This window comes from Streptomyces lydicamycinicus, from assembly GCF_000829715.2.
Lineage (GTDB): Bacteria > Actinomycetota > Actinomycetes > Streptomycetales > Streptomycetaceae > Streptomyces > Streptomyces lydicamycinicus.
Map to the genome: position 1 here is coordinate 115,344 of NZ_BBNO01000006.1, position 55,492 is coordinate 170,835.

The window sequence follows — 55,492 nt, forward strand, 5'->3', positions numbered from 1 at the left end:
GGCGGGAAGAGGCGGAGAACGGCGCATAGTTGACGGCCGATCAACCGTTGGAGCGGCCGCTGTCCTGCTCAACTCCTCTGGGCGGGACGGCGGCTGTACGCTGAAGCCCTGCCGTTGAACCGGGGTTCGACGCCAGGATGCGAGGTCACGGGCTCGAAGACAGGCTCTCAGCAGGTGTGCCGTCAGCGGAAGTCGGGAAGAGCCGCATCATTGGATGCGTGCGGTGTGGGGGGCGGTAGTGGCAGACGGCTTTGACTTCAGTCCCGGGGCGCAGGTCCCGCTTTCGGGGAGCGCCGGGCAGACGGCGGCGACCCAGGCGCTGGCCTCGGCCGCCTATCGGGACAGCCCGCTCGCCGATATCTCCAAGGCCGACTCGGAATCCGGCAAGTCCGCCATCAAGAAGCCCAAGCTGTCGCTGTTCGCGCCCAATCTCGGCGAGGCGTTCGCGCGGGCGGTGCAGGTGCGGATGCTCGGCGGCGGGCGGGCCGCGCTCATCCAGTCCTTCGGGACCGAGCCGCAGACCATCGTCGAGCACTGTCTGTCCGCCACCCGTATCCGCAAGCAGCGGGACGCCAAGCTGACGCTGCTGATGGTGCTGTTCGGGGTGCTGTTCCTGCCCGGTGTGCTGCTGTGGCTGGGCGTCTTCCAGCTGCGGAAGATGCTCTCCAAGGACGGCGCGGGCAAGGGCCTCTCCCTGATCGGCGGGGTGCTGCTGACGGTGCTGGGCGTCCTCGGCGTGTTCTTCATGATCAAGCTGCCGTTCAACGGCTTCTGGCCGCTGTACGCCCGCGGCGCGGTCGTCGCCCCGGTGATCGGCTGGTGGCTGGCCAAGCAGATCTGCGAGAAGACCGCGGTGGCCATGCGGGAGTCCTGGAAGGGGCTGCTGGAGGGCGGCGGGGTGGCCGCGAAGATCCCCGAGGCGGTCCCCCAGGACCCGAACCAGATCGCCGCCGAGACCCTCCGCCAGAATCTCGCCAAAATCTCCGCCGAGCAGAACAGCAATGTCGTCTTCTACGCCGGCCCCAAGGGGATACTCGGCATGGGCACCCGCTGGGGCAGCTGGCAGCTCGCCGAGGAGCTCATCCCGGCGCACGAGGGCAGCGAGATCCACCCGTTCCGCAGCTGGGACGTGATCCGGGCGATCCACGACAAGCTGCGGCTGCTGGAGCGCAGCCCGCTGCACACCGGCGGCTTCCCCACGCCGTCCGTACGCCACTGGATCGTCTCGCCAGTCGGCGAGAAGGCCGCCGCGGTCGCCCGCCCCGAGGGCAGCCATGTGGAGGCGTACCAGATCCGCGGGCACGAGATAGAGCGGATCTGCAACGAGCAGCAGTTCGGCAGCGGCAACCGCCACTACCTCGGAGTCCAGTTCGTCCTGTGGGACGGCCAGTTGGTGATCACCCTCATGATCACTGTCACCGTGCTCCACGAGACGCTGCGCATCGAAGTGACCGGCCATGCCCTCGGCCCGGTCAACGGCCTCTTCACGACGAAGCCGGAGCCCAAGACCAAGGACGTCGCCAAGGTCGTCAAGTTCTGGGAGACCAAGACCCAGCACCTCCCGCTCATCGAGCCGCAGGAGGTGGTCCGGCTCGCCGCCCGCGCCCCGCTGACCTGGTTCCCGTCGGTGCTGGACTTCCTCGGCGGCAAGCTGACCCTGCCCGAGCCGTTCGGCCTGCGGCACGTCTGGGCCGACAAGCCCTGGCGGCACCGCTTCATGGCCGATGACGCGCTGCGCGCCGCGACCCCGGTGCTGCGCACGGTCCACTCCGCCGCGATGAGCGTCCTCAAGGAGAACGGCGTGGACACCGAGCGCTTCACCAACCGCTCCCTGGTGCTCAGCGGCATGATCCAGGGCGTGGAACCGCAGAAGGCGGACGAGTACAACGCCTAGGTGACGGCCCCCAGGGGGCGCACCGGCTAGCGGAAGATGCCGGTGTGCCCCAGGGAGTACCGTCCCGGCTGCGGGTAGACCGCCAGCCCGTGCGGGCCCTGGCCGACCGGGATCTTGGCGAGGGTCTTGCCGGTACGGGTGTCCAGCGCATAGACCTCGGAGTTGTAGCGGCCGGACAGCCACAGCACCTTGCCGTCGGTGGACAGACCGCCCATGTCCGGGCTGCCACCGCCGCGGATGTGCCATTTGTCGACGAGCTTGCCGGTCCGGAAGTCGAGCAGGGAGATGGAGCCCTCGCCGCGGTTGGAGACGTACATGTGCTTCGAGTCGCGGCTGACGTAGAGGCCGTGGGCGCCCTTGCCGGTCGCCATGAGCCGGGGCCGGTCGAAGGTGTCACCGTTGAGGACCCAGATGCCGTCGGCCGTCATGTCGGCGACGTACCAGGTCCTGCCGTCCGGGGAGATCTTCACGTCCTGTGGCATCGCGCCCTCGAACGGCAGCTTCTCCTGGCCGATGACCTTCATCTTCGCGGTGTCGACCTTGAGCAGCTCGCCGGAGAACTCACAGGAGACGATGAAGTACTTCCCGTCCGGCGAGAAGTCGGCGTGGTTGACGCCGGCGCAGCTGACCGGGAGCGTCTTGCGGACCTCCATGGTGTGCGGGTCACGGAAGACCAACTGCCGGTCCATGGAGGCCATCACGACCGCGTACTTCCCGTTGGGCGTGAAGTAGAGGTTGTACGGGTCGTGGACCTTGACGGGGTCGCCGGCCTTGCCGGTGGCCGGGTCGATCGGGGTGAGGTCGTGCCCCCGGTTGTTGTTGACCCAGAGCGTCTTCAGGTCCCAGGACGGCACGACATGCTGCGGCTGGACGCCGACCGGAATGGTCTCGATGACCTTGTAGGTCTTCGGGTCGATGACGCTGACCGTGTCGGAGCCGGTGTTGGGGACATAGATCCGCGAGGGGAAGTCCTTGACCTGCGGCGCCAGCCTGCCCGGCCGGTCCGCCGCGTAGAGGTCGTGCTCGTCCAGCAGCGGCGGCATCCCGGGCAGGCCCGGCTTGGCGGCCTTGAGCGGTGCGCGCTCGACCGGCCGCGGGCTGTGCGCCGCCCGGCCGTTCTCGTCACCGCTGCCACAGCCCGCGGCCACCAGCGCGCAGGCCACGGCGAGCAGCGTGGCCCGGTGGCGCACGCGGGGGCTCCGACGGTCGTGGGTACGGTTCCGGTCAGCCATCAGGTCACTAGCTCCGTTGTCGTCACCGCGCGCAGACCGCGCCGGCGGAGGCCGTCGAGGATCGGGGGCAGCGCGGCCACCGTGCCGGCGTGCCCGAGGTGGAGACTCACGACCGAGCCCGGCTCGACCGCGTCCAGGACCGTGCGCTGGACGGCGGCGGCACCGGGGTCGTTCGCGTCGAGGGAGTCCACGTCGTAGGAGAGGACGTGCGGATAGCCGGCCTTGCGGGCCAGCTCGGTCACCAGCGGCGTGGCCCGCCGGGTCTGCGAGGGGCGGAACCAGCTGCCGATGGTCCCGGTGAGCCTGCGCAGCCGGTCGGCGCAGCCGCTGATCTCGGCGTAGGCGTCGGCGGCCGGCAGGGCGCAGATATCGCGGTGGTGCAGCGTGTGATTGCCCAGCTCATGGCCGCCGTCGAGGATCCGGCGGGCCATCGCGGGCTGCTCGTCGAGCCAGTCGCCGATGGCGAGCACGGTGACCCTGGCGCCGGCCCGCTCGGCTTCGCCCAGCAGGGCGGTCGCCATCCCGGGGTCGCCCCGGCCGTGGAAGGTCAGTGCGACCGCCCGGCCGTTCCGCGGCCCGTGTTCGATCTGTACGGGCAGGCCGGGCACCCGGGTCGGCGGCCGGGCGGCGCGCACCGGGGCGGGCGAGGCGTGGCCCGCCCCGGAGGGGCCTGGTCCGCCGGCGGAGCGGGCGGCTCCGGGGTCCTGGTCCCGCGTCGGGTCGCAGCCCGTCACCAGCGCTCCGGCGGCCGCGGCCGAGGCGGCCGCACGCAGCACGGAGCGGCGATCTAGGGAAGTCACCACCCCATTAGAGGGGCAACTAATCAGAATTAGGGCGATCTATCCGATTCGTCCGGTGCGTGTCGCCCCGGACACCCGCCCCGGAGCGGGCCGGACGGGCGCTACGCGGGCCAGGCGCGCGCGAGCATCGCCCGGGTGTCGGCGAGGAGTTGGGGCAGCACCTTGGTGTGGCCGACCACCGGCATGAAGTTGGTGTCGCCGCCCCAGCGCGGGACCACGTGCTGGTGGAGATGGGCCGCGATCCCGGCCCCGGCCACGGTGCCCTGGTTCATCCCGATGTTGAAGCCGTGCGCCCCGGAGGCGGTGCGCAGTGCGGTCATCGCCCGCTTGGTGAACTCCGCCAGCTCCGCGGTCTCCGGGCCGTCCAGCTCCGGGTAGTCGGCGACATGCCGGAACGGGACGATCATCAGGTGCCCGCCGTTGTACGGGTACAGGTTCAGCACCGCGTAGACATGCTCACCGCGCGCGATGACGAGGCCGTCCTCGTCCGACTTCTCGGGGATGGTGCAGAACGGACAGCCGTCATCGGCCCCCGGGCCGGTCGGCTTGTTCTCCCCCTGGATGTAGGCCATCCGGTGGGGCGTCCACAGGCGCTGGAAGGCGTCCTGCGTCCCGACTCCGATCTGCTGCTCCGGCTCGCTTGTCATACGGGCCAGCATATGGCTTCGCCCGTTGGCACCGTGTCGTTGGGGCGGATACCCTGGCCCGCTCCGCGATGCTGTGCCGGTGGACAGGGACGTGCGGCTACAGGAGTGGGAGAGGCGCGCCCAGCCGTATCTCTTCATCGCCTCGATCCTCTTTCTCACCTCCTACACGGTCCGGGTCCTGATCCCCGGTCTCTCTCCCGGTTGGTACATCTTCTGGGAGACCCTCACGATCGTGAGCTGGGGTGTTTTCGTGGCGGAGTACCTGGCGCGGCTGGCGCTCAGCAGGGACCGCTGGCACTTCGTGCGCACCCGCTGGCTGGACCTGATCGTGACCGTGCTGCCGCTGTTGCGGCCGCTGCGCATGATCGATCTGCATGAGCGGATGCAGCTGCGCCGGGCCGCGCCCGGGCTCGCGCTGGAGGCGCGGGTGATGACGTACTCCGGGCTCGCCGCGCTGCTGCTGGGCTACGCCGCCAGCCTGGCGGTCTACCACGACGAGCGGTCCGCCCCGCACGCGAACATCCGCACCTTCGGTGACGCGGTGTGGTGGGCCGCTTCCACGCTGACGACGACGGGATACGGCGACGCCACCCCCGTCACCGCACGCGGCCGGGTGATCGCGGTGGGGCTGATGTTCGTCGGGGTGGCCCTGGTGGGAGCGGTGGTGGGCTCCTTCTCCGCCTACCTGATGCGCCGCTTCCGGCAGGAGGGCGAGACATGACGCGGCCCCGGAGAGCCGCTCGCTCTCCGGGGCCGGGTGCTCAGGCCGTCACAGCTGGACGCGGCGCTCCACGACGTCCAGGAGCTCGGCGATCGCCTCCTCGCGCGGAATGCCGTTCTTCTGCGACCCGTCGCGGTAGCGGAAGGACACCGCGCCATGGGCGACATCCTCGTCACCGGCGATGATCATGAACGGCACCTTGCTCTTCTGGGCGTTCCTGATCTTCTTCTGCATCCGGTCCGACGAGGAGTCCACCTCGATCCGCAGCCCCTTGGTCTTCGCCTCGGCGGCGAATTCCTGGAGGTAGGGGACATGCGCGTCGCCGATCGGGATGCAGGTCGCCTGGACCGGCGCCAGCCAGGCCGGGAAGGCACCCGCGTAGTGCTCCAGGAGCACGCCGAAGAACCGCTCGATCGAGCCGAACAGCGCGCGGTGCAGCATGACCGGCTGCTGCTTGGAGCCGTCGGCCGCCGTGTACTCCAGACCGAACCGCTTCGGCTGGTTGAAGTCGACCTGGAGGGTCGACATCTGCCAGGACCGGCCAATCGCGTCCCTGGCCTGCACGGAGATCTTCGGACCGTAGTAGGCGGCGCCGCCCGGGTCGGGGACCAAGGGCAGGCCCTGCTTCTCGGCCGCCTGGCGCAGTGCCTCGGTGGCCTCCTCCCAGTCCTCGTCCGAGCCGATGAACTTGTCGGACTCGTCGCGGGTGGACAGCTCCAGCTCGAATTCGTTCAGGCCGTAGTCGCGCAGCAGGTCGAGCACGAAGGTCAGGAGCGTGTCGAGCTCCTGCGGCATCTGCTCCTTGGTGCAGTAGATGTGCGAGTCGTCCTGGGTGAAGCCGCGCGAACGGGTCAGGCCGTGGACGACGCCGGACTTCTCGTAGCGGTAGACCGTGCCGAACTCGAAGAGACGCAGCGGCAGTTCACGGTAGGAGCGGCCGCGCGACTTGAAGATCAGGTTGTGCATCGGGCAGTTCATCGCCTTGAGGCGGTAGTTCTGCTCGTCGAACTCGATGGCCGGGAACATCGACTCGCCGTAGTGCGGCAGATGCCCGGAGATCTCGAAGAGGCGCTCCTTCGAAAGGTGCGGGGTGTTCACGAACTCGTAGCCGGAGACCTCGTGCCGCTGGCGGGAGTAGTCCTCCATCACCTTGCGGACGACGCCACCCTTGGGATGGAAGACGGCGAGACCCGGGCCCAGCTCCTCCGGGAAGGAGAACAGGTCCAGCTCCGCGCCCAGCTTGCGGTGGTCGCGCTTCTCCGCCTCGACAAGGAACTCCAGATGCGCCTTGAGCTCGTCCTTGGTCGGCCAGGCGGTGCCGTAGATCCGCTGGAGCTGCTTGTTCTTCTCGCTGCCGCGCCAGTACGCGGCGGCCGAGCGCATCAGCTTGAACGCCGGGATGGCGCGGGTGCTGGGCAGGTGCGGACCGCGGCACAGGTCCTTCCAGCACAGCTCGCCGGTCTTGGCGTCGAGGTTGTCGTAGATGGTCAGCTCGCCGGCGCCGACCTCGGCGGAGGCGCCCTCGGCGGCGTCCGCGGCGGAGCCCTTGAGCCCGATCAGCTCCAGCTTGTACGGCTCGTCGGCCAGCTCCTCGCGGGCGGCGTCATCGCTGACCGCACGGCGCGCGAACTTCTGGCCGCGCTTCTGGATCTCCTGCATCTTCTTCTCGATGCGCTTGAGATCGTCCGGGTGGAACGGGGTCTCGACGTCGAAGTCGTAGTAGAAGCCGTCCTTGATGGGCGGGCCGATGCCGAGCTTCGCCTCCGGGAACAGCTCCTGCACGGCCTGCGCCATCACATGCGCGGTGGAGTGCCGCAGGATGTTCAGACCGTCCTCGGAGGTGATCTCGACGGGCTCGACCGCGTCACCGTCGGCGACCTCGTACGCCAGGTCCTTCAGCTCCCCGGCCACCCGCGCGGCGACGACGCCGCGCTCGCCCTGGAAGAGGTCGGCGGCCGTAGTGCCCGTGGTCACCACGCGTTCTTCCCGCTCGGAATCGCGCTGGATGGTCACACGGACGTCTGACACCGGTCTCTCCTGACTACTGTCTCTTCACGGCAGCGATTGCTGCGCAGCCGAATCGTACCGAGCCCGCGGACCCGACCGCGAAACGGTTTCACCACCCCCGGCTCGCACGGTGTCATTCCTCGGCACCGCACGCCTCCTCGAAGAAGTCGAGATTCTCCTGGAGCGACTTCAGCAGCCGGTCCCGCTCCGCCTCGTCGACCTGTACGGGCGTGACATCGCGGCCGCCGGTGATCCGCCGGAAGCCGCCGCGGCTCTCCAGCCGCCCGCTCACCCGCACCGGCAGTCCCACCAGGTGCGCATGCCCGGCGATCCGGTAGTCCTCCTCCCCCAGCGCGACCCGTACCTGGAGCACATCGGCTCCGGAGATCACCCGCAGCCGCACCGTGCCGGGGCCGCCCGGCCGCTCCCTGCGCAGCCGTACCACCGCACCGGTCACCCGGACCGGCAGCGACGGCTCATCGCGGACATAGCGCTGGGCGGCCTGCTGGAGCGCGGGCAGATCGCCGGGCGAGAACTCCACCGGCTCGGGGCGGGCCGGGCAGCCGGCCGGGGCGCCGGCCGCCGGCGACCACTCGACCGCGATCCGCGCCCCCTCCGCGTCCCGCACCAGGGCGATCAGCGCCTGGGCCAGCTCATGGCAGGCCCCCAGCTCGACGGCCGCGTCGAAGGCCTCCATACCGCCGGTGGCCCGCTGGTAGTCGGTGGCGTCGCGGACCGCGTGCAGCGCCCGCTGGAGCCCGGCGACCGCCCGGCGGCCGCCGGCGACCGGCACGAACGCGGTCACCCGGCGCCCGGCCGCCGCCGGACCGACCAGCACCCGGCTCAGGAACCCCTCGGCCTGCCGTTTGTGCCGGGCACCGTAGTACCCGGCCTGCCCGTACGTCCCCAGCGCCCCGGCGAGCAGCATCGAGCGGGCCGCCCCGCGCAGCTGCTCCTGCGCCACCCAGTGCGCGGCCCCCGAGCCGCCGTCGGGGACCTCGCGCTCCCAGCGCACCTCGTCGCTGGGCACCGCCAGCCCCATCAGCACCTCCCGGGCGGAGGGTGCGGCGCTCTGCGCCAGCGCCGCCAGCGCCTCCGCGAGCAGTTCCCCGCTGTCGGGGAAGCGGCGGTCGTGCGGGACCAGCAGGCTGGTGCCGGCCGCGCCGCCGGGCGGTGTCCACCGGGCGTAGTGGCCGGCGGCCCCGCCCCGGCGCCGCCAGCCGTGCCGGGCCAGCAGCGCGCCGAGCACCGCCGGGTCGAGCTGCGCGGGATCCAGCAGCCGCGCGTCATATTCGTCGGTCGGCCGGTACATCAGGGTCTCCCTCCCGCGCCGACGCGCGTCATGATCTCGCAGAGCGCTCGGTCGTCGAAGATCCGCGCGGTGGGGATCCGCACAGTGGTCCTGCGCCGGCCGGTCACCGGATGGCCGGCCAGGTTGATCCAGTAGCAGCAGTGCCGCAGTTCGAGGCGGTCGTGGCCGGCCCGCAGCCAGTCGTCCGGGGTCCGCGGGACCAGCATCACGACCAGGATCTTGTGCACCGTCACGGGCGTACGGGCCAGCTTCACCAGGTGGTCGTTGTCGAGCGTGAAGGCGAACGTCGGCCCCGGCGGGCGCGGGGCGGTCTGGTAGGTGCACTTGAGCTGCACCTTGATGGTGACCTCGTCGTCGACGGTGTGGCCGGGCGCGCCATGGCTGACGTGCCAGTCGATTCCGTTGTCCGGGAAGGGCTGCGCCAGCGAGCATCCGGAGGCGGCGGCGACCGCATGGAGATAGCCCACCTGAAGGGTCTCCATGCAGGCGGTGGTGGCGAGTCCGCCGCGCTGCGGTGTGGTCCGCTGAGGCAGCAGCCCGCCCGGTTCGGGCTGCGCGAGCGTCATCGCGGAGTGGCCTTCCGGGCTGTGCCGATCGATGCGGGTGGATGACGGGGAGAAGGCGGATCGCGTCGGCCCGTCCCTCTGGTTGTCTCCGCGTCAAGTGGTCCGCAAACAAAGACGGTTCGAGCCCCCGGCGGCTCGGGTATCACCAGCTCGGATGGCGTACGTGTCATCCCCCGTACGAGCGCGAGGAGTTGGGATGATGCCGTGCTGGTATGACGGTCCACTTGCCGCCTTCGACACCGAGACCACCGGGATCGACGTCGAGCGCGATCGCATCGTCTCCGCGGCCCTGGTGGTCCAGGAGACACCGCGCTCCGCGCCCCGGATCACCCGCTGGCTGATCAATCCGGGCGTCGAGATACCGGACGCCGCGACGGCGGTGCACGGCCTGACGGCCGAGCATCTCGCGCTGCACGGCCGCTGGCCCGCGCCGGTCCTGGAGGAGGTCGCCCGCGCCCTGGCCGCCCAGTCGGTGGCCGGCCGGCCGCTGGTCGTGATGAACGCCCCGTTCGATCTCACCCTCCTGGAGCGCGAGTTGAAGCGGCACCGCGCCAGCTCGCTGAGCGCCTATCTGGGGGGCCACCCGCTGCGTGTCCTGGACCCCCATGTCCTCGACAAGCACCTGGACCGCTATCGCAAGGGCCGCCGTACGCTCACCGATCTGTGTGCGCACTACGAGGTCGAGCTGACCGACGCCCATGAGGCGGCCGCCGACGCGCTCGCCGCACTGCGGGTGGTCCGGGCCCTGGGGCACCGCTTCGCCGAGCGTCTGGAAGGGCTGCATCCGGCGGAGCTGCACACCCGCCAGGCCGTCTGGTACGCGGCCCAGGCCCGTGGACTTCAGGCGTGGTTCGCCCGCAGCGGCAATCCGGAAGTCGTTGATCCGCACTGGCCGCTGCGTCCCGAACTCCCGGCAGCGGCCTGATCCTCCCTCAGTAATTCCACCGGCGGCAAAGACACCGGGCGGAATTCCCGTGGGGCACTCTTCCAACGAAAAGAACCGGGCCGCTTTTTGGCGGCCCGGTTCTTGATCCCGGTGGGCGATACTGGGTTCGAACCAGTGACCTCTTCGGTGTGAACGAAGCGCTCTCCCACTGAGCTAATCGCCCGGGTGTCGGCGAGGTTTCCCTCGCGAACGAGCAGAACAATACAGGCCGCCCGGGGCTTCCATCAAATTTCTGTTCCGGGGCGGCCCCGGGCCGCCGCGGCCGGGAGCCCGCGCCCCTCATCCGCGGGCCAGCCAGGCCGCCAGCCCGCGCCTCCCGGCCCGCATCATCAGCGCGTGATTGGCGAGGAACAGCGGCCGCCCCAGCAGCGCGAACCGCCGCAGCAGCGGCTTGCAGACCTCGACGTCCTGCTCGAAGACGGCACGGGTGCCGCCGGCGCCGGGCACCACCGTCCAGCGCGCCCAGCCCGCCAGATCCCCGCGCATCGTCATCTCCAGCACCCCCGCGCCCGGATCCCGTACGCGCTCGCTCGCCACCACCGTCAGGTCGTACGGCAGCAGGGAACGGAACCGGGCGGTGCCGCTGCGGTCGTCGAGCGGGGTCACCTCGCGGACCTGCGGCCACCACTGCGGATAGGCCTCGGCGCGTTCGAGGACGGCATAGACGACGGTCGGCGACGCGTTGAGCAGCCATACGCTGCGGAAGCGGTAGCGGTGCAGTCGGCGGGACCAGTCGGGCATGATCCCAGTGTGCGCCCCCGGGGGACGCGCCCGCCCAACAACTGTGAGGGCCCGGAGACTTGATGTCTCCGGGCCCTCGTCCGGGGTGGGCGATACTGGGTTCGAACCAGTGACCTCTTCGGTGTGAACGAAGCGCTCTCCCACTGAGCTAATCGCCCGGGCGCACCGCCAACATTACCGCACGTCGGCGGGCACTTCTGACCACGCCTCGGTCACTCGGAGACGTTCCACGGCATCGCGAGGCCGAACTTCCAGACGTAGACCGCGAGCGCCGCCGCGATGATCACCAGGCCGATGGTGGTCAGGATGATGTTGCGCCGCCGCACCTTGGGGTCGAGCGCCCGCTGGGCCGCTTCGGTGACCTTGCGCTTGGTCCAGCGCAGCACGAGCTGCGCCCAGACGAACTCCGTCGCCCAGATCGCCATACCGCCGAAGATCACCAGCCAGCCGGGCCCCGGCAGCGGCAGCATGATCACGCCGGCCACCACGACCGCGAGACCGACGACGAAGACTCCGACCTGCCAGCTGACATGCAGCGGCCGGGAACGCTTGATGAAGTGCGGCGCCCGCGAACCGAGCGGCTTCTCGGCCGGAGCGTCGTCCCCCTCCACCGTTCCCAGCCCCCCGTTACTCTGCGTATTCATACCTCCCAACTTACCGGACGCGACCGTCCGCCGGAATTACCGCCGGGGACGATCTCGCAATCCGCCGGAAGAGGTACCTGAAGCCACACAAAACCGTCAGAGGGGTTTACAACGGCACCGTAGGTGGCATGTCGATTTCGCCGACGTGCGAATCCCCGAGCGCACACTGAGCGAAAGGCCCTGGCGCTTATGAACACCACGGTCAGCTGCGAGCTGCACCTGCGCCTCGTTGTGTCGAGCGAGTCCTCACTGCCTGTACCCGCGGGCCTGCGGTATGACACGGCCGATCCCTATGCCGTGCATGCCACCTTCCATACCGGAGCCGAGGAGACCGTCGAGTGGGTTTTCGCCCGCGACCTCCTCGCCGAGGGCCTGCACCGGCCCACGGGCACCGGAGACGTCCGCGTATGGCCGTCCCGGAGCCACGGACAGGGTGTTGTCTGCATCGCCCTGAGCTCCCCGGAAGGCGAAGCCCTGCTCGAGGCGCCCGCGCGGGCTCTCGAGTCGTTCCTCAAAAGGACCGATGCCGCCGTACCGCCCGGTACGGAGCACCGGCATTTCGATCTCGACACCGAGCTCTCCCACATCCTCGCGGAGAGCTGAGACGCAGACCGGTTACCGAAAGCACCCACCCGCTCACACTTGCGCCCGTCCGACTCGGGGAGACGGCGCAGGACCGACAAGTTCACACGGCACACTTCGGCGTCGTCGCCGCGGACCCACCGCGGAGTCGGCGCTGAAGCTTGTTCGAAGCGCTAGAGTCGGCGACCATTCGGCAACCCACGGGGGCGGTACCCGTCCGGCCCCACCCTGCCAGGGAGCGGAACCGTGATCATCACCCATGACACCCGGTGCGCGCTGGACGCGGTCGTCGATCTGCTGAACACCGCCCCGGAGGGCGAAGGCCCCGGGGCCCCGGACAGCCTGACCGATCTCGCGGCCCTCGAGGACTTCGTCCAGCGCAACGCCGTCAGCGGCGTGGGCGCGCTCGGTGCGGGCGACCTGGCCTCCGTACGGTCCGTCCGCGCGCGCTTCGCCCGGGTCTTCGCGGCCGCCGACGACCGCACCGCGGCCGAACAGCTGAACTCGCTGGTCGCCTCGGCGGGCACCACCCCGCAGCTGACCGACCACGACGGGTACGACTGGCATGTCCACTACTTCGCGCCGGGCGCGTCGGTCGCCGATCATCTGGCCGCGGACGGCGGGATGGCGCTGGCCTTCCTCGTCGTCGCCGGGGAGCGCGAGCGGCTGCGGCACTGCGAGGCGCCGGACTGCCGGCATGCCTTCGTCGATCTCTCCCGGAACCGCTCCCGGCGCTACTGCGACAGCCGTACCTGCGGAAACCGGCTGCATGTCGCGGCCTACCGGGCCCGGCGGCGGGAGGCCGCGGGCTGAGCGACGGCGCGGCGGCCGGCCTCACAGGAGGAAGAGGTCGTGGACCGCACCGAGGAGGAGCAGAAAGCCGATCACGGCGAGGAAGAGCATCAGCGGCGGCTGGGACAGCGCGAACAGACAACCGCGTGGTCGGGGGGACGGGGCGTCGTCTTGGGCGAGGGCGCACTCATCGTTCATCTCGCGCGCATCATGACGCAGATGATCGTCCGAGTGCGCCCGATGGACGCCTCAGCAGCGGTAGTTCATCAGATCCCGTGCTTTTTCAGGATCGCTTCGATGTCCGAGAAGTCATCCTTGGGGGCACCGCCCTTGGCCGGCGCGGCCTTCCCCTTGGCGGCCGGCTGCGCCGCCGCGCGGCCCGCGCCGAGGGAGGGGGCGGAGGCGGCGGGGGCCACCGCGTCGGGCCGGTCGGCCGCCGCGGCCCGGCGCTCCTTACGGCTGCCGACCCCGCGGCGGCGCTCCACCGCCCTGGTGGTCATGAACAGCACGAACGAGAGGGCGAGCACGCCGAAGCCGGCCCAGACCGTGGGCTTGAAGACGATCCCGGCGAGCCAGTCGATGACGCCCGTCATCACCAGGCCGATGGGGATCAGGGAATAGGCGGCGATGCGGGTCGCGGCCAGGAACCGCTTGCGGTATGCCGTGATCGCGGCGATGCCCAGGCCCGCCGCCGACACCGCGGCACAGACGGTCGAGGTCAGCATCCGGTCCTCCTGCCGATGGATGGGTGAGCAGGCAGTCTGCTCCCTTCCATCCTGCCTTGTCCCGGCCCACGGGGGCCATGTTCCGGCCCGGCCTCAGGGACATCTCGGGGTCGGGCTCCTTCCCAGGTCCCGGTTCGGCCACCGGTCCGGGGTACCTCGCGGGACCGGCCGTGGGAAGACTGGAAGACTGGCTCTCATGAACGACGCCACCACCCCGTCCCCCGCCCGTCCCGTCCGCCCCGTGCTGGACGTGTGGTGCGAACTCCAGTGCCCGGACTGCCATGCCGCCCTGGAGGACCTGCGGGCGCTGCGGGAGCGCTACGGCGACCGGCTGGACATCCGGCTGCGCCACTTCCCCCTGCCGAAGCACCCGCACGCCTATGTGGCCGCGCAGGCCGCCGAAGAGGCCATCGAGCAGGGCCAGGGCTGGCCGTACATCGAGGCGGTGCTGGCCCGGACCGAGGAGCTCGGCAAGCGCGGGGACAAGCTCCTGCTGACGGTCGCCGGCGAGCTGGGGCTGGACACCGAGGAGCTGGACACCGCGCTGATCGACGGGCGGCATCTGCTGATCGTCGACGCGGACCAGGCCGAGGGCAAGGCCATCGGGGTGACCGGGACCCCGACGTATGTGATCGGCGGCGAGCGGCTGGACGGCGGCAAGAGCCAGGAGGGGCTGCGCGCCCGTATCGAGGAGATCGCCGACCGGCTGCTGGCCGAACAGGACTGAGTCCGGCCCCTCACGGGCTCTTCGCGGCCCCGCTCACAGGATCGGCTTCCACAGCAGATAGCCGGTGGGCCGGTAGCCCAGCGAGGCGTAGAGGCCGAGCGCCGGGGCGTTGCCCGCGTAGACGTTCAGACCGAGGCTGGTGCGGTTCGCCGCGAGGCTCTCCCGCTCGGCGATCCCCATCAGGGTGCGGCCGTGGCCCTGCCCGCGGTGTCCTGGGGCGACCCGCACATCGACGACATAGCCGCCGGGCTGGTCCGGCATCCGCAGGGCGACCCAGATACTGCCGACGTCCGTGCCGCCGTGGGCCAGGACGCGCAGCGCCTGGTGGGGAGTCTCCGCCCCCTCCGGGAGCAGGGCGCGATGGCCGGCGGCCGCGGTCTCCTCGGCGCGCTCCCGGGCCATTCCCTGACCGATCTGCGTGCGGATGTGCTCGGCGAGCGCGGCGTCCCGCCAGGCCGGGTACTCCGCCTCGCTCAGCGCGCGGTCGCTGCTGCCGTCGGGGAGCGGGGGCGCGGCGGTGAGGGGCTTGCTCATCATGCGGCTGCGCTCGGTGTAGCCCAGCGCGGCCGCGAGCCGCCCGGCGGCCTCGGCGTCGGCCGGGACGGTCAGCTCGATCTGCCGGCAACGCCAGCCGCGCAGCACCTCTTCCGCGGCGAGCGCGGCGACCGTGGCGCGGCCCCGGTGCCGGTCCGGCTCGTCGATGACCAGCTCCGCGATCCGGCCGGCCGTAGGGCCGAACCGGGCGTCCGTCGTCAGCCGTATCCCGCCGACCCGGCGGCTGTTGACACAGACGTCGTACGAGCGGGCGCGGTGCCCGTCGTCGTGCCGTTCTTCCGGTCCCGCGGGGCGCAGCGTTGTGGTCACGAGGACTTTCTACTCGCCCATGAGCGGGCGCGTCATCACCGCGGATCGAAGTCGGCGGCCGCCTGCTCCTCGAAGATCCGCATGGCTTCCGCGGTCACCGGGCCCGGGGCGTCGGCGAGTTGACGGTCGTCGATCCGGGTCACGGCCTGGACGTCGCGCAGCGTGGAGGTCAGGAAGATCTCCTCGGCCCGCTCCAGGACGTCCAGCGGCAGATCGGTCTCCTTGGCGCCGGCCCAGCCGACGGTCAGGGCACGGGTGATGCCCGCCAGGCAGCCGGAGTGCAGCGGCGGGGTGTGCAGTTCACCGTCCAGGACGACGAAGACATTGGCGCCGGTGCCTTCGCAGAGCGCGCCGACGGTGTTGGCGAACAGCGCCTCGGACGCGCCCCGTTCCCGCGCGCGGGCCAGGGCGACGACGTTCTCGCCGTACGACGTGGTCTTCAGGCCGGCGAGCGCGCCGCGTTCGTTGCGGGTCCACGGGACGGTGACGGCGGCGGTGGTGTCGGGGCGGCGCCGGGTCTCGGAGAGCGCGATGACCAGGGTGGGGCCGGCGTCGCCGCGGTCCGAGCCGAGCGGGGAGACGCCGCCGGTGTAGGTGAGCCGCAGCCGGCCGAGCGCCATCGGGTTGGCCGCCATGACGGCCTCACAGCCGTGCCGCACCTCGTCGAGATCGGGATCGGGCAGCCCCAGTCCGCGGGCGGAGGTGGTCAGGCGCTCCAGATGACGGGTGAGGGCGAAGGCGCGGCCGCGCTCGGCCTTGATGGTCTCGAAGACTCCGTCGCCGACCGTCAGGCCGTGGTCGAAGACCGAGACCCGGGCGCTCTCCGCGTCCTGTAGTGCCCCGTCGAGCCAGATCTTCATCGCTTTCCTCCACTCACCTCATGCAGGCCCGACGCTACCGCCAGCAGCCTGCGCGCCTTCAACTCGGTCTCGGCCCACTCCCGCTCCGGATCGGAGTCCCAGATGATCCCCGCGCCGGCGCCGAAACGCAGCACCGGACCGCCGGGCGGGGCGCGGTCGACCCAGAAGGTCCGTATGCCCACCGCGAGCTCGCCGGTGCGGCGGTCCGCGTCGACCCAGCCGATGCCTCCGCAGTACGGACCGCGGGGAGCGGTCTCCAGCTCGTCGATGATCCGCAGCGCGCTGGACTTGGGGGCGCCCGTCACCGACCCGGGCGGGAAGGTGGCGCCCAGCAGATCCGCCCAGGCGGTCTTCTCGTTCGCCCCGTCCAGCTCGCCGCGCACCGTGGAGACGAGGTGGACCAGGCCGGGGTGTTCCTCGACGGCGCACAGCGCCGGGACGGTGACGGTTCCGGTGGCGCAGACCCGGCCGAGATCGTTGCGGACCAGGTCCACGATCATCACGTTCTCCGCCCGGTCCTTCGCCGAGAGGTCCGCCGCGGTCCGGCCGGTGCCCTTGATGGGACCGGAGGTGACGATGCGGTCATCGCGCCGCAGATACAGCTCCGGGGAGGCGCTGGCGATCTCGACGCCGTGCGCGGGCAGCCGGATCGTGCCCGCGTGCGGCGCCGGATTACCGCGGGCCAGCACCGCGGACAGCGCGTCGACATCGGCCCGGCCGGGGTCGGGCAGCGGCGCGGTCAGCACCCGGCAGAGATTCACTTGATAGACGTCGCCGGCCGCGATGTGTTCACGGACGCGCCGCACACCGCCGGTATAGGCGTCACGGTCCAGCGAGCTGATCCAGTCCTCGGGCGCGGGGCCCCGCCAGGCGTCGGCGGCGGGCCGGTCCGCCGCGGTGGCTGGCCGGACGTCGCCGAAGCGGGCACAGACCACCGTGCCCTCGAAGTCGGCGGCGACCGCCCACCAGCCCGTGGAGTCCAGGGCCGCGGGATCGCTGGTCACATCCCGCAGGTCAGTGGCTATCAGGCCGCCGAAGCGTGCCATCGGAGCGAAGTCGTGCACGTCAGCGAGTCTATGGCGGCGGCCCGCGGGCCGCCTGCGCCGAGCGAGCACCGCAGCACGCTGCACAAACGCGTTTTTGTACTGGCCCCGGAATCCGCTAGAGTTCAACACGTCGCCGGGACGCGCAAGCGCCCCGGAGGCGGAGTAGCTCCCCGACGTAGTCTGGGAGAGACACCTGCGGACGTAGCTCAGTTGGTAGAGCACCACCTTGCCAAGGTGGATGTCGCGAGTTCGAGTCTCGTCGTCCGCTCGATGTGGGGGATCTTCCCGAACCCCCTCACTCCTGGTGGAGTGGCCGAGAGGCGAGGCAACGGCCTGCAAAGCCGTCTACACGGGTTCAAATCCCGTCTCCACCTCCAAGGACGATTAGCTCAGCGGGAGAGCGCTTCCCTGACACGGAAGAGGTCACTGGTTCAATCCCAGTATCGTCCACTGGATCCCCGGAAACGGGGTATCCGTCCCGCGCGATTAGCTCAGCGGGAGAGCGCTTCCCTGACACGGAAGAGGTCACTGGTTCAATCCCAGTATCGCGCACGCAGCTGTGGATCTTCGTGATCCGCGGTCCCGAGGACGATTAGCTCAGCGGGAGAGCGCTTCCCTGACACGGAAGAGGTCACTGGTTCAATCCCAGTATCGTCCACACCTGATCCCGAGGGCCGGAGCATATCGCTCCGGCCCTCGGTCGTTGTTCAGGACGCGAGCGATCAGGACGAGAAGAGCATGTGGCCGAAGCCGCGGTGATGGCCGTGGTGTCCATGGTGGCCGTGATGACCGTGGTGGCCGTGCTGCGGGGCGCCCCAGGCGGGGGCCTGCGGGTAAGCCTGCGGAGCGGGTGGCGGCGGGGCCTGCTGGGCCCATTGCGATTCGAGCCGGGTCAGCGCCTCCAGCTCCCCGTAGTCCAGGAATATCCCCCGGCAGCCGGCGCACTGCTCGATCTGCACGCCATTGCGCTGGTATGTCTGCATCGGTGCATGGCACTTGGGGCATTGCATCGTCGCTCAACTCCTGTCGTCCACTACTGCTCACGACGGCACCGCCGGAACGGCCTCCCGGCAGCGGGGCGTTCAGCCTACGCCGGGGCCGGCCGGCGCCAACTGCTGCGGCGGGGACGCCATCCGGGCACAGGCCTCGACGAACGCGGTCTCGGCCTCGTCCAGGGAACGGTCGGCGACGGCGGCCTTGGCGACGGCGAGCGCGGCGGTCTGCACGGTGAGCGTGCGGGCCGGAAGTTCCAGGTCGGGCCAGGGATCACCGTCCGGCCCCACGACCGGGCCGCCGGCCGCGCGGTAGGCGGCCAGGAAGCGCGTCCAGAGGTCCGGGGCCAGCAGGCCGGTGGCGAACCAGGCGGCGGGGCGGGCCAGGTCCCAGGCGCCGTCGCCCCGGCCGAGGTCGTCGATGTCGATGAGGAGCCAGGGGCCGTCGTCGGCGGGGTGACGGACGAGCTGGCCCAGGTGGAGATCGCCGTGGCAGAGGGTGCCGGCCCGCGGGGGCGCGGCCTCGCCACGGGCCCAGGGCGGCAACGCGGCCCAGGCCCGCTCGACGACGGCCGCAGCCGCGGGCAGCGTCCCGGCGGCCGTCCGGGGTGCGTGGCACCCGGGCGGCGGGCCGTCGGCCGGAACCGGTGCGGTACGCAGCCGGGCCAGGGCGCGGGCGGCCTTGGCGGGGCCGCGCATCGGCGGCACGGGACCGGGAAGTTGGCGCAGGTCGACGCGGTGCAGCCGGGCCAGCAGGCGGGCGGTGTCCTCCCAGGGGGCGGCGTCGGGGTCGTCGGGCGGGACCGGGCTGCCGTAGGGCCAGCAGGTCAGCGCACGGCCCTCTTCGGTGAGGGTGAGATAGCCGTCGGGGGCGGTGACCGGGAGCGGGGGCAGCAGGATGCCGTGCAGAAGGGGGTGGGCGGCGATGCGCAGCCGGGCGGCGAGCGCACGGGGGTCGCCGCCGGGAGCGTGCGCCTTGGCGACCGTATGGCCGCTGCGGACGACCGTGCCGTCGGGGCGGTCGGCGAGCACCTCGGAGGAGGGGGCCGGGGCGCCTTCCCGGGTCGCCGTCGCGGACAGGGCGGCCAGCCGGTCGAGCAGTGAGGTGGTCATCGTTCCCCCGGGTCCGGCGCGGGCCGGATGTGCCGTGCGTGGTGGTGCGAGCCAGGGGCGGCCCGGTCCGGGATCGTACGCGCGGCGCGGGCGGAACGGGACGGCCGCGGTCCGGAACGCTCGACGGCCGGGCATCTCCCCAGATGCCCGGCCGTCGTGCCGTCCGCCGCACCCCCCGTCCCCACGGGGTTTCGGCCGGAGGTCCCCCGTCCCGGGCCGCTCTCCCGGGACCGGGGCGCTACGCTCAGCGCCCCAGCATTCCGACCACGGACGACGCCTGTGTCAGCACGGCTTCCCAGCCGCCGAAGACCACGGCGAGAACGATCGCCAGCGGCAGCACCATGGCCACCGCGACGAGGGGGTGGCGGGTACCGGCGGACTGCCGGCCCGCGAGCGCCGCGGGGACTCTGCGCCCCTGCGCCCGGAGGACCCTGCGCCCGGAGGTCTGCGCCATCGTCCCGCTCCCGTCGTGTTCTGGGGCGGCGGGCGTCTGACCTCGGGGGACGAGTGCACCACCCGCCGCTTGAAGACCACCCTAGGCACGCGGGCGGCCGCAGGCGTCATGCCGTCGTACCGAATGGGCGGCCTCCATGAGGATGACCTCACCGCGTCCCGTGTACTCCTCTGGGTGGAGAAACACGTCCAGGGCCTGGGGACATCCCCGAGGGGGGACCGTCGGACGGACCGCCCCGGGCACTCCTGAGGGTGACCTCGCTCACTCCGGCCGCTCCCCCGCGCACGGCGGTCCCGCCCCCGCACCGTACCCGGCCCGCCGCCCCTTCCCGCGCCCCGGCCGTATCCCCCGCATCCCTCACCAACCCGGCCCGATCCCGTTACATCCCGTCAATCCCCCTTCCGCAGCGGATCATTGGGATCGCACCTGGGATACCCGGCCGCCCGCCGGGAAGAAGCGCTCACGCGCGCCGGGGACCACATGCGGCCCCGGTCAATCCACCGGCCGACGCATGCGCGGCCTCTCAGCACAGCGAGCCGTCAATCCGTAAGCTGTGCCACGTCAGACGGTTGGCAGCGGAGGGGGCTCCCCACCGCAGGTAGGGGACGGACATGGCGATGATGCGGCTCCGACGCGAGGACCCGCGTGTCGTCGGGACGTTCCGGCTGCACCGCCGGCTCGGCGCGGGCGGGATGGGTGTGGTCTACCTCGGCTCGGACAAGCGCGGGCAGCGGGTGGCGCTCAAGGTGATCCGGCCGGACCTGGCGGAGGATCAGGAATTCCGCTCGCGGTTCGCCCGGGAGGTCTCCGCCGCCCGGCGGATCCGCGGTGGCTGTACGGCCCGGCTGGTCGCGGCCGATCTCGACGCGGACCGCCCCTGGTTCGCCACGCAGTACGTCCCGGGGCCCTCGCTGCACGACAAGGTCAACGAGGAGGGGCCGCTGTCCCCGGCGCAGGTCGCCTCCATCGGCGCCGCGCTCTCCGAGGGGCTGCTGGCCGTCCATGACGCGGGCGTGGTGCACCGCGATCTGAAGCCGTCCAACATTCTACTGTCGCCCAAGGGCCCGCGGATCATCGACTTCGGCATCGCCTGGGCGACCGGCGCCAGCACACTGACCCATGTCGGTACGGCCGTCGGCTCACCGGGCTTCCTGGCGCCGGAGCAGGTACGCGGCGCCGCGGTGACCCCGGCGACGGACATCTTCGCGCTGGGCGCCACCCTCGCGTACACCTGCACCGCGGACTCCCCCTTCGGTCAGGGGAGTTCAGAGGTCATGCTCTACCGCGTGGTCCACGAGGAGGCGCAGCTCGCCGGGGTGCCGGACGCACTGGCGCCGCTGCTCGCCTCGTGCCTGGCCAAGGACCCGGCGGACCGCCCCAGCACCCTGTCGCTGTCGCTGCGGCTCAAGGAGATCGCGGCCCGTGAGGCGCACGGGCTGTCGGGCGGGCCGCTGGAGAACGGGCCCGGCGGCGGCGGTTGGGAACGCCGGCCCTCGGAGCGGCCGACCGGTCAGCGGGCCGAGGAGTACGCGCGCCAGCGCACCGAGCGCCGGACGGCGGGCAGCTCCTCGCCGCGTCCGCACCCTTCCCGTCCCCCGGTCCCGCGGGACGCGGCGGCCCGGCCGGCCGGTCCGGCCTCGGCCGGGGGGAAGAATCCGCGGACCGGCGGGCGGAACGGGCGACGGGTGCCGGCCGCGCGGCCGACGGGGCGAAACGGTTCGCGTACCCCGGTGCGCACGACCTCCGGCGGGCGCCGGCCGGGCCCCGACCGCCGGCTGCTGCGCCAGCGCGTCATCGTGTTCGTGGTGGTGACGCTGCTGGTGGCGCTCGGTATCGCGGCCGCCCAGGGGTGCCAGGGTCCGGCCCGCGGACTCGGGGCGGAACGCTCCGCGTCGGCGGCCGCCGGGATGGGGGTGGCGGGGCCTTACGGGGTGGGGGAACGGAACCCCTAGGGGGTCGGGGCGCCCCTTGCGGGCCTCAACGGGGTGGGGTGGGGGGAAATTCCCGGCAGGCGCTATGCCGGACGGCCGGTTGCCACCGCGTAGAAGGCCACCGCGGCGGCCGCGCCGACGTTGAGGGAGTCCACGCCGTGCGCCATCGGGATGCGGACCCACTCGTCGGCGGCCCGCAAGGCGCCGGTGCTCAGGCCGTCGCCCTCGGCGCCCAGCATCAGCGCGGCGCGCTCCAGGGTGTGCGGGGCGGCCTCGTCGATGGCGGTGGCCTTCTCGGCCGGGGTGAGGGCGAGCAGCTTGAAGCCCGCTTCCCGTACGGCGGCCAGGTCCCGGGGCCAGCTCTCCAGACGGGCGTACGGCACGGAGAACACCGCGCCCATGGAGACCTTCACCGAGCGGCGGTAGAGCGGATCGGCGCAGTCCGGGGAGAGCAGCACCGCGTCCATGCCCAGGGCCGCCGCACTGCGGAAGATCGCGCCGATGTTGGTGTGGTCGTTGACCGCTTCCATGACCACGATGCGGCGGGTCCGGGCGAGGAGATCGGTGGCCGCGGGCAGTGGCTTGCGCTGCATGGAGGCCAGCGCGCCGCGGTGCACGTGATAGCCCGTCACCCGCTCGGCGAGGGCCGGGCTGACGGCATAGACCGGTGCCGGGACCTCGTCGATGACATCGCGCATGACGTCGACCCACTTGGCCGAGAGCAGCATGGAGCGCATCGCGTAACCGGCGTGCCGGGCCCGCCGGATGACCTTCTCGCCCTCGGCGATGAAGAGCCCTTCCGCGGGCTCACGCCGGCGCCGCAGCTCGACGTCGGTCAGGCCGGTGTAATCGGCCAGCCGCGGGTCGTCCGGGTCGTCGACGGTGATGATTTCTGCCACGGGGAGATAGTGCCTTGTCGGTGTCGGGGTGCCAATGCCGCGTCGGGGGATCGGTTACCTGGGGGTGGGGGCGACGGCGACGACCTCGCCGATGACGATGACCGCCGGGGGGCGGACGCCCTCGGCCCGTACGGTCTCGCCGAGGGTCGCGAGGGTGGCGTCGACCCGGCGCTGGGCCGCGGTGGTCCCCTCCTGGATGACGGCGGCGGGGGTGTCGGCGGCGCGGCCGTGCTCGATCAGCTTGGCGGCGATGGCGCCGCTGTTCTCCACGCCCATCAGGACGACGAGGGTGCCGCGCAGCTTGGCGAGCGACGGCCAGTCCACCAGCGAGCGTTCGTCGTCGGGGGCGACATGGCCGCTGACGACGGTGAACTCGTGGGCGACGCCGCGGTGGGTGACGGGGATGCCGGCGGCACCCGGCACCGAGATGGTGCTGGAGATGCCGGGGACGACCGTGCAGGGGATGCCGGCCTCGGCGAGCGCCTGGGCCTCCTCCATGCCGCGGCCGAAGACGAACGGGTCGCCGCCCTTGAGCCGCACCACCGCCTTGCCGGCCTTGGCGTGCTCGATCAGCGCGTTGTTGATGGCCTCCTGCGCCATGAAGCGGCCGTAGGGGATCTTCGCGGCGTCGATGACCTCGACATGCGGCGGGAGTTCGGCGAGGAGGTCGCGGGGGCCGAGGCGGTCGGCGATGACCACGTCGGCCTCGGCGAGCAGCCGGCGGCCGCGGACGGTGATCAGGTCCGGGTCGCCGGGGCCGCCGCCGACCAGGGAGACCCCCGGGGTGTGCGGGCGGCGGTGGTGCGGGGCGGCCAGGCTGCCGTCCCGGAGGCCCTCGACGATGGCGTCACGTACGGCGGCGGAGCGGCGCGGGTCGCGGCCGGTGAGCACGGCGACGGTGACGCCCTCGCTGCGGCCGGTAGCGGGGGTCCAGGCGGTGGCCGCCTCGGCGTCGTCGGAGCGTACGCACCACACCCGGCGGTCCTCGGCCTCCTGGGACGCGGCGGCGTTGGCCTCCGGGTCGTCGGTGGAGATCAGCGCGTACCAGGCGCCGTCGAGGTCGCCGTGCCGGTAGCGGCGGCGCTCCCAGCGGACCTCGCCGGCGTCGGCCATCGCCTCGACGGACGGGGTGGCGGACGGGGAGATCAGCAGGACATCGGCGCCCGCGGCGACGAGGGACGGGAGCCGGCGCTGGGCGACCTGTCCGGCGCCCAGGACAACCACCCGGCGGCCGGACAGCCGCAGTCCGACGGGGTAGGCAGCGTGTTCGGCGACGTGCTCAGCCATGGCGGTACGGCTCCTTGTGCGGATGGTGCGGGTTCGGCGACCGGCTCAGCCGCTGCGGCTCTGGAGCGGCTGGTGGGGGTACGGCCCGGGGTGGCGTACGGCCCCGGCCCACAGCCTATGGGGCTGCGGGCCGGGGGTCATGCGGAGGTCAGGGCCTGATCAGGTCTTCTCCGTCACTCCGGCGGAGTCGAAGGTGGCGACCTCGTGCATGGCGCGGGCGGCGCTCTGCACCACGGGGAGTGCGAGCAGGGCGCCGGTGCCCTCGCCGAGGCGCAGATCGAGGTCGACCAGCGGACGCAGGCCCAGCTTGTTCAGGGCCGCGACATGGCCGGGCTCGGCGCTGCGGTGGCCGGCGATGCAGGCGGCCAGCGCCTCGGGGGCGATGGCGCGGGCCACCAGGGCGGCGGCGCCGGCACTCACTCCGTCGAGGATCACCGGGGTACGCAGCGAGGCGCCGCCGAGGATCAGGCCGACGAGGGCGGCGTGCTCCAGGCCGCCGATCGCGGCGAGGACGCCGATGGGGTCGGCCGGGTCGGGCTGGTGCAGTTCCAGGGCGCGGCGGACCACATCGACCTTGCGGGCGTGGGTCTCGTCGTTGATGCCGGTGCCGCGGCCGGTGACCTCGACCGGGTCGACGCCGGTGTAGACGGCGATCAGCGCGGCCGAGGTGGTGGTGTTGGCGATGCCCATCTCGCCCGTGAGCAGGGCCTTGTTGCCGGCCGCGACGAGGTCACGGGCGGTGTCGATACCGACCTCGATCGCCTTGAGCACGTCCTCCTGGGTCATCGCCGGGCCCGCCGTGAAGTCGGCGGTGCCGGCGCGGACCTTGCGCGGCAGCAGACCGGGGGTGGCGGGCAGATCGCTCGCCACCCCGACGTCCACGACACAGACCTCGGCGCCGACCTGGTTGGCGAAGGCGTTGCAGACCGCGCCGCCGCCCAGGAAGTTGGCGACCATCTGGCCGGTGACCTCCTGGGGCCAGGGGGTCACGCCCTGGGCGTGCACACCGTGGTCACCGGCGAAGATCGCGACGGCGGCCGGCTCCGGGATGGGCGGCGGGCACTTGCGGGAGAGCCCGGACAGCTGCGCGGAGATGATCTCCAGCATGCCCAGCGCCCCGGCGGGCTTGGTCATCCGCTTCTGCCGCTCCCATGCCTCGCCGAGCGCCTTGGCGTCCAGCGGGCGGATGCCCTGGAGGGTCTCCTGGAGGAGGTCGTGCGGGCTCTCGCCGGGCAGCGCGCGGCGGCCGTAGGTCTCCTCGTGGACGACCCAGGACAGCGGGCGGCGCTTGGACCAGCCCGCCTGGAGCAGCTCGGGATCCTCCGGGAACTCGTCGACGTAGCCGATGCACAGGTAGGCGACGACTTCGAGGTGCTCGGGCAGGCCCAGCTCGCGGACCATTTCCCGCTCGTCGAAGAAGCTGACCCAGCCGACGCCCAGGCCCTCGGCGCGGGCGGCGAGCCAGAGGTTCTCGACCGCGAGGGCGGAGGAGTACGGGGCCATCTGCGGCTGGGTGTGCCGGCCGAGGGTGTGCCGGCCGCCGCGGGTGGAGTCGGCGGTGACGACGATGTTCACCGGCGTTTCGAGGATCGCCTCGATCTTCAGCTCGCGGAACTGCTTGGCGCGCGCCTTGGGCAGCGACTTGGCGTACGCCTCGCGCTGGGCCATCGCGAGCTGGTGCATCTTCTCGCGGGTCTCGTCCGAGCGGATGACCACGAAGTCCCAGGGCTGGGAGTGGCCGACGCTGGGGGCGGTGTGGGCGGCCTCCAGGACGCGCAGCAGCACGTCGTTGGGGATCGGGTCGCTGCGGAAGCCGTTGCGGATGTCGCGGCGTTCGCGGATCACGCGGTGGACGGCGGCGCGCTCGGAGTCGTCGTACCCGGCGGCCGGGGACAGCAGGCCGTCGGCGACGTCGGGCGTAGCGGCGGGGCCCTGCTGGTCCGCCGCCCGCGGCTGGTCGTCGTCCTCGTCCGCACCCGCGTCCTCACCCTCGCCCTCGCCCTCGCCGAGCTGGACGAGTGCCGCGGCGTCCTGCAGCTGGGGCGTCTCGTCGGCGTCGGCAGTGGGCTCGGCGTCGGGGGCGGGCTCGTCGGCGGGGGCCGCGGTCCGCGGGGCCGGGGTGTCCACGGGGGTGTGCTCGCCGGACGCCTGGGCGGGGATGTGGACGGTGACGGGCCGGGCTTCGGCCGGCGGCTCGGCGGAAGCGCCGGGCGCAGCCTCCGCGGGGTCGGCGGCGGCGGGCGCGGCCTCCTCAGCGGGCTCGTCGGGGGTCGCCTCGGCCGCGGGGGCGGTCGGTTCGGCGGGGTTTTCGGCGTCGTCCGGGGCGGCCGCTGCGGGCTGCTGCTCGGCGGGGGCGTCCGCGTCCTGCATCGCGGCCTCCGCGGCGGGCTCCTGGGCGGTCTGCTGCCCCGCGGCGTCCACGGGGGCGTCGGGCTGCGGCTGTCCGGCGGCCGGCTGCTGTGCCTCGGACGGCTCTATGACGGCCTGCTCCTGGGGCACCCCGTCGTCGGTCGCGGACGCCGCGACCGGGCCTTGGGGAGCAGCGCCGGACGTCGGGGCGACGGGCTCGGCGACCGGGGCGTCTTCGGTGGCGTCGGCCGGGGTGACCTGGTCCGGAGCGGCCTCGGCGGGAGTGGCGGCCGCGGGCTCCGGGCGGGGCTCGGCCGGGGCAACGGCGTCCGGCTGGACCTCGGTGGCGGCGGGCTCGGCGGCGACGGGCTCGGTGGCGACCGGCTCGGCGGTGGCCTCGGGCTGTTCGGCGGTCTGCTCGTTCTGCGGTGCCTGGGGGGCCTCGGCGGCGGCGTCGGCAGCCGGCTGTTCCGCTACGGGCGCCGTGGCCTGGCCGGGCGCGTCGGACGGGGCCGGGGCGGCGGCGTCGGCCGGCTGCGCCGGGGCCGAGGCATCGGCGGGCTGTCCCGCTGCCTGCGCCTCGGGCTCGGCGGGCGCGCCCTGACCGGCGGGCTGCGGGGCCTCGGGGGCGACGGCCTCGGGCTGCTGGGCGTCCGGGGCGGGGGCCTGGCCGGGCGCGTCCTGCACGGGGGCGTCGGGCGCGGGGGCGTCGGGCGCGGGCGCGTCCGGCGCGGCGACATCCTGCACAGACGCGTCCGCAGCGGCGACATCCTGCACGGGGCCGTCCGCAGCGGAGGCATCCGCCGTGACAACACCCGGCGCGGCGGCCTCCACTACAGCGTCCTCCGCCCCAGCCGTTCCCTCCTGACCGGGCGCTGCCGCATCCGGCACCGCGTCCGCAGCACTGTCCTGCGGCGGCATCGGCACATCGGCCCGCGGCTCCTGCCCGGCCTCGGCGGCGGTACCGACGACGGGAGCACCGTCCCCGGCCTGCGCGCCGTCCTCGGCCGGCAGCGGCATCGGCTGTTCGACGGGCAGCGCCGCGTCCTGCGGGGCGGACTGCACGACGTCGGCGGGGGCGACGGGGGCCTCGGCGAGGGCGGCAGATGCCTCGGGGGCGACCGTTTCTGCAAGCGGGGCCGCGGGGGCCTGTGCGGCAGCGTCGTTCCACTGCGGCACCTGCGACGGGATCTCGCCGAGCTGCGGGCCGGGCAACGGGCCCTGGCCGGCGGCACCGTAGGTCTGCTCGGCGTTCAACTGCCCGCCGTAGGACTGCTCACCGTACGAGGGCGCGACGAAGGTCTGCTCGGCCGCCGCCACCTCCGCGGGGGGCTGCTCGGCGTACGGCAGGTCAGCGGCGGTCTGGGCGTCGGCCGCCGGGCCGGGCACCGGGGCCGGGGCGTCGAAGTATTCGGGGCCGCCCGTGGGGGGCCCGGCGTGCCGTGCGGCGGATGGTGCGGGCACCTCGGCCGGTCCGCGGTCGGCGAGCGAACGGACCACCCCGCCGGTCGGGTCGGGAACGGGCGGGCCCATGTGCAGCGGACGGCGCGGGGGCGTGGCGGGGGCAGCCGCGCGGGCCCGGTCCGGCTGCGGGGCCGCGGGCTGGGGGATGCGGACGGCGCTGAGGTCGACGGAACCGGAGTCCCGGCCGCCGCTCTCGTGGTCGCCGGTCCGGGCGGGCATCGGCTCGTAGCCGGTGGTCCCCTGGGCGGCCGCGTCGAACGGCGCTCCCTGCTGGGGCTGCGGGTCCGCACCGTGGTGGGTCTCCTGCGGCTGCGGGAGCGGCTGGTGCGCGGACTGCTCGCTCCAGGCGCCCTGAGCGCCCGGCATCAGCAGATCGTCGTCCGCGACCGCGCCGTCGGTCTGGCCGAGGTAGGGGTATTCGCCCGGAGCGGGCGCCATGCCCGGCTGCTCCGTCGGTCCGGCGTCGGCAGGGGAGGGAGCGGCCGCCGGCTGCGGCTGCCCGGGATGTCCGCCTGCGTTCTCCGGCTGTCCCTCGCCCGGGACCTGGCCGGTGTCGGTCATGCGTACCCCTCGCCCATTGGTAGTGCTCCTTCCAACCGCTCGTGCGACGCGCTCGACCGGGGCGCGCCGACGCCCCGATAGCTAGAACGAGCGAGCACGCCTCGCGGCACGTCCGCTCTCCAGAGCTTCATATTCGGCCAAAACCACAGCATTTTCCGGATATTGGCGTACGAAGCCGAATGCGGAACGGCGGCGCAACGATCCGCCAGCCTACCTCGCGCGGGTTGCCGTGCTGGTCACGGGTGAGGAACGCGATACCCGCTGAGCAGAAACACCACGGACCGCTCCCGTTCGACCCAGACGGAAGTGTCCAGGTCCACGGACTGGAGCAGTGCGCACTCGACTTCGTAGCCGCCGTCGGCCAGCGCCCGGCCGAGCGCTTCGGCCTCGTCACGGGTGGCGGCGTGGGTGACGATCCGTTCGGGACGGCGGGCCGCGCAGGCGGTGAGCACGTCCGCTCCCCCGCCGCCGACCCGGATCACGTCGGGCTCGGGCAGATCCTCCAGGACCTGCGGCGCCCGGCCGTGCACGACCTGGAGTTGGACACCGTGCCGGCGGGCGAGGGCGGCGGTGCGTCCGCAGGCCTCCGGGTCGGCGTCGACCGCGATGACGGCGGCGCCGAAGCGCGCGGTCTCCACCGCGGCGGCGCCGCTGCCCGCGCCGATGTCCCAGACCAGGTCGCCCACCTGCGGCCCGAGACGCGCGAGTTGCGCGGTGCGCAACTGGACGGACTCACCCTCGCCCAGGGCGCCGCCGTACGCGCTCGCCGGAAGTCCCCAGCCGCGCGGGCCCGTCGGGTGGCCGACCTCGTGACCGGCGATCCAGCCGGTGCCCTGCGCCGCGGCACCGGCGGGCGAACCACCGACGACAATGACGACATTGGGGTCACGCCAGACATGGTCGGCGGCCTTGTCGGAGGTGAGGACGGTCACCTGCTCCCGCTCGGTGCCCAGTTCCTCGCAGATGACGAAGGTGCGGTGGACGCCGCCGAGCAGCAGGGCGAGTTCGGCGGGGCCGGCGCCGGGCGAGGTGAGCACCGCGACCTTGGTGTGGGCGCGGCAAACGTTCACCGCGCGGCGCAGATCGCGGCTGTGGGCGACCACGACCTGGGCGTCGTCCCAGGGCATGCCGGCCTGCGCGAAGGCGGCCGCGACGGAGGAGACGGCCGGGACCACTTCCACTTCCAGACCGTGCTCGGGGGCCCGCAGGGTGCGGACGACACCGAAGAAACCGGGGTCGCCGTCGGCGAGCACCACGGCGGTGCCGCGGTGCTGGGCGATACGGCGGGCGGCCAGGGTCACACTGCCGAGCCGGATCCGTTCGGCGTTCGGCGGCACTTCGGGAAGGGCGAGGTGGTGGGCGGCGCCGGCCACCAGCGTGGCGGCGCCGAGCGCGGCGCGGGCTGCGGCGGTCAGTGGAGAGCCGTCCCATCCGATCACCGTGACCCGGTCGGCCATGCTCGTCAGTCTCCTGGGGCTGCTGTGGTTACGCGGGCGGGGCGGCAGACAGAGCGGCCGCCAGCCGGTTGTGGTGCGCTGTTCCGCGCTGGTCGCGCAGAGGCGCGGCAGGCCGAGACTACCCCGTGCGGTACGGACCTGAGTGCGGGCGTGGTCAGTTCCACTCGGGGTAGCTGAATCCGTTCGCGTCGGCGAGCCGGCCGGGGACCCCTTCGAGGTCCTCGGGCAGCAGGCTCCACACGATCAGATCGGTCCGGATGTCCGTCCAGCCGCCGTCCTCGGTGCGGCTGCGGGCTATGAAGGCGTTGCGCAGCACGCCCTCGCTGATGCAGCCGATCTTCTGGGCGACCTGTTGGGAGGCGGTGTTGTCGGCGGCGGTGCGCAGCTCGATACGCTCGAACTTCTGGTCCTGGAAGAGCCAGTGGGCGACGGCGAGCGAGGCCTCGGAGGCGTACCCCTCACCGCGGGCCCAGGAGGCGACGACGTAGCTGATCTCGCTGGAACGGATCCGCCAGTCGGTATTGCTCAGTTGGACCACGCCGACCAGGCGCTGGGTGAGGAACTCGGTGACCGCGAAGTCGATCCCGTGGCCCGCCGTCCGCTCCGCGTGGGCGCTCTCGGTGGTCCAGCGGCGCGCGGCGTCCTCGGTGTACGGCTGGGGTATCGCGGTCCAGGCCGCGACCAGCTCGTCGTTCATCATCGCGGCGAGGGACGGCACATCGGCCTCCTCGAAAGGGCGCAGCACCAACCGGTCCGTGCTGATCGAGGTGTCCGGAAAGGTGGATGTCATGCCGCTGCTCCCACGCCGTTGACTGTGGTGTCCGGACCGTCGCGGGCTGTGAGACCGCGAGGTCACGGGCCGTCTTGACCGTCTTGAATGCACCAGCATGCAGCATGGGCGTACGGGTGTGCACGTGCGTGGGCCCCGGGCGCGCGCCGGGCGCGTCCGGGGCCTGCGGGCCGCCCGTGCGGACGGACACCTTCCGGTGACCTGCGCACGGGCGACTGCGTGTCTACACCCGCCCACCCCCCGAAGGGGGGTGGGCGGCGGGGAAAAAACGGGCCGGCAGGAAACCGCCCCGCAAGCAGGTCAGCTCTTGGCCGGGCCGAAGGCCGGGATGACCGAGCCGTCCTTGTACTTGTCCTCGATGAACTTCTTGACCTCGGGGGAGTTCAGGAGCTTGGCCAGCTTCTTGATCCGCGGGTCGTTCTCGTTGCCCTTCTTGACGGCGAGGAAGTTGGCGTAGGGGTTGTCCTTCGACTTCTCCAGGGCCAGCGCGTCCTTGGAGGGCTTGAGGTGAGCGCCGATGGCGAAGTTGCCGTTGACGATCGCGGCGTCGACGTCGTCGATGCGCGGCGCGGTCTGGGCGGCCTCCAGCTCGGTGATCTTGACGCCCTTGTCGTCCTTGACGTCGGTCAGCTTGGCGTCGGAGCCGACACCGGGCTTGAGGGTGATCACGCCGTTGTCGGCGAGCAGCTTGAGCGCCCGGCCCTCGTTGGAGGGGTCGTTCGGGACCGAGACGGTGCTGCCGGCCTTGAGCTCCGAGAGCTTGTCGATCTTCTTGGAGTAGACGCCGAGCGGCTCGATGAGCACGTTCTGGACGGGCACGATATGCGTGCCGTTCTCCTTGTTGAAGGTGTCGAGGAACGGCTTGTGCTGGAAGAAGTTGGCGTCGACCTGGCCGTCGTCGGTGACCTTGTTCGGGATCTTGTAGTCGTTGAACGGCTTGACGACCAGCTTGAGGCCTTCCTTGTCCGCCAGCTTGTTCTTGACGAAGTCGAGGATGGCGGCGTGCGGGGCGGGGCTCGCGGCGACGACGAGGGGGGCGTTCTTGTCGCCCTTGTCGCTGCTGGCGGTGGTGTCGGAGGGGGCCGAGCAGGCGCTCGCGCCGAGGGCGACGGCGGAGGCGGCGGCGACGGCTGCGGTGATCTTGATGGTGTTGCGCACGAAGAGTGCCTCTTTCTTGTTCACACACGGGTTCATGTGCGGTGTCCGCCCGGCAAAGGGTCCGGGCTCTTGGGTGGAGCGGGTGGCTCCGGGATCAGGCGGCTTCGGTGACGGCGGCCGGCTCCTCGATGCGGGTACGGCGCAGGGAGGAGGCACGGGTGCCGCGCTGGGCGAGCCGGCGGACGATGCGGTCGCCGAGCACCTGGACGAGGGTGACCAGGAGGATCAGTTCCACCACGGTGGCGATCATCAGCGAGGTCTCGTACTGCTGGTAGCCGTAGGTGTAGGCGAGGTCACCCAGACCGCCGCCGCCGACCGCACCGGCGATCGCGGAGTAGCCGATCAGCTGGATGACCAGGGTGGTGACGCCCGCGACCAGCGCGGGCAGCGCCTGCGGGAGCAGCACCTTGAAGACGATGGTCCAGGTGCCGCCGCCCATGGCGTGGGCGGCCTCGACCAGTCCGTGGTCGACCTCGCGCAGGGCGGCCTCGACCAGTCGCGCGAAGAACGGGATGGCGGCGATGGCGAGCGGGACCACCGCGCCGGTCGGGCCGATGGAGACGCCGACGAGGAGCCGGGTGAAGGGGATCAGCACCACGATCAGGATCAGGAACGGGAAGGACCGCCCGATGTTGGTGACCGCACCGAGCACCTTGTTCACGACGATGTTCTGGAGGACGGCGCCGCGCTGGGTCAGATGCAGCAGCACGCCGACCGGGATGCCGAGGAGCACCGCGTAGAACGCGGACCACCACACCATGAAGAGGGTGTCGAGCGTGCGGTCGTACAGCAGCGGCTGCATCTCGTTCCAGGTCACTTGGCACCTTCCTTCTGGAGCGCGGCGGCGGGCTCCGGGGTGGCCGGCCCGTCGGCGGGGCCGGTGGCGGTCGCTGCGGCGCTGTGGTCGACGTCCGCCACGTCCACCTGGAGCCCCTGCTCCCGCAGGAAGCCGATCGGCACGACGTTCTCCTCGAAGCGGCCGGGCAGCTCGATGCGCATCCGGCCGATCTGCTTGCCGCCGACGGTGTCCATGGCGGCGCCGAGGATCGAGATGTCGACGTTGTAGGTGCGCGACAGCTCGGAGATCACCGGGCGGGTGGCGGCCGAGCCGTGGAAGGTGATGTCGACGACGGTGCGGTCCTCGGCGGAGGGCTCGCCGCCGACCGGGAACAGCTCGCGGGCCAGCTCGGAGCCGGGGGTGGCGAGCAGTTCGGCGACGGTGCCCTGCTCGATGACGCGGCCGTTCTTCATCAGCGCGGCCGAGTCGCAGATCGTCTTGACGACGTCCATCTCGTGCGTGATGAGCACGATGGTCAGGCCCAGCTTGCGGTTGAGGTCGCGCAGCAGTTGGAGGATGGAGCGGGTGGTCTCCGGGTCCAGGGCGCTGGTGGCCTCGTCGGAGAGCAGCACCTTGGGGTCGCCGGCCAGCGCGCGGGCGATGCCGACGCGCTGCTTCTGCCCGCCCGAGAGCTGGGCGGGGTAGGCCTTGGCCTTGTCGGCGAGGCCGACCAGGTCCAGCAGCTCCAGCGCCTTGCGGGAGCGCTCCTTGCGGTCGACCTTGAGGATCTCCAGCGGCAGTTCGACGTTGTCCTGCACGGTGCGTGAGGACAGCAGGTTGAAGTGCTGGAAGACCATCCCGATGTGGCTGCGGGCGGCGCGCAGACCGGCGCTGGCGCGCTTGCCGCGGCCGGCGATGGAGGTCAGTTCCTGGCCGGCGACGGTGACCGTGCCGGAGGTGGGGCGCTCCAGGAGGTTGAGGCAGCGGATGAGGGTGGACTTGCCGGCGCCGCTCTGGCCGATGACGCCGTACACCTCTCCTTCGCGGACGTGCAGATCGACGCCGTCCAGGGCGGTGACTTCGCGGTCTCCGGAACGGTAGACCTTGGTCAGGCCCGTTGTGGTGATCACAGGGAATTCCGTCACTGTCGAGTGCTCGGCGGCTCGCCCGCCGGGCACGGGGCATTCTTGCGAGTGCGGCAGAGGGGAACAGGGAGCGGCGGCGGGCGCGGGGCCCGGCTCCGGGTTCCGGTGACGCGGGGCGGCCGGGGGCGTCGGGAGTCCGACGTACGGCTCATGGCAGGGTCTCGCTTCGGGGCGCGAGGCTCAGGCGGGGGCCCTCAGCGGTCACACATTCGACACAGGCAACGAGCACCGGGCGTCTGGTACGCCTCGGTCGCAGGGGTGCGGTAGCTCGTCGTGGTCATGCGGGAAGTAAACCAGACAGCAGTGCGGCCCGATCAAGCCAGTCCGGATTGCGGACACCACCGACCGCCCCTTGGACAGACCCTCGTCCGGGGAAAACGATCTCGCCCGACCCGCCCGTGGCCTGCACGGATGCGGCCGGGCTCGGAGGGAGGGGGCGAGCGGCCGACGGCACGGGGGCCCGGTGCGCTGTGGTCAACGCCACGGCCGGCGTTCCGGCCGCGTGGCCGGGTCCTGGAAAGCCCCGGGCCGCCTCCCTCGGGCGTGCGGACCGCGGTGGGGCCGGGCGCGGCCGACCGCCCGCCGCCGATTAGCATCGCCCCATGCCCCACAACCCCACGGCGCGCGGCCACGCCGTCCGGAGGCCCCGGTGATCGACGCGCTGACGATCGCGGTCGCGGTGACCGCTCTCGCCCTCGCCGCCTGGTGCGGCTTCGCGGCGTTCCGTGACCAGCCCACCAAGGACTGGCACTTCATCGGCATGGGCCTGGTGTCGCTGCTCAGCATCGTCCAACTGGTCATCGCCGTCGTGCAGTTGTCCCGCGGAGTGTCGCCGGACAAGGGCACCGCGCTCTTCGTTTCGTATCTGCTCGGGGCCGCCGCCTGTGTCCCGGCGACCGGCTTCATGTCGCTCTCGGAGCGCACCCGCTGGGGTTCGGCCACCGTCGCGGCGGGCGCCGTGGTGCTGGCCGTGCTGGAAGTGCGGCTGTTCGACATCTGGGGAGGCGGCAGTGCCTGAGACCACGAGGACCACCGAGCACACAGCGGCCGCCGGCCCGGCCCGGCGCTCCCTGGGCACCGGCCCCGGCCGGCTGCTGGTCGCGCTCTACGGCATCTTCACCGTCGCGGCCGCCTCCCGCTCGCTGTACCAGCTCCTCGCCCAGTTCGACCGGGCCCCGCTGGCGTACGGCCTCTCGGCGGGCTCCGCGGTCGTCTACGGGTTCATCACCTTCTCGCTGGTGCGCGGCGGCGAGGGCGCCCGCCGGGCCGCGTTCGCCTGCTGTGCGCTGGAGCTGCTCGGGGTGCTCGGCATCGGCACCTGGACGCTGCTCGACCCGTCCGCGTTCCCCGACGCCACGGTCTGGTCGGACTACGGCATGGGCTATCTCTTCATCCCGATCTTCCTGCCCGTCACCGGGCTGCTGTGGCTGCGCCGGTCGCGTACGGAGCGAACGACGGCCTGAGGCCGCCCGGCGAGCGAGCTGCGCCATCCGGGTGAAGAGCGGGGCCGCGCCTCGCCCCCGGCCGGACGCCCTGTCTGACTGGAGTCCGACAGGCGTTCAGGGGTCGCCGGCGCGGAAACGGAGCGGGAAGATGCCGATCAGTCCGAACCAGGGTTCCACCGGCGGCGGTCTCGCGGCGACACTCACCGGCACCGGTCTGCCGGGGCCACGGTGGTGCGCTTCGGAGGCAAACCGGCCGGCATCACGGCCACTTCACCCACCTCGGTGCCGGTGGTGGCTCCCTCGGGAGCCGGTGTGGTCGACACCACGGTGACCACGCCGGGGAGCACCGGCAATCCGGTGCCCTTCTCTTACGTCCTCCCGCCGGTGATCCTCGATGTCTCGCCGGCGTCCGGGCCCTTGGCAGGCGGCAGCACGGTCACCATCAGCGGACGCAGCCTCGCCACCGCCACGTCCGTGCTGTTCGGGGACACGGCCGTGACCCCGACGGCGCTGTCCGACAGCGAGCTCACGGCCGTCAGCCCGGCCCACGCGGAGGGTGAGGTGGCCCTGGTCGTCACCGCGCAGGGCGGCACCGCCACGGCGTCCGGGGCGTACGGTTTCGTGGCCGCGCCGGCCGTCACCGGCTTCAGCCCGGTGACCGGTCTGCCCGCGGGCGGCACGCTGGTCGACATCACGGGCACCGCGCTGGCGACGACCACCGAGGTGACCTTCGGCAGCGTCCCGGCCACCTTCGCCGTGCTGTCCGACACCCGGGTCGCGGCCGTCGCGCCCAGTCAGCCCGCGGGCACGGTCACCCTCGCGGTCACCACCACGGGCGGCAGCGCCGCGGCACCCGGGGTCTTCCTCTATCTGCTCTGACGAGGACGGCTCAGGGCGGACCCGCTCCACCCGGGGGCGGGTCCGCTCCTGCCCTAGGCCTGTGCGACGAGCTCCCCCGCGCCGGCCGGCTGGGGTACTTCCTTCTCCAGCGTGACCACGTTCAGCCGGGGTGTGCGCTGCTCGGTGCCCACCGGCAGATAGCCGTGGCTTCGGTAGAGCCGCAGATTGCCCTCGCTGCGGTGGCCGGTGAACAGGCGGTAGCGGGTGGCCGAGCGCTCGGCCACCAGCCGGCCCTCGACGGCGTCGAGAAGGCGGCCGCCCAGGCCGTGCCGCTGCATCCGCGGGTGCACGATGAGTTTGGCTATGTGCCCGGTGCCGTCCTCGTCGACCGTGCCGCGCACGGCGCCGACCACCTCCTCGCCGAGCCGGGCCACCACGACGCAGCCCTCGCCGAGTTCGGCCCGCAGCGCCTGAAGCGTCTGGGTGAGCGGCTCGATGCCGTAGTCGTCGTAGAGCGCGGCTTCCTGCTGGTAGCAGAGGTACTGGAGCTTGAGGATCTGCTCGGCGTCCTGGTCGGTCGCCGCAGAGATGGTCACACTCGTGCCCATGCGCGTATGCCTCCCCTATTCGGTTCGCTGGTCCGGGCGCGCTGAGGGTGAGAGGGGTGCGCCCGGAACGATGTGCCCTGACCGACGGCACCGTGGGGTACCCGGCGCCGCCATGGCGGTGCTGACACCGCCTCTTCCGGAATCCCCGGCGGAGGGCGGCGGCAATCTTCGCCGCGAGCATTCTGCGCAGGCAATTGGGGCAAGCGGAACGGACCGGCACCGAGCTCGCCTGTGACATTCCCAACTCAGATGAGAATGCCGGGGAGAGGGTGCCGGTCCGGGCGGCCGGGCACCGCCGCTGCGGCGGTCCGCGGCCGGCGTCAGCGCTTGCGGAACTCCGCGGCGGCCAGCAGCGCGGTGTCGGGGTTGTCGGAGAACAGGCCGTCGATGCCGGTGCCGAGGTACGCCTTGAACACCCCGAGGGCGTCACCATAGGCGTTCGGGTCGGTGCCGCGGCGGTAGTCGGCCGGCAGGAAGCTGTTCTCGTTGCGGACCGTATACGGGTGCAGCACCAGTCCGGCGGCGTGCGCGTCCTTGACGACGGACGTGGGCTCGCCGAGCTTGCCGTCCTTGTCCCGCGGGATGATCACGGTCAGGTCCGGCCCGATGCCCTGGGCGAAGCCGGCGAGCCACTTCAGGCCCTCGGGCTTGATGAGATCGGCGACCTTGCGAGGGTCGCCCGCCTCGACGAAGTCCCAGGGCCGGGAGTCGAGCGTGGAGAGCAGCACGACCTTGGGGCAGTCGACGAGCCTGTCCAGGCGCTGGATGCTGCTGGGCTCGAAGGACTGAAGGAAGTTCGGGGAGTTCCTACGGTGCCGGCCGTGCGCGCGCAGCGCCTTGGCCAGCCGCTCCTCCAGGCCGAGTCCCAGCTTGCGGAAGTACGTGGGGTGCTTGGTCTCGATGTGCAGCCAGACGCGGCGGCCCCGCTTGCGGCCCTCACGCTCGGCCCACCGCAGCACCTCCTCGAAGGTCGGTACCTCCCACACCCCGTCATAGAGGGTGTTGTGCTGCCGGGTGCCCGGTATGCGCTCCTTGGCGCGCAGCGTCTTGAGTTCGGCGAGCGTGAAGTCCTCGGTGAACCAGCCGGTCAGCTTCACCCCGTCCACGGTCTTGGTGGTCTTGCGGTCCGCGAACTCGGGGTGGGCGGAGACATCGGTGGTGGCGGTGATGTCGTTCTCGTGGCGGCAGACCAGATGGCCGTCCTTGGTGGGGACGAGGTCCTGCTCGATGACGTCCGCGCCCATGTCCAGGGCGAGTTGGTAGGAGCCGAAGGTGTGCTCGGGGCGGTAGCCGCTGGCGCCGCGGTGGCCGACGATCAGCGGTACCGGCAGTTCCTGGGGCACCCCGGCCCGTCCGGCCGCGCTCGCCTGGCCGGCTCCGCCGAATACCGCCGCTCCCGCGCCGAGGGCCGCGGCCCCCAGCACCGTCCGCCGTCCCGGCTGCTGCCGCTTGTGCATGCGCGCTCCTTGTCTGAGGCATTCGCTGGTCTTCGGGTGCTTCCGGGTGTTTTCCGGCGTGCGGTGAGGCGTGTTGCACACCGGCCCACGGAACCCGGCCGATCGTAGGCACGGACGGGTCACGCCGGGGAGCCGGACGACAACATCGGGGGGAAGATGGTGGTAACACACGTCAACTGTGCGTATCGACCTCGTGAACCCGATGTGCGCGCGGGAGTAACCCGCGAGTATGGTCCTTGGCTGCGCAGAGTTCTGCGCCTGCTTGACGTTGACCAGTCACGACCCGGAGGGCCCGTTGTCCCGCATTGTGCTGAAGGCGATTCTCGGATTCGTCATGCGTGTCCTGTACCGCCCGAAGGTCGAGGGCATGGAGCGCATTCCGGCGACCGGACCGGTGATCCTGGCCGGTAATCACGTCACCTTCATCGACTCGCTGTTCCTGAGCCTGGTGGTCAAGCGCCCGGTGTACTTCATCGGCAAGGACGAGTACGTCACCGGCAAGGGCCTCAAGGGCCGGCTGATGGCCTGGTTCTTCACCAGCGCCGGCATGATCCCGGTGGACCGGGACGGCGGACACGGCGGGGTCGCGGCGCTGATGACCGGCCGCCGGGTCCTGGAGGAGGGCAGCGTCTTCGGCATCTACCCGGAGGGCACCCGCTCCCCCGACGGCCGTCTCTACCGCGGCCGTACGGGCATCGCCCGGCTCACCCTGATGACCGGTGCGCCCGTCGTCCCGTTCGCGATGATCGGCACCGACAAGGTGCAGCCCGGTGGCAAGGGCCGCCCGCACATCGCCCCGGTGACGGTGCGCTTCGGTGAGCCGCTGGACTTCTCCCGCTACGACGGTATGGACCGTGACCGCTATGTCCTGCGGGCCGTCACCGACGAGGTGATGAGCGACGTGATGGAGCTGTCCGGTCAGGAGTACGTCGACATCTACGCCACCAAGGCCAGGGCCGCCTGACCCGTCCGCCGTGTGCCGGGCCCCATCCGTTCTCCGGATGGGGCCCGTTGCGTATCCGCTGCGGTGCGGGCGGGTCAGCAGGGCACCCGGAAGCCGCCGGGAGCACGCTGGCCCTCGGCGCCGCCGGTCAGCGCCGTACGCAGGGCCGCCTCGGGCCGCGGCACCATGCTGCCGTCGGGCTGGAGCAGCTGCTGGCGCTGGGTGACGGTGCCGGTGCGGGCGCCGGGCACCCCCGCGTTCTTGACCGCCACACGGTTCAACGGGGCGGGATTCAGCTGTTTCTTGGCGCGGATGAAGGAGACAAAGCTCTCGAAGTCACGGGTGTGCCGGACCGGTGCGGTGAAGCCGGTGAAGGCGCTGAAGCCGTCCTGGTTGATGAGGGTGTAGGAGGGGGCGGCGAGCCGGTAGCGGCGGGTGAGGTCGAGGGCGGTGCCATCGATGAACACCTCCGCCGGGTCGATCCGCCGGCCGACCGCTCCCGCGGCGTCGAAGGTGTAGCGGACATTGGCGGAGACGGCCAGCGGGGAGAAGCCGAGGCCGCCGCCGGCGGTCGGGGCCCACTGCTCCTCCAGGGCGTCGTGCAGCTGCCGGCCGGTGACGGTGACGGTCATGATCGGGTCGCCGAAGCCGACGGAGTTCCAGGCCTGCGCGAAGGTGACGGTGCCGCCGGTCTCCTCGTTGCGGATCAGATCACCGGCGATCACGGCCTGGCCGACGCGTGGTGCGACCGCGATGACGGCGAGGTCCGCGGGGGTGTTGGGGTGGTCGGCCGGATCGTCCATCGGGCCGAGCGGCTGCCGGCCCGCCCACAGCGCCCAGTCGGCGACGAGGTTGCCCATGGTGCTCTCCCCCACCGCGTTGCGCCGCCGGGTGAAGGAGGCGGTCTGGGTGCCGAGGCGGCTGCGGGCGCGCCGGCTGCCGTAGTCCGCCCAGTAGCCGGCGATCGATTTGAGCTCCGGGTCCGGTGTGACATCCCGGGTGTTGGGGTGGTTGGTGGCGGTGGTCAGCTCCCGGATCACCGCGCCGGTGTCGGGGTCGAGGCGCAGATTGATCTCGTTGACGAGCTGGCCGTAGCAGCCGGCCTCGACGAACGGCCGGGGCACGCCGTCGGGGTCGGGCAGCATCATCGTGAAGGCGGTGTGCCAGTGGCCGGTGACGATGGCGTCGATGTCCGGGGAAGCCCGCAGGGCCAGTTCGTAGGCGGGGCCCGAGGGGTTGCGGCCGCTGGAGAAGTCGCCGCCGGCCACCGCGCCGTCGTGCATGCTGAGCACGATCGCCCGGACACCGCGGGACCTGAGCTCCGCCGCGCAGCGGTTGGCGGTCTCCAGCTCGTCGAGGGTGCGCAGTCCCGGCTGGTAGGAGCCGGGGAAGGACTCGGTGCCGATGGCGGTCAGATGGATGAAGCCGACCGGCAGCCGGCGGCCGCCGCCGGCGTCCACGTACTCGATGTTGTACGGCGGCAGCACGAGCTCGCCGTTCCCGTTCCACACCATGTTGGCGCTGTAGTAGGGGAACTTCGCGCCCTGGAAGCGGCGGCCGGTGGAGTCCTCGAAGTCGTCGTCGCGGCCGACGACGGGGAAGCTGTCGCCGTCCTCCATGTGGGCGGTGAGGAATTTCGCGGACTTGTCGAACTCGTGGTTGCCGGCCGAGGCGAAGTCCAGGCCCATGGCGTTGAGCGCCTCGATGGTGGGCTCGTCGGCGAAGGTGGCGGCGTCGAACTCCCAGCCGGAGAAGAGGTCGCCGGGGGCGAAGAAGAGGGAGTTGCGGTGGCCGGCGCGCAACCGCTCCAGGTGGGCGGCCATATAGGCGACGCCGCCCACGGTGTAGGTCTTTCCGCCGGCGCCGGTGATGATCGAGTGGGCGCCTGGGGCGCCCTGGAGGTAGCCGTGCAGGTCGGTGATGTTGAGGAGCTGGACGTCGACGTATTCGTCGGCGGTGGCCGCGTCGCGGGCGTGGCCGGTGGCGTAGGCGTTGCTGCCGATGGCGCTCGCGGTGGCCAGGGCCCCCGCGGCGGTGAAGAAGGAGCGTCGTCCGATGTCGCGCACTGCGTCACTCTCCTGAGCGGGCCGTCCGTGAGGGGACGACGGGAGAGTCAAGCAAGCCGCTCCGGACGGCCGGTCACCACGATGCGCACCGGGCGTGAACGGGCGGGGGACAGTCGCCCCCGGGGCGTGTCCCGTGGATCATGGCGGGTGCGGGGACCGTGATCCACAGGACACGCCCTGGGGCACGGTGGGTGCCCGCCGTCCGGCGGAGCGGCGGTAGCGCGTTACGGGCGTTCCGCCGGGCCGCCGGCCGCCGCGCCGGAGTCGCCCCCCGGCTTCGCCGCGGCCGTGGAGAGCGCCGCGGGTCCGGCCGGGGCCGGGCCGGACGCCAGCTCCTGGCCGCGGAGCAGGAACCACGCGGCGACGGCGGCGGACAGCAGGACCACCGCGCCCACCCCGGCCGCGACGTCGACCCCCGCGACGAAGGAGTCCTGTGCGGCGCTGACCAGCGCGGCGCCCTGGTCGGCGGGGAGTTGGCCGGCCGTCTCGACGGCGCCGCCGAGCGATTCGCGGGCGGCGTCCGTGGCGGGCCCGGGCACCTCCGGCGGCGCCTCGAAGCCGCGGTAAATGCTGGTCACGATGGAGCCGAGCAGGGCGATGCCGAGCGCGGCGCCCAGTTCGTAGGCCGTCTCGGAGACCGCGGAGGCGGCGCCCGCCTCCTCCTTGGGCACGCTGGAGAGGATCACATCGGCGGTGACGGTGAACGAGAATCCGGCGCCGACCCCGACCACGAAGAGGATGACGCACAGCGCGGCGGTGCCGGTGTCGGCGTGCAGCGTGGTGCAGCCGACCAGCGAGAGTCCGACCACGGCGAGGCCGCCGGCGACCACGAGCCGTACGGACAGCCGCCGGGCGACCCAGCCGGCGGCCAGACCGGCGCCCACCGCGCCGACCGCCGCCGGGAGTTCGACGAGCCCGGCGTTCAGCGGCGAGCGCAGCTGCACCATCTGGAGGAACTGGGAGAGGAAGAAGACCAGCCCGGACAGCCCGAGGATGGTCAGCAGATCGGCCAGCACCGCTCCGGAGAAGCCCCGGTGGTGAAAGAGCTTCATGTTCAGCAGCGGTGAGGGGAGGGTGAGCTGCCGGCGGACGAACACGAACAGGGTGAGCACTCCGACGGCGGCGGCCAGGGCGATGTCCCAGCGGTAGCCGTGCACCGCCGCTTCCTTGATGGCGTAGACGACACAGACGATGCCCACCAGGGCGAGCAGGACGCTGGGGATGTCCCAGGGGCCGGGGTCCGGATTGCGTGACTCCGGGATGACCTTGGCGCCGACGGCCACCAGCAGCGCCATCACCGGCAGGTTGATCAGGAAGACCGAACCCCACCAGAAGTGCCCCAGCAGAAAGCCGCCGAGGACCGGGCCGACGGCCATACCGGCCGAGGCCATGGCGCCCCAGATGCCGACGGCCAGACTGCGTTCCTTGGGGTCGTGGAAGAGGTTGCGGATCAGCGCCAGCGTGGACGGCATCAGCGTCGCACCGGCGACGCCCTGGAGCGCCCGGGCCAGGATCATCATCTCGGGCGTGGTGGCGTACGCGGCGAGCACCGACATCGCGCCGAAGCCGACGGAGCCCAGCAGCAGCAGCTTCTTGCGGCCGATGCGGTCGCCGAGGCTGCCCATGGAGACCAGCAGTCCGGCGATGACGAAGGAGTAGATGTCACCGATCCACAGCAGCTGCGTGCCGGACGGCTGGAGGTCTTCGCTGAGGAAGGGGGTGGCGAGGCCGAGGACCGTGGCGTCGACGCCTACCAGGAGGACGGCCAGGACGAGGACGGCGAGGGCGAGCCATCGGCCCGGCCGGGGCTGGTCGTCCACATGGGCCGAGCCGGCCGGTCCTGACGCTATGGTCTCGGTCATTTCTCCATGCTCCGTCGGATGCCGCCGAGCAGCAGCTCGGCGATCGAGTGGTGAAGGTCGTTACGGGCGACCCGCCCTTCGTGCACGGCCCAGGCGCCGGCGCCGATCAGTCCGTAGAAGGCCTCGGTGAGCCAGGCGGCGCTCAGATCGATCCGGAAGTCGCCCTCTTCCTGGCCGCGTCGGAAGAGCGCGGCGAGGCGGGCGTCGAGCTCGGCCCAGCCGGCGTTGATCTCGCCGTCCTCGAAGAGCTGGTTCTCGGTGAAGAGGAAGGCCAGTACGGCGGCGACCGGTTCGGCTTCGGTGATCAGCCGGCGCAGTGCACCGGCGGCGTCCCCCTCGTCCAGCCGGGCCGCGTCCATCGCCTGCCCGCACTGTGCGATGCCGTAGTCCTCCAGCGCCCTGATCAGCGCGTCCCGCCCGGCGAAGTGCCGGTGCAGGGTCGCGCGGCTGATGCCCGCGGCGCGGGCGATCTCGTCCATCGGTGTCGCAGCGCGCCGCGTGAGCAAGGCGGCGGCTTCCTTGAGTACCCGTTCACGATCCAAGGCCATGAGACACACAATAGCCGAATGAGACACCAATGTCTCACTCGACCCTCCACGCACACGACGGCGGCCCGCCCCGGGAGGAGATCCCGGGGCGGGCCGCCGTCGTATACCTCTGCGGACTAGGCCAGGCCGGTGGCCTTCTTGGCCGTCGCCCACTCCTGCTGGGTGACCAGGTCGGCCCGTACCTCGGCGAGCTGGACCGCCACCGCCGAGGGTGCGGTGCCGCCGCGGCCGCTGCGCGAGGCGAGCGCGCCGGGGACGTTGAGGACGCCGCGGACCTCGGGGGTCAGATGCGGCGAGATCTTGGCGAACTGCTCGTCGGTGAGCTGGTCCAGCTCGATGCCGTGCGCCTCGCACTCCTTGACGCACTCGCCCGCGACCTCGTGCGCCACCCGGAACGGCACACCCTGCTTGACCAGCCACTCCGCGATATCGGTGGCCAGCGAGAAGCCCGCGGGGGCCAGCTCCTCCATGCGCTCGCGGTTGACGGTCAGGGTGGCCATCATCCCGGTGAACGCCGGGAGCAGCACCTCCAGTTGGTCGCAGGAGTCAAAGACCGGCTCCTTGTCCTCCTGGAGGTCGCGGTTGTACGCCAGCGGCAGCGCCTTGAGCGTGGCCAGCAGGCCGGTCAGATTGCCGATGAGGCGCCCCGACTTGCCCCGCGCCAGCTCGGCGATGTCCGGGTTCTTCTTCTGCGGCATGATCGACGAGCCGGTCGAGAAGGCGTCGTGGAGCGTGACGAAGGAGAACTCCTTCGTGTTCCAGAGGATGACCTCCTCGGCGATCCGGGAGAGGTTCACCCCGATCATCGCCGTGATGAAGGCGAATTCGGCGACGAAGTCACGGGAGGCCGTGCCGTCGATGGAGTTGCCGGCCGACCCGTGCTCGAAACCGAGGTCGGCGGCGACCGCCTCCGGGTCGAGACCGAGCGAGGAGCCGGCCAGCGCGCCCGAGCCGTACGGGGAGACGGCGGTGCGGTCGTCCCACTGCCGCAGCCGCTCCGCGTCCCGGGACAGCGACTGCACATGCGCCAGCACATGGTGGGCGAAGAGCACCGGCTGGGCGTGCTGGAGATGGGTGCGGCCCGGCATCGCCACGTCCGGGTGGGTCTCGGCGAGACCGACCAGCGCCTCCTGGAGGTCGGCGATCAGCCCGCCGATGATCCGGGCGTGGTCGCGCAGGTACATCCGGAAGAGCGTGGCGACCTGGTCGTTACGGGACCGGCCGGCCCGCAGCTTGCCGCCGAGGTCCGGGCCGAGCCGCTCCAGCAGCCCGCGCTCCAGAGCGGTGTGCACGTCCTCGTCGGCGATGGTGCCGGTGAACGAGCCGTCGGCGACATCCGCGGCGAGCTGGTCGAGCCCGGCGAGCATCCGGGTCAGCTCGTCCTCGGTGAGCAGGCCCGCCTTGTGGAGCACGCGGGCGTGCGCACGGGAGCCGGCGATGTCGTACGGGGCCAGCCGCCAGTCGAAGTGGACGGACGCCGACAGCTGGGCCAGCGCCTCTGCCGGGCCGTCGGCGAACCGGCCGCCCCAGAGCCGGACGTCACCGCTGTTGCTGCTCACTGCTGCTCCTCAAGGCTGCTGTGGTGTACGAACACCTCCCGGCCGCGAGGGCAGGGAGGCGGTCGTGGTACGAAGGTAACGAGTCGGCTCAGGCCAGGTCGCGCTTGGCCGCGATCTTGCTCGACATACCGAAGAGCTCGATGAAGCCCTTGGAGAGCGACTGGTCGAAGGTGTCGCCGGTGTCGTACGTGGCGAGGTTGAAGTCGTACAGCGACTGGTCGGACTTCCGGCCGGTGACGACCGCGCGGCCGCCGTGCAGCGTCATCCGGATGTCGCCGCTGACCTGCTGGTTGGCCTCGTTGATGAAGCCCTCCAGGGCCCGCTTGAGCGGCGAGAACCACAGGCCGTCGTAGACCAGCTCGCCCCAGCGCTGCTCGACCTGCCGCTTGTAGCGGGCCAGTTCGCGCTCGACGGTGACGTTCTCCAGCTCCTGGTGCGCGGTGATCAGCGCGATGGCGCCGGGCGCCTCGTACACCTCACGGGACTTGATGCCGACCAGCCGGTCCTCGACCATGTCGATCCGGCCGATGCCCTGGGCGCCGGCCCGCTCGTTGAGCTGCTGGATCGCCTGGAGGACGGTGACGGGCTTGCCGTCGATGGCGACCGGGACACCCTCCTTGAAGGAGATGATGACCTCGTCGGCCTCCCGGGGGGTGGCCGGGTTCTCGGTGTACTCGTAGACGTCCTCGATCGGCGCGTTCCAGATGTCCTCCAGGAAGCCGGTCTCCACGGCCCGCCCGAAGACGTTCTGGTCGATCGAGTACGGCGACTTCTTGGTGGTCGCGATCGGGAGGTTCTTCTCCTCGCAGAACGCGATCGCCTTGTCCCGGGTCATCGCGTAGTCACGGACCGGGGCGATGCACTTCAGGTCGGGGGCGAGGGAGGAGATGCCGGCCTCGAAGCGGACCTGGTCGTTGCCCTTGCCGGTGCAGCCGTGGGCGACGGTGGTGGCGCCGTGCTTCTTGGCGGCGGCGACCAGGTGCTTGACGATGGTCGGCCGGGAGAGCGCCGAGACCAGCGGGTAGCGGTCCATGTACAGGGCGTTGGCCTTGATCGCCGGGAGGCAGTACTCGTCGGCGAACTCGTTCTTGGCGTCCGCGACCTCGGCCTCGACCGCACCGCAGTCGAGCGCACGCTTGCGGATGACGTCCAGGTCCTCGCCGCCCTGGCCGACGTCCACGGCAACGGCGATGACCTCGGCGCCCGTCTCCTCGGCGATCCAGCCGATACAGACAGAGGTGTCCAGGCCGCCCGAGTAGGCGAGTACGACGCGCTCGGTCACGGGTTTCTCCTTACGGTGCATTCGCTGATGGGTATAAGTATGCACTCCACCGTATGTTTCGTCAACGCGTCGATGAATATGCAGGTCAGCGGCGGGTCGTCGGCGTGGCGCGGAGCCTCAGCGGCCCTCTTGAAGCACCTCGGTCAGCACGTTCACATGACTCGCCGACAGATCCTTGGTGGCCGTCAGCAGGGTCAGCGGCCCCTCTTCGGCGTACTCCCGCAGCCGTTCCAGCGCCCGCTGCGCGGTCTCCTGTGCCAGCTCCTCGCGATAGCGCGCGGCGAAGACCTCGAACCGCTCCCCCTCGTGCCGGTACCAGCGCCGCAGCTCGGACGAGGGCGCCGCGTCCTTGCACCACTCGGTGAGCTGCGCGTCCTCCTTGGACAGCCCGCGCGGCCACAGCCGGTCGACCAGCACCCGGGCGCCGTCCGCCGGCTCCGGGGACTCGTACACCCGGCGCACCCGGAGGGCATCCTTGGCAGACATTTCACCCATAACCTCATCGAACCACGGAAGCGGAGCCCCCGCCGGAGGCCCCGGAGGCACCCCCGGGGGGCCCGCTTTGGATTCATGGCCCGGGACAGGGTATTTTTCTTCTGCACGCCCCGGCCGGGAGTTCTCCGGTCGGCACGAGCACCGGGACGTGGCGCAGCTTGGTAGCGCACTTGACTGGGGGTCAAGGGGTCGCAGGTTCAAATCCTGTCGTCCCGACGGTGCAATAAGGGCTTTCAGCCCAGGTCAGGGCCTTGCTTCGGATCGCTGAAGCAAGGCCCTTGATCGTTTCCGGGGTTTCCCGGCCCGGACTCCCCCGCGTTCCTAGGTGGGCGGGGTGGTGTAGTAGTCGGCCAGCATCTGCGACGGCCAGGTCGGCTCATGGACCTCACCCTGCGGGCCCATCACGCTGAACCAGGGCTTGATGTCGAGCACCGGCGTGCCGTCCACGGCATCCAGCGCTTCCACGTGCAGATCCAGGCCGTCGACCGCGACCAGGCGGCACCGCGAGACACCCAGCCGGTTCACCCGCCGCATGTTGCGATGGGCGAACGTACCGCCCGCGGGCCAGTCCGGGTTGCCCCGGGGCCGTCGCAGCTCGGGAGGCAGGTCGCCGGGGTCGGTCAGATGGAAGACGAACACGACCTCGATATGGGAGAAGGCCTCCAGACCGACCACCGATTCCTCGGTGTACCGCTCGGGGTCGATGCGGATGACGGAGCGGGTGCCGCCCCAGTAGTCATCCGTCGGTTCCACACGTCCGCCGATCACATGGGCGACGGGCACGACGGTTAATTCTTCCGACACGGTGCTGCGCTCCTCGGGAGGTGGGGTGGGGGTGGGCCGGCGGAAAAGCCCCGGCCGGTGGGGTTCACCGGCCGGGGCTTCGCCGTCGCAGGCGCGCCGCGCGGCGCCGTGGTGCCGCACTGCTACGGCACCGGCGGCACCACGTCCGACAGGTCGCGCTGGTGCGGGATCACGATCTCTTCCGGCTTCTGAAGTGCCACGGTGCGTGCCGGGGAGGGAATCCGGATGCCCTCGTCCCGGTAGCGCTGGTGCAGGCGCTTGATGAACTCGTGCTTGATCCGGTACTGGTCGCTGAACTCGCCGACGCCCAGGATCACCGTGAGGCCGATCCGGGAGTCGCCGAAGGTGTGGAAGCGGACGGCCGCTTCATGGTCGGGATCGCCGCCGTTGACGTCCTTCATCACGCTGTCGATGACCTCGGTGGTGACCCGCTCGACGTGGTCGAGGTCGCTGTCGTAGCCGACGCCCACCTGCACCAGGATCGTCAACTTCTGTTCCGGGCGGGTGAAGTTGGTCATGTTGGTGCCGGCCAGCTGGGTGTTGGGGATGATCACCAGGTTGTTGGAGAGCTGACGCACCACGGTGTTGCGCCAGTTGACGTCGACGACATAGCCCTCCTCGCCGCTGCTGAGCCGGATGTAGTCACCGGGCTGCACGGTCTTCGAGGCGAGGATGTGCACGCCGGCGAAGAGGTTGGCGAGGGTGTCCTGGAGCGCCAGGGCGACCGCGAGGCCGCCCACGCCGAGTGCGGTGAGCAGCGGGGCGATGGAGATGCCCAGGGTCTGGAGGACCACCAGGAAGCCCATCGCCAGCACGATGATGCGGGTGATGTTGGCGAAAATTGTGGCCGATCCTGCTACCCCGGACCGGGACTGCGCAAGGGACTTCACCACACCGGTGATGACCCGGGCAGCGGTGAGCGTGCCGACCAGGATGAGCAGCACCATCAGCGACCGGTTGACGGTGTGTCCGACGGTCTCCGTCAGCGGCAGCGCCGCGGCCGCCGCCGCCAGACCGCCGGTGATCGCCGCCCAGGGCACCACGGCCCGCAAGGCGTCGACGAGGATGTCGTCCCCGCTCCACCGGGTTTTGAGGGCGTGTTTGCCCAGCCAGCGCAGGGCCACCCGCAGCAGCAGGCCGGCCACGATGCCGGCGGCCAGCGCCGCGCCGGCCACGATCAGGTCGTGCAGTGTCACAGCGCGGTTCACCGGCCGGCTCCTCCCGCGACCGGAAGGAGCGGACGTGCTATGAGCCGGATGTGATGTCTCGTCACCATGCCACCTGCTTGTCTCTAGGGCTGTGAAGGCGCCGGGACATCCGTGGACGTCCCGGCGCGAACTGCCATCCTGCCGTATGGGGTTCGGCAGGGAGAGAGTGGCTCGGGTGGATGCTCCGCACGACCGCCGACGGGGGGCGGGAAGAAGTGCTCCGGGGAGGGACAAGAGGCACCGGGGAGCGCGTGCGGAGTGGCTCAGTGCGCCTTCTGCGCCAGCCGCAGCAGATGGTCGGCGAGCGCCTGGCCGCCCGCCGGGTCGCGGCTGATCAGCATCAGGGTGTCGTCGCCGGCGATGGTGCCGAGGATGTCGTGGAGTTCGGCCTGGTCGATGGCCGAGGCCAGGAACTGGGCGGCGCCCGGTGGAGTGCGCAGGACCACGAGGTTGGCGGAGGCCTCGGCGGAGATGAGGAGTTCGCCGGAGAGGCGGCGCATCCGCTCCTCCTTGGCGGACTCCCCCAGCGGCGCCCGTGGCTTGCGGTCGCCGCCCTCGCTGGGCACCGCGTAGATCAGCTCACCGCCGGTGTTGCGGATCTTCACCGCGCCCAGTTCGTCCAGATCGCGGGAGAGCGTCGCCTGGGTGACGGACAGGCCGTCGTCGGCGAGCAGCTTGGCGAGCTGGCTCTGGGAGCGGACCGGCAGCCGGTTGAGGATGTCCACGATCCGGCGGTGGCGGGCGGTGCGGGTCTGCGGTACGGCCTGGCCGCCGTTCTGCGCCTCGTTGTCCTGCGGCTCGGTCATCGTTGTCGTCAGTCTCCGGCTCGTCGTTCCCCGTCGGCCCCTTGGCGGGCCGTGTTGAGGACGGCGGGCAGCTTCCGGAGGAACTCCTCCGCCTGCTCGTCGGAGACGATCAGCGGCGGGGCGAGCCGGATGACGTCCGGCGCGACCGCGTTCACCAGGAGGCCCGCGTCCTGAGCCGCCTGCTGCACCTGCGGCGCGAGCGACTCCGTCAAGACGATACCCAGGAGCAGCCCCGCACCGCGGACCTGGCTGACCAATGGGTGGCCCAGCTCCTCGGTCCCGGTGCGCAGCCGCTCGCCGACGCGCTTGACGTTCTCCAGGATGCCGTCCGCCTCGATGGTGTCCAGAACGGCGAGCGCGCCGGCGCAGACGACCGGGTTGCCGCTGAACGTCGAGCCGTGCGAACCGGGCGTGAGCAGCTCGGCAGCGCGGCCGAAGGCCAGCGTCGCGCCGATCGGCAGTCCCCCGCCGAGGCCCTTGGCGAGGGTGACGATGTCCGCCTCGACGCCCTGGGCCCGGGATTCCAGCCAGTGCCCGGTCCGGCCGATGCCGGTCTGGATCTCGTCGAGGACGAGCAGGGTGCCGGTGGCGGCGGTGATCTCGCGGGCGGCCTGGAGGTAGCCGGGCGGCGGGACGATGACGCCGTTCTCGCCCTGGACGGGCTCCAGGATGACGAAGGCGGTGTCGGTGGTGACGGCGGCGCGCAGGGCCTCCACGTCCCCGTACGGGACGTAGTCGACGTCGCCCGGCAGCGGGGCGAAGGGGGCCTGCTTGGCGGGCTGGCCGGTGAGCGCGAGGGCGCCCATGGTGCGGCCGTGGAAGCCGCCGGCGGTGGAGACCATATGGGTGCGCCCGGTCAGCCGGCCGATCTTGAAGGCGGCCTCGTTGGCCTCGGCGCCGGAGTTGGAGAAGTAGACCCGGCCGGGGCGTCCGGCCAGCGCGAGCAGGCGCTCGGCGAGGGTCACGGTGGGCTCGGCGACGAAGAAGTTCGAGACATGGCCGAGGGTGGCGACCTGGTCGGAGACCGCGCGGACCACCGCCGGGTGGGCGTGCCCGAGGGCGTTGACCGCGATACCGCCGAGGAAGTCGAGGTACTGCTTGCCGTCGGCGTCCCACACGGTGGCGCCCTCACCGCGGACCAGCGGGATACGGGGGGTGCCGAAGTTGTCCATCATGGCGCCCTGCCAGCGCCCGGTGAGGCCCGCGTTGGTCGCCGGGCCGTGGGTGTGTGCCGCGTCGCTCATGTCGCCCCCTCGATCGTGTTCGCGTCCGGCACGACCATCGTGCCGATCCCTTCGTCGGTGAAGATCTCCAGCAGGATCGAGTGCTGGACCCGCCCGTCGATGACCCGGGCGGTGTGCACCCCGTTGCGGACGGCGTGCAGACAGCCCCGCATCTTGGGGACCATGCCGCTGGCCAGGTCGGGCAGCAGCTTCTCCAGTTCGGTGGCGGTGAGGCGGGAGATCACCTCGTCGCTGTTCGGCCAGTCCTCGTAGAGGCCCTCGACGTCGGTGAGCACCATCAGCGTCTCGGCGTCGAGCGCGGCGGCCAGGGCGGCCGCGGCGGTGTCGGCGTTGACGTTGAAGACACCGGAGGCCCCGGAGGCGGCGTCCTCCTCGTCGCTGCTGCGGGCGATGGAGGAGATGACCGGGATGCGGCCGTCGTCCAGGAGCGCCTGGACCGCGCCGGGGTCGATGGCGGTGATCTCGCCGACCCGGCCGATGTCCACCCGCTCGCCGTCGACCTGGGCGAAGTGCTTGGTCGCGGTCATCAGATGGGCGTCCTCGCCGGTCATGCCGACGGCGAGCGGGCCGTGCTCGTTGAGGAGTCCGACCAGCTCGCGCTGCACCTGGCCGGCCAGCACCATCCGTACGACGTTCATCGCCTCGGGGGTGGTGACCCGCAGGCCGCCCTTGAACTCCGACTCCAGGCCGAGCAGGTCCAGCTGGGCGCTGATCTGCGGGCCGCCGCCGTGCACGACGACGGGGCGCAGCCCGGCGTGCCGCAGGAAGACCACGTCCTGGGCGAAGGCGCGCTTGAGCTCCTCGTCGACCATGGCGTTGCCGCCGAACTTGATGACCACGGTCTTGCCGTGGTGACGGGTCAGCCAGGGCAGCGCCTCGATGAGGGTGCGGGCCTTGGGCAGCGCGGTGTGCTTGCGGGCACTCATGACGAGTACGCGCTGTTCTCGTGGACGTAGTCGGCGGTGAGGTCGTTGGCCCAGATGACCGCGGACTCGGTGCCGGCGGCGAGGTCGGCGGTGATGCGGACCTCCCGGTAGCGCATGTCGACCAGCTCGCGGTCCTCCCCCACGGAGCCGTTCTTGCAGACCCAGACGCCGTTGATGGCGACGTTCAGCTGGTCGGGCTCGAAGACGGCGGACGTGGTGCCGATGGCGGAGAGCACCCGGCCCCAGTTCGGGTCCTCACCGTGGATGGCGCACTTGAGGAGGTTGTTACGGGCGATGGAGCGGCCGACCTCGACCGCGTCGTCCTCGCTCGCCGCGCCGACGACCTCGATCCTGATGTCCTTGCTGGCGCCCTCGGCGTCCCCGATCAGCTGCCGGGCGAGGTCGTCGCAGACCGCCCGGACCGCCTCGGCGAAGTCGTCGGCGGCCGGGACGACGCCGGAGGCACCGGAGGCGAGCAGCAGCACCGTGTCGTTGGTCGACATACAGCCGTCGGAGTCGACCCGGTCGAAGGTGGTACGGGTCGCGGCCCGCAGGGCCGTGTCGAGCTCGGCGGCCGGCACATCGGCGTCGGTGGTCAGGACCACGAGCATGGTGGCCAGGCCCGGGGCGAGCATGCCGGCGCCCTTGGCCATACCGCCGACGGTCCAGCCGTCCTTGGTGACGACAGCGGTCTTGTGCACGCTGTCGGTGGTCATGATGGCGATGGCGGCCTTCTCGCCGCCGTGCGGGCCGAGTTGGGCGACGGCCTTGTCGACGCCGGGCAGCAGCTTGTCCATCGGCAGCGTGACGCCGATCAGGCCCGTCGAGCAGACCGCGATCATGCCGGCGTTGTGCCCGCCGGTCTCGTCGTACCCCGCGGTGTTCAGCGACTCGGCGACCTTCTCCGCGGTGGCGTGGGTGTCCTGGAAGCCCTTCGGGCCCGTACAGGCATTGGCACCGCCGGAGTTGAGGACGACGGCGGACAGCTCTCCGCCCTTCAGTACCTGTTCCGACCAGAGCACCGGCGCCGCCTTGACGCGGTTGGAGGTGAAGACGCCGGCGGCCGCGGTCCGGGGCCCGTTGTTCACCACGAGTGCGAGGTCCGGGTTGCCGCCGCTCCCATTGGCGAGAGGGGCCTTGATCCCGGCCGCGACACCCGCCGCCGTGAATCCCTGTGCTGCCGTCACACTCACTGCTCGTCCTCCGTCGCTTCTCCGGTCCCGCCTTGCTGCCCCGCGCCGTTCCGGGTCATGGCGCGACCCCGACCTTCGGGAGCCCCGTCCCCTCGGGGAGGCCCAGGGCGATGTTCATGCTCTGCACCGCGCCGCCCGCGGTCCCCTTGGTGAGGTTGTCGAGGGCGCTGATCGCGATGATCCGGCCGGCCGCCGCGTCGAGGATCACCTGGATCTGCGCGGTGTTGGAGCCGTACACGGCGGCGGTCGACGGCCACTGGCCCTCGGGCAGCAGCTGGACGAACGGCTCGTCGGCCAGCGCCTTCTCGTACGCGGCCCGTACGGCGGCGGCGTCCACACCGGGCTTCGCCTTCGCCGAGCAAGTGGCGAGGATGCCGCGGGACATGGGGGCCAGAGTCGGGGTGAAGGAGACGCTGATGCGCTCGCCGGCCACCGCGCTCAGGTTCTGGATCATCTCGGGGGTGTGCCGGTGGCCGCCGCCGACGCCGTACGGGCTCATCGAGCCCATGACCTCGGAGCCCAGCAGATGCGGCTTGAGGGCCTTGCCCGCGCCGGAGGTGCCGGTGGCCGCGACGATCACGGCCTCGGGCTCGGCGAGCCGGTCCGCGTACGCGGGGAACAGGGCGAGCGAGACGGCCGTGGGGTAGCAGCCCGGGACCGCGATGCGCCGGGTCCCCTGGAGCGCGGCGCGCCCGCCGGGCAGCTCCGGGAGGCCGTACGGCCAGGTGCCCGCGTGGTCCGAGCCGTAGAACGCCTCCCAGTCCGTGGCGTCGCTCAGCCGGAAGTCGGCACCACAGTCCACGACGAGGACATCGGGCCCGAGCTCCTCGGCGACCGCGGCGGACTGCCCGTGCGGCAGCGCGAGAAAGACCACGTCGTGCCCGGCCAGCGCCTCGGCGGTGGTCGCCTGAAGCTCCCGGTCGGCCAGCGGAGCCAGATGCGGCTGGAGCGCCCCCAGCCGCTGCCCGGCATTGGAATGCCCGGTCAGCGCCCCGATCTCCACCTCAGGGTGCCCCAGAAGCAGACGCAGCACTTCACCCCCGGCATACCCACTCGCCCCGGCCACTGCCGCTCGTACCGTCATGGACCCTCCTCTTCGATGGCATGACTATACGGAATCCAGCAGTTTTATGCAATGACGTCCTGCGGGACCCGGGCCACGCAGGATTTCGGCCACGGCGCTCCGGTCACACGGCGCCCCGCACCCCCGCGCGACCGCCGCCCCGGCTCCGGGACGGCGGGACCGTGCCCGTGCCTCAGGCGTGCTGGGGCATCTCGTTCTTCAGGGACGACCTGATCTGTTCGCGGAGTTCCGGGCTGTCGGTGTGGCCGTGGACGGAGACGGCGTGCTCAGTGGCGGCACGGACGACTTCCTCCTCCTCGCCGATGATGACGAGGGTGCAGTTCATCTCGCTCGGGTAGTCCCGGCAGTCGACCTTCTTTCGCATGGTGCACCTCCTGCTCTTCCTCAAGTGTCGGACGGTCGCCGCCACCGGCCGTATACGGCGAATCCCGTATGGCGCGCGGAGTGTCCGGGCTGTTGCAGTGAAGAGGACGAGGAGGTGACAGCCATGGCGACGTCCGCCGGTGTCGGCTCGGGCGGGACGCTGGACCAGGACCGGGTGCAGGCGTTCCTGGAGCGAGTGATCACCGACAGCGGGGCCGCGGTCGCCGGTCTGTGCACCTCGCTCGGCGACCGGCTCGGCCTGTACACGGCCATGGCCGGTGCCGGGCCGCTCACCTCCGCGCAGCTCGCCGCCCGCACCGGGCTGGTCGAGCGCTACGTCCGCGAATGGCTGGCCGCGCAGGTCGCCGGCGAGTACGTCAGCTACGCGCCGGACACCGACACCTACCTGCTGCCCGCCGAGCACGCCGCGGTCCTGGCGGACCCGGAACTGCCCACGTACGCGGCGGGCTTCTTTACCGCGATGCAGGCGCTCTACGCCACCGAGGACGCCCTGATGGAGGCCTTTCGTACCGGTGAGGGCGTCGGCTGGGAGGAGCACGGCACGGCGCTGTTCGCCGGCACCGCGAAGTTCTTCCGCCCCGGCTACGCGGCCGCCCTGGTCCCGGAGTGGCTGACCGCGCTGGAGGGCGTGCGGGAGAAGCTGGAGCGCGGCGCGCGCGTCGCGGACGTCGGATGCGGCTACGGCTACTCCACGACGCTGATGGCGCGGGCCTTCCCCCGGTCGCGGTTCCACGGCTTCGACTTCCACCGTCCGTCCATCGAGGCGGCCCGCGGCATCGCGGACGAGGAGGGGCTGGCCGACCGGGTCAGCTTCGAGGTCGCCACCGCCCAGGACTACCCGGGCGAGGACTTCGACCTGATCACCTTCTTCGACTGTCTGCACGACACCGGAGATCCGGGCGGTGCGCTGCACCACGCCGAGGAGGCGCTGGCCGACGGCGGGACCTGCATGGTCGTCGAGCCGAACGCCTCGGCGAACGCCCAGGAGAACGCCCACCCCATCGGCCGGGCGCTGACCGCCGCCTCGGTCGCCGTCTGTCTGCCGTCCGCGCTGGCCCAGCACGGTCCGCAGGCACTGGGAAACCACGCGGGTGAGGAGACGATGCGGGAGATCGCCGACGAGGCCGGACTCCACCATTGGCGACTCGCCGCCGAGAGCCCCCTCAACCGCGTCTATGCCGTCGGGCGTTAGCGCGCCTGACGCGCCCGGCCGGTCTTCCCCCGGCCGGCCGGGTGGCCCTCATTTGACGGGCT

At 71.8% G+C, this 55,492-nt stretch carries 53 protein-coding genes and 8 tRNA genes (1 of these 61 running past the window's edge); 19 read left to right on the forward strand and 42 right to left on the reverse strand.

The window, feature by feature from the left end; genetic code table 11:
• Positions 1-29 carry the end of an elongation factor G-like protein EF-G2 gene (locus TU31_RS20865; protein ID WP_042156933.1) on the forward strand. Its footprint begins 2,170 nt before the window's first position, so only the last 29 of its 2,199 coding nucleotides appear in the window; its start codon lies off the left edge, out of view; the stop codon is at positions 27-29.
• Positions 30-214: 185 nt separating this feature from the next.
• Positions 215-1,894, forward strand: a complete 1,680-nt coding sequence (locus tag TU31_RS20870; protein WP_042156935.1) for an AbeC-like domain-containing protein — start codon at positions 215-217, stop codon at positions 1,892-1,894.
• A 26-nt stretch (positions 1,895-1,920) separates the two neighbouring features.
• Here TU31_RS20870 and TU31_RS20875 read toward each other — a convergent pair whose 3' ends face one another.
• The 3 genes from TU31_RS20875 to TU31_RS20885 form a co-directional block, all read right to left on the reverse strand.
• Positions 1,921-3,126, reverse strand: coding sequence for a YncE family protein (locus TU31_RS20875; RefSeq protein WP_042156936.1), 1,206 nt, complete (start codon positions 3,124-3,126; stop codon positions 1,921-1,923).
• On the reverse strand, positions 3,126-3,926 hold the full coding sequence (locus tag TU31_RS20880; RefSeq protein ID WP_042157553.1) for a polysaccharide deacetylase family protein: 801 nt from the start codon (positions 3,924-3,926) through the stop codon (positions 3,126-3,128). The genes TU31_RS20875 and TU31_RS20880 overlap by 1 nt, the downstream gene beginning before the upstream one ends.
• A gap of 101 nt (positions 3,927-4,027) precedes the next feature.
• The gene (locus tag TU31_RS20885) at positions 4,028-4,585 is read right to left on the reverse strand and encodes an HIT family protein (protein WP_042156938.1); all 558 of its coding nucleotides are present in this window, start codon (positions 4,583-4,585) and stop codon (positions 4,028-4,030) included.
• Positions 4,586-4,646: 61 nt separating this feature from the next.
• Here TU31_RS20885 and TU31_RS20890 point away from each other — a divergent pair, with 61 nt between their 5' ends.
• A complete protein-coding gene (locus TU31_RS20890) occupies positions 4,647-5,294 on the forward strand; it encodes a potassium channel family protein (RefSeq protein WP_042156940.1) in 648 nt (215 codons plus the stop codon).
• Positions 5,295-5,342: 48 nt separating this feature from the next.
• On the opposite strand, the gene thrS is transcribed toward TU31_RS20890, so the two are convergent.
• From thrS to TU31_RS20905, 3 genes are all read right to left on the reverse strand, one after another.
• Positions 5,343-7,322: a threonine--tRNA ligase gene (gene thrS / locus TU31_RS20895; protein WP_042156943.1), complete on the reverse strand. Its 1,980-nt coding sequence runs from the start codon at positions 7,320-7,322 to the stop codon at positions 5,343-5,345.
• A 112-nt stretch (positions 7,323-7,434) separates the two neighbouring features.
• Positions 7,435-8,613 (reverse strand): hypothetical protein, encoded by a 1,179-nt coding sequence (locus TU31_RS20900; protein ID WP_042156945.1) that lies wholly within the window; start codon positions 8,611-8,613, stop codon positions 7,435-7,437.
• Entirely contained in the window at positions 8,613-9,179 is a 567-nt protein-coding gene (locus TU31_RS20905; RefSeq protein WP_042156947.1) for a DUF4365 domain-containing protein, read from the reverse strand. The genes TU31_RS20900 and TU31_RS20905 overlap by 1 nt, the downstream gene beginning before the upstream one ends.
• Before the next feature lie 199 nt (positions 9,180-9,378).
• On the opposite strand from TU31_RS20905, the gene TU31_RS20910 reads away from it, so the two are divergent.
• Positions 9,379-10,104 carry a 3'-5' exonuclease gene (locus TU31_RS20910; protein WP_042157555.1) on the forward strand — a complete coding sequence of 242 codons (726 nt, stop codon included), beginning with the start codon at positions 9,379-9,381 and terminating at the stop codon, positions 10,102-10,104.
• A gap of 112 nt (positions 10,105-10,216) precedes the next feature.
• Here TU31_RS20910 and TU31_RS20915 read toward each other — a convergent pair.
• The 4 genes from TU31_RS20915 to TU31_RS20930 form a co-directional block, all read right to left on the reverse strand.
• A tRNA-Val gene (locus TU31_RS20915) sits at positions 10,217-10,288 on the reverse strand.
• A gap of 116 nt (positions 10,289-10,404) precedes the next feature.
• Positions 10,405-10,866: an SRPBCC family protein gene (locus TU31_RS20920; RefSeq protein ID WP_042156949.1), complete on the reverse strand. Its 462-nt coding sequence runs from the start codon at positions 10,864-10,866 to the stop codon at positions 10,405-10,407.
• 86 nt (positions 10,867-10,952) lie between these two features.
• Positions 10,953-11,024 (reverse strand) — tRNA-Val (locus TU31_RS20925).
• Positions 11,025-11,078: 54 nt separating this feature from the next.
• On the reverse strand, positions 11,079-11,510 hold the full coding sequence (locus TU31_RS20930; RefSeq protein ID WP_042156951.1) for a TIGR02611 family protein: 432 nt from the start codon (positions 11,508-11,510) through the stop codon (positions 11,079-11,081).
• Positions 11,511-11,699: 189 nt separating this feature from the next.
• Here TU31_RS20930 and TU31_RS20935 point away from each other — a divergent pair, with 189 nt between their 5' ends.
• Together TU31_RS20935 and TU31_RS20940 are read left to right on the forward strand one after the other, a co-directional pair.
• Positions 11,700-12,113: an SsgA family sporulation/cell division regulator gene (locus tag TU31_RS20935; RefSeq protein ID WP_003959770.1), complete on the forward strand. Its 414-nt coding sequence runs from the start codon at positions 11,700-11,702 to the stop codon at positions 12,111-12,113.
• Between the two features lie 225 nt (positions 12,114-12,338).
• Positions 12,339-12,905 (forward strand): CGNR zinc finger domain-containing protein, encoded by a 567-nt coding sequence (locus TU31_RS20940; protein ID WP_042156957.1) that lies wholly within the window; start codon positions 12,339-12,341, stop codon positions 12,903-12,905.
• 21 nt (positions 12,906-12,926) lie between these two features.
• On the opposite strand, the gene TU31_RS39195 is transcribed toward TU31_RS20940, so the two are convergent.
• Positions 12,927-13,082 (reverse strand): hypothetical protein, encoded by a 156-nt coding sequence (locus TU31_RS39195; RefSeq protein ID WP_181018640.1) that lies wholly within the window; start codon positions 13,080-13,082, stop codon positions 12,927-12,929.
• 68 nt (positions 13,083-13,150) lie between these two features.
• A complete protein-coding gene (locus tag TU31_RS20945; RefSeq protein ID WP_042156959.1) occupies positions 13,151-13,609 on the reverse strand; it encodes a hypothetical protein in 459 nt (152 codons plus the stop codon).
• 196 nt (positions 13,610-13,805) lie between these two features.
• Here TU31_RS20945 and TU31_RS20950 point away from each other — a divergent pair, with 196 nt between their 5' ends.
• On the forward strand, positions 13,806-14,336 hold the full coding sequence (locus tag TU31_RS20950; protein WP_042156961.1) for a DsbA family protein: 531 nt from the start codon (positions 13,806-13,808) through the stop codon (positions 14,334-14,336).
• A 33-nt stretch (positions 14,337-14,369) separates the two neighbouring features.
• On the opposite strand, the gene TU31_RS20955 is transcribed toward TU31_RS20950, so the two are convergent.
• Genes TU31_RS20955 through TU31_RS20965 form a run of 3 tightly spaced genes read right to left on the reverse strand, consistent with a single transcriptional unit; the run spans position 14,370 to position 17,124 of the window.
• A complete protein-coding gene (locus tag TU31_RS20955) occupies positions 14,370-15,200 on the reverse strand; it encodes a GNAT family N-acetyltransferase (RefSeq protein ID WP_042156963.1) in 831 nt (276 codons plus the stop codon).
• Positions 15,201-15,235: 35 nt separating this feature from the next.
• Positions 15,236-16,060 carry an aminotransferase class IV gene (locus TU31_RS20960; protein WP_042156966.1) on the reverse strand — a complete coding sequence of 275 codons (825 nt, stop codon included), beginning with the start codon at positions 16,058-16,060 and terminating at the stop codon, positions 15,236-15,238.
• Positions 16,057-17,124 carry a chorismate-binding protein gene (locus tag TU31_RS20965; protein WP_158894589.1) on the reverse strand — a complete coding sequence of 356 codons (1,068 nt, stop codon included), beginning with the start codon at positions 17,122-17,124 and terminating at the stop codon, positions 16,057-16,059. The genes TU31_RS20960 and TU31_RS20965 overlap by 4 nt, the downstream gene beginning before the upstream one ends.
• A gap of 177 nt (positions 17,125-17,301) precedes the next feature.
• Between TU31_RS20965 and TU31_RS20970 the strand changes: the two genes are divergently transcribed.
• From TU31_RS20970 to TU31_RS20990, 5 genes are all read left to right on the forward strand, one after another.
• Positions 17,302-17,374: transfer RNA gene (locus TU31_RS20970), tRNA-Gly, on the forward strand.
• A 35-nt stretch (positions 17,375-17,409) separates the two neighbouring features.
• Positions 17,410-17,483 (forward strand) — tRNA-Cys (locus TU31_RS20975).
• A 1-nt stretch (position 17,484) separates the two neighbouring features.
• A tRNA-Val gene (locus tag TU31_RS20980) sits at positions 17,485-17,556 on the forward strand.
• Between the two features lie 30 nt (positions 17,557-17,586).
• Positions 17,587-17,658: transfer RNA gene (locus TU31_RS20985), tRNA-Val, on the forward strand.
• 34 nt (positions 17,659-17,692) lie between these two features.
• A tRNA-Val gene (locus TU31_RS20990) sits at positions 17,693-17,764 on the forward strand.
• 64 nt (positions 17,765-17,828) lie between these two features.
• On the opposite strand, the gene TU31_RS20995 is transcribed toward TU31_RS20990, so the two are convergent.
• The 3 genes from TU31_RS20995 to TU31_RS21005 all read right to left on the reverse strand — a co-directional run bounded on the left by TU31_RS20995 (position 17,829) and on the right by TU31_RS21005 (position 19,665).
• Positions 17,829-18,116 carry a TFIIB-type zinc ribbon-containing protein gene (locus TU31_RS20995; RefSeq protein ID WP_078885880.1) on the reverse strand — a complete coding sequence of 96 codons (288 nt, stop codon included), beginning with the start codon at positions 18,114-18,116 and terminating at the stop codon, positions 17,829-17,831.
• A gap of 72 nt (positions 18,117-18,188) precedes the next feature.
• Positions 18,189-19,211, reverse strand: a complete 1,023-nt coding sequence (locus tag TU31_RS21000) for a phosphotransferase (RefSeq protein WP_042156973.1) — start codon at positions 19,209-19,211, stop codon at positions 18,189-18,191.
• A gap of 244 nt (positions 19,212-19,455) precedes the next feature.
• The gene (locus TU31_RS21005) at positions 19,456-19,665 is read right to left on the reverse strand and encodes a hypothetical protein (protein ID WP_042156975.1); all 210 of its coding nucleotides are present in this window, start codon (positions 19,663-19,665) and stop codon (positions 19,456-19,458) included.
• 611 nt (positions 19,666-20,276) lie between these two features.
• On the opposite strand from TU31_RS21005, the gene TU31_RS21015 reads away from it, so the two are divergent.
• Complete coding sequence (locus TU31_RS21015) at positions 20,277-21,617, forward strand: serine/threonine-protein kinase (protein ID WP_042156978.1); 1,341 nt, start codon at positions 20,277-20,279, stop codon at positions 21,615-21,617.
• A gap of 62 nt (positions 21,618-21,679) precedes the next feature.
• On the opposite strand, the gene TU31_RS21020 is transcribed toward TU31_RS21015, so the two are convergent.
• The 8 genes from TU31_RS21020 to TU31_RS21055 form a co-directional block, all read right to left on the reverse strand.
• A complete protein-coding gene (locus TU31_RS21020) occupies positions 21,680-22,495 on the reverse strand; it encodes a TrmH family RNA methyltransferase (RefSeq protein ID WP_042156980.1) in 816 nt (271 codons plus the stop codon).
• A gap of 54 nt (positions 22,496-22,549) precedes the next feature.
• On the reverse strand, positions 22,550-23,782 hold the full coding sequence (gene cobA / locus TU31_RS21025) for a uroporphyrinogen-III C-methyltransferase (protein ID WP_042156982.1): 1,233 nt from the start codon (positions 23,780-23,782) through the stop codon (positions 22,550-22,552).
• A 159-nt stretch (positions 23,783-23,941) separates the two neighbouring features.
• Complete coding sequence (gene cobT, locus TU31_RS21030; protein WP_042156984.1) at positions 23,942-28,156, reverse strand: nicotinate-nucleotide--dimethylbenzimidazole phosphoribosyltransferase; 4,215 nt, start codon at positions 28,154-28,156, stop codon at positions 23,942-23,944.
• Positions 28,157-28,392: 236 nt separating this feature from the next.
• Positions 28,393-29,613 (reverse strand): precorrin-6y C5,15-methyltransferase (decarboxylating) subunit CbiE, encoded by a 1,221-nt coding sequence (gene cbiE / locus TU31_RS21035; protein ID WP_042156986.1) that lies wholly within the window; start codon positions 29,611-29,613, stop codon positions 28,393-28,395.
• A 154-nt stretch (positions 29,614-29,767) separates the two neighbouring features.
• A complete protein-coding gene (locus TU31_RS21040; RefSeq protein ID WP_042156987.1) occupies positions 29,768-30,403 on the reverse strand; it encodes a GNAT family N-acetyltransferase in 636 nt (211 codons plus the stop codon).
• A gap of 300 nt (positions 30,404-30,703) precedes the next feature.
• Positions 30,704-31,585 carry a MetQ/NlpA family ABC transporter substrate-binding protein gene (locus TU31_RS21045; protein ID WP_078885881.1) on the reverse strand — a complete coding sequence of 294 codons (882 nt, stop codon included), beginning with the start codon at positions 31,583-31,585 and terminating at the stop codon, positions 30,704-30,706.
• Between the two features lie 70 nt (positions 31,586-31,655).
• A complete protein-coding gene (locus TU31_RS21050; protein ID WP_042156989.1) occupies positions 31,656-32,378 on the reverse strand; it encodes a methionine ABC transporter permease in 723 nt (240 codons plus the stop codon).
• Positions 32,375-33,469, reverse strand: a complete 1,095-nt coding sequence (locus tag TU31_RS21055) for a methionine ABC transporter ATP-binding protein (RefSeq protein ID WP_042156991.1) — start codon at positions 33,467-33,469, stop codon at positions 32,375-32,377. The genes TU31_RS21050 and TU31_RS21055 overlap by 4 nt, the downstream gene beginning before the upstream one ends.
• Positions 33,470-34,133: 664 nt before the next feature.
• Between TU31_RS21055 and TU31_RS21060 the strand changes: the two genes are divergently transcribed.
• The 3 genes from TU31_RS21060 (at position 34,134) to TU31_RS21070 (ending at position 35,808) form a co-directional block, all read left to right on the forward strand.
• A complete protein-coding gene (locus TU31_RS21060; protein ID WP_042156992.1) occupies positions 34,134-34,502 on the forward strand; it encodes a hypothetical protein in 369 nt (122 codons plus the stop codon).
• The gene (locus TU31_RS21065; protein WP_042156994.1) at positions 34,495-34,947 is read left to right on the forward strand and encodes a hypothetical protein; all 453 of its coding nucleotides are present in this window, start codon (positions 34,495-34,497) and stop codon (positions 34,945-34,947) included. The genes TU31_RS21060 and TU31_RS21065 overlap by 8 nt, the downstream gene beginning before the upstream one ends.
• 210 nt (positions 34,948-35,157) lie before the next feature.
• Positions 35,158-35,808 carry an IPT/TIG domain-containing protein gene (locus tag TU31_RS21070; RefSeq protein WP_245698623.1) on the forward strand — a complete coding sequence of 217 codons (651 nt, stop codon included), beginning with the start codon at positions 35,158-35,160 and terminating at the stop codon, positions 35,806-35,808.
• Positions 35,809-35,861: 53 nt separating this feature from the next.
• Here the strand turns inward: TU31_RS21070 and TU31_RS21075 are convergent, their stop codons facing one another.
• Entirely contained in the window at positions 35,862-36,377 is a 516-nt protein-coding gene (locus TU31_RS21075) for a GNAT family N-acetyltransferase (protein ID WP_042156996.1), read from the reverse strand.
• A gap of 320 nt (positions 36,378-36,697) precedes the next feature.
• Complete coding sequence (locus TU31_RS21080) at positions 36,698-37,834, reverse strand: glycerophosphodiester phosphodiesterase (protein WP_042156998.1); 1,137 nt, start codon at positions 37,832-37,834, stop codon at positions 36,698-36,700.
• A 295-nt stretch (positions 37,835-38,129) separates the two neighbouring features.
• Here TU31_RS21080 and TU31_RS21085 point away from each other — a divergent pair, with 295 nt between their 5' ends.
• Positions 38,130-38,798 (forward strand): lysophospholipid acyltransferase family protein, encoded by a 669-nt coding sequence (locus TU31_RS21085; protein ID WP_042157001.1) that lies wholly within the window; start codon positions 38,130-38,132, stop codon positions 38,796-38,798.
• 74 nt (positions 38,799-38,872) lie between these two features.
• Here the strand turns inward: TU31_RS21085 and TU31_RS21090 are convergent, their stop codons facing one another.
• The 6 genes from TU31_RS21090 to TU31_RS21115 form a co-directional block, all read right to left on the reverse strand.
• Positions 38,873-40,843, reverse strand: coding sequence for a bifunctional metallophosphatase/5'-nucleotidase (locus TU31_RS21090; RefSeq protein WP_042157003.1), 1,971 nt, complete (start codon positions 40,841-40,843; stop codon positions 38,873-38,875).
• Between the two features lie 224 nt (positions 40,844-41,067).
• A complete protein-coding gene (locus tag TU31_RS21095) occupies positions 41,068-42,705 on the reverse strand; it encodes an MFS transporter (protein ID WP_042157005.1) in 1,638 nt (545 codons plus the stop codon).
• Positions 42,702-43,253, reverse strand: coding sequence for a TetR/AcrR family transcriptional regulator (locus TU31_RS21100; protein ID WP_042157007.1), 552 nt, complete (start codon positions 43,251-43,253; stop codon positions 42,702-42,704). Before TU31_RS21100 ends, TU31_RS21095 begins: the two co-directional genes overlap by 4 nt.
• 116 nt (positions 43,254-43,369) lie before the next feature.
• A complete protein-coding gene (gene argH, locus TU31_RS21105) occupies positions 43,370-44,812 on the reverse strand; it encodes an argininosuccinate lyase (protein WP_042157009.1) in 1,443 nt (480 codons plus the stop codon).
• Positions 44,813-44,900: 88 nt separating this feature from the next.
• Positions 44,901-46,094 carry an argininosuccinate synthase gene (locus TU31_RS21110; protein WP_042157011.1) on the reverse strand — a complete coding sequence of 398 codons (1,194 nt, stop codon included), beginning with the start codon at positions 46,092-46,094 and terminating at the stop codon, positions 44,901-44,903.
• 117 nt (positions 46,095-46,211) lie between these two features.
• Complete coding sequence (locus TU31_RS21115) at positions 46,212-46,580, reverse strand: DUF488 domain-containing protein (protein WP_042157012.1); 369 nt, start codon at positions 46,578-46,580, stop codon at positions 46,212-46,214.
• Positions 46,581-46,731: 151 nt separating this feature from the next.
• Here TU31_RS21115 and TU31_RS21120 point away from each other — a divergent pair.
• Positions 46,732-46,805 (forward strand) — tRNA-Pro (locus TU31_RS21120).
• A 105-nt stretch (positions 46,806-46,910) separates the two neighbouring features.
• Here the strand turns inward: TU31_RS21120 and TU31_RS21125 are convergent.
• The 8 genes from TU31_RS21125 to TU31_RS21160 form a co-directional block, all read right to left on the reverse strand.
• On the reverse strand, positions 46,911-47,393 hold the full coding sequence (locus tag TU31_RS21125) for an SAM-dependent methyltransferase (protein ID WP_042157013.1): 483 nt from the start codon (positions 47,391-47,393) through the stop codon (positions 46,911-46,913).
• Positions 47,394-47,515: 122 nt separating this feature from the next.
• The gene (locus TU31_RS21130) at positions 47,516-48,601 is read right to left on the reverse strand and encodes a mechanosensitive ion channel family protein (protein ID WP_042157017.1); all 1,086 of its coding nucleotides are present in this window, start codon (positions 48,599-48,601) and stop codon (positions 47,516-47,518) included.
• A 263-nt stretch (positions 48,602-48,864) separates the two neighbouring features.
• Positions 48,865-49,407: an arginine repressor gene (locus tag TU31_RS21135; protein WP_042157018.1), complete on the reverse strand. Its 543-nt coding sequence runs from the start codon at positions 49,405-49,407 to the stop codon at positions 48,865-48,867.
• Positions 49,408-49,415: 8 nt separating this feature from the next.
• On the reverse strand, positions 49,416-50,651 hold the full coding sequence (locus TU31_RS21140; protein ID WP_042157020.1) for an acetylornithine transaminase: 1,236 nt from the start codon (positions 50,649-50,651) through the stop codon (positions 49,416-49,418).
• The gene (argB, locus tag TU31_RS21145) at positions 50,648-51,577 is read right to left on the reverse strand and encodes an acetylglutamate kinase (RefSeq protein ID WP_042157022.1); all 930 of its coding nucleotides are present in this window, start codon (positions 51,575-51,577) and stop codon (positions 50,648-50,650) included. The genes TU31_RS21140 and argB overlap by 4 nt, the downstream gene beginning before the upstream one ends.
• The gene (gene argJ / locus TU31_RS21150; protein WP_042157024.1) at positions 51,574-52,770 is read right to left on the reverse strand and encodes a bifunctional glutamate N-acetyltransferase/amino-acid acetyltransferase ArgJ; all 1,197 of its coding nucleotides are present in this window, start codon (positions 52,768-52,770) and stop codon (positions 51,574-51,576) included. The genes argB and argJ overlap by 4 nt, the downstream gene beginning before the upstream one ends.
• A 55-nt stretch (positions 52,771-52,825) precedes the next feature.
• Positions 52,826-53,854 carry an N-acetyl-gamma-glutamyl-phosphate reductase gene (gene argC, locus TU31_RS21155; protein WP_042157026.1) on the reverse strand — a complete coding sequence of 343 codons (1,029 nt, stop codon included), beginning with the start codon at positions 53,852-53,854 and terminating at the stop codon, positions 52,826-52,828.
• A gap of 172 nt (positions 53,855-54,026) precedes the next feature.
• Positions 54,027-54,218, reverse strand: coding sequence for a DUF1059 domain-containing protein (locus tag TU31_RS21160; protein ID WP_042157027.1), 192 nt, complete (start codon positions 54,216-54,218; stop codon positions 54,027-54,029).
• 123 nt (positions 54,219-54,341) lie between these two features.
• Here TU31_RS21160 and TU31_RS21165 point away from each other — a divergent pair, with 123 nt between their 5' ends.
• On the forward strand, positions 54,342-55,430 hold the full coding sequence (locus TU31_RS21165; protein WP_042157029.1) for a class I SAM-dependent methyltransferase: 1,089 nt from the start codon (positions 54,342-54,344) through the stop codon (positions 55,428-55,430).
• The last annotated feature ends 62 nt before the right edge of the window (positions 55,431-55,492 follow it).

Coding starts and splice junctions, on each gene's coding strand:
- TU31_RS20870 (WP_042156935.1), top strand. CDS start 215: ATGCGTGCGGTGTGGGGGGCGGTAGTGGCAGACGGCTTTGACTTCAGT.
- TU31_RS20875 (WP_042156936.1), bottom strand. CDS start 3,126: ATGGCTGACCGGAACCGTACCCACGACCGTCGGAGCCCCCGCGTGCGC.
- TU31_RS20885 (WP_042156938.1), bottom strand. CDS start 4,585: ATGCTGGCCCGTATGACAAGCGAGCCGGAGCAGCAGATCGGAGTCGGG.
- TU31_RS20900 (WP_042156945.1), bottom strand. CDS start 8,613: ATGTACCGGCCGACCGACGAATATGACGCGCGGCTGCTGGATCCCGCG.
- TU31_RS20905 (WP_042156947.1), bottom strand. CDS start 9,179: ATGACGCTCGCGCAGCCCGAACCGGGCGGGCTGCTGCCTCAGCGGACC.
- TU31_RS20910 (WP_042157555.1), top strand. CDS start 9,379: ATGCCGTGCTGGTATGACGGTCCACTTGCCGCCTTCGACACCGAGACC.
- TU31_RS20920 (WP_042156949.1), bottom strand. CDS start 10,866: ATGCCCGACTGGTCCCGCCGACTGCACCGCTACCGCTTCCGCAGCGTA.
- TU31_RS20930 (WP_042156951.1), bottom strand. CDS start 11,510: ATGAATACGCAGAGTAACGGGGGGCTGGGAACGGTGGAGGGGGACGAC.
- TU31_RS20935 (WP_003959770.1), top strand. CDS start 11,700: ATGAACACCACGGTCAGCTGCGAGCTGCACCTGCGCCTCGTTGTGTCG.
- TU31_RS39195 (WP_181018640.1), bottom strand. CDS start 13,082: ATGAACGATGAGTGCGCCCTCGCCCAAGACGACGCCCCGTCCCCCCGA.
- TU31_RS20945 (WP_042156959.1), bottom strand. CDS start 13,609: ATGCTGACCTCGACCGTCTGTGCCGCGGTGTCGGCGGCGGGCCTGGGC.
- TU31_RS20950 (WP_042156961.1), top strand. CDS start 13,806: ATGAACGACGCCACCACCCCGTCCCCCGCCCGTCCCGTCCGCCCCGTG.
- TU31_RS20960 (WP_042156966.1), bottom strand. CDS start 16,060: ATGAAGATCTGGCTCGACGGGGCACTACAGGACGCGGAGAGCGCCCGG.
- TU31_RS20995 (WP_078885880.1), bottom strand. CDS start 18,116: ATGCAATGCCCCAAGTGCCATGCACCGATGCAGACATACCAGCGCAAT.
- TU31_RS21000 (WP_042156973.1), bottom strand. CDS start 19,211: ATGACCACCTCACTGCTCGACCGGCTGGCCGCCCTGTCCGCGACGGCG.
- TU31_RS21005 (WP_042156975.1), bottom strand. CDS start 19,665: ATGGCGCAGACCTCCGGGCGCAGGGTCCTCCGGGCGCAGGGGCGCAGA.
- TU31_RS21015 (WP_042156978.1), top strand. CDS start 20,277: ATGGCGATGATGCGGCTCCGACGCGAGGACCCGCGTGTCGTCGGGACG.
- cobA (WP_042156982.1), bottom strand. CDS start 23,782: ATGGCTGAGCACGTCGCCGAACACGCTGCCTACCCCGTCGGACTGCGG.
- cobT (WP_042156984.1), bottom strand. CDS start 28,156: ATGACCGACACCGGCCAGGTCCCGGGCGAGGGACAGCCGGAGAACGCA.
- cbiE (WP_042156986.1), bottom strand. CDS start 29,613: ATGGCCGACCGGGTCACGGTGATCGGATGGGACGGCTCTCCACTGACC.
- TU31_RS21040 (WP_042156987.1), bottom strand. CDS start 30,403: ATGACATCCACCTTTCCGGACACCTCGATCAGCACGGACCGGTTGGTG.
- TU31_RS21075 (WP_042156996.1), bottom strand. CDS start 36,377: ATGGGCACGAGTGTGACCATCTCTGCGGCGACCGACCAGGACGCCGAG.
- TU31_RS21080 (WP_042156998.1), bottom strand. CDS start 37,834: ATGCACAAGCGGCAGCAGCCGGGACGGCGGACGGTGCTGGGGGCCGCG.
- TU31_RS21095 (WP_042157005.1), bottom strand. CDS start 42,705: ATGACCGAGACCATAGCGTCAGGACCGGCCGGCTCGGCCCATGTGGAC.
- TU31_RS21100 (WP_042157007.1), bottom strand. CDS start 43,253: ATGGCCTTGGATCGTGAACGGGTACTCAAGGAAGCCGCCGCCTTGCTC.
- TU31_RS21115 (WP_042157012.1), bottom strand. CDS start 46,580: ATGTCTGCCAAGGATGCCCTCCGGGTGCGCCGGGTGTACGAGTCCCCG.
- TU31_RS21135 (WP_042157018.1), bottom strand. CDS start 49,407: ATGACCGAGCCGCAGGACAACGAGGCGCAGAACGGCGGCCAGGCCGTA.
- TU31_RS21140 (WP_042157020.1), bottom strand. CDS start 50,651: ATGAGCGACGCGGCACACACCCACGGCCCGGCGACCAACGCGGGCCTC.
- argB (WP_042157022.1), bottom strand. CDS start 51,577: ATGAGTGCCCGCAAGCACACCGCGCTGCCCAAGGCCCGCACCCTCATC.
- argC (WP_042157026.1), bottom strand. CDS start 53,854: ATGACGGTACGAGCGGCAGTGGCCGGGGCGAGTGGGTATGCCGGGGGT.
- TU31_RS21160 (WP_042157027.1), bottom strand. CDS start 54,218: ATGCGAAAGAAGGTCGACTGCCGGGACTACCCGAGCGAGATGAACTGC.
- TU31_RS21165 (WP_042157029.1), top strand. CDS start 54,342: ATGGCGACGTCCGCCGGTGTCGGCTCGGGCGGGACGCTGGACCAGGAC.